45 protein-coding genes, 1 pseudogene and 1 riboswitch (1 of these 47 running past the window's edge) are annotated in these 57671 nt (G+C 44.6%); of the genes and pseudogenes, 20 read left to right on the top strand and 26 right to left on the bottom strand.

Annotation, left to right across the window (positions count from 1 at the left end):
• The 3 genes from AB4249_RS05765 to AB4249_RS05755 all read left to right on the top strand — a co-directional run.
• Positions 1–1617, top strand: the 3' portion of a protein-coding gene (locus tag AB4249_RS05765) for a type I secretion system permease/ATPase (protein ID WP_017062120.1). The gene continues 69 nt to the left of window position 1, outside the view; 1617 of the gene's 1686 nt are visible here — the last part of the coding sequence; the start codon falls outside the window, past its left edge; the stop codon is at positions 1615–1617.
• The gene (locus AB4249_RS05760; protein ID WP_017070029.1) at positions 1610–2950 is read left to right on the top strand and encodes an HlyD family type I secretion periplasmic adaptor subunit; all 1341 of its coding nucleotides are present in this window, start codon (positions 1610–1612) and stop codon (positions 2948–2950) included. Before AB4249_RS05765 ends, AB4249_RS05760 begins: the two co-directional genes overlap by 8 nt.
• 9 nt (positions 2951–2959) lie before the next feature.
• A riboswitch (cyclic di-GMP riboswitch) is annotated at positions 2960–3042 on the top strand.
• 30 nt (positions 3043–3072) lie between these two features.
• Complete coding sequence (locus tag AB4249_RS05755) at positions 3073–5946, top strand: hypothetical protein (RefSeq protein ID WP_372102500.1); 2874 nt, start codon at positions 3073–3075, stop codon at positions 5944–5946.
• A gap of 163 nt (positions 5947–6109) precedes the next feature.
• Here AB4249_RS05755 and AB4249_RS05750 read toward each other — a convergent pair whose 3' ends face one another.
• From AB4249_RS05750 to AB4249_RS05735, 4 genes are all read right to left on the bottom strand, one after another.
• Complete coding sequence (locus tag AB4249_RS05750) at positions 6110–6787, bottom strand: ABC transporter permease (protein WP_017062123.1); 678 nt, start codon at positions 6785–6787, stop codon at positions 6110–6112.
• A 2-nt stretch (positions 6788–6789) separates the two neighbouring features.
• Positions 6790–7530 carry an ABC transporter permease gene (locus tag AB4249_RS05745; RefSeq protein ID WP_017063493.1) on the bottom strand — a complete coding sequence of 247 codons (741 nt, stop codon included), beginning with the start codon at positions 7528–7530 and terminating at the stop codon, positions 6790–6792.
• Between the two features lie 79 nt (positions 7531–7609).
• Positions 7610–8380 (bottom strand): ABC transporter substrate-binding protein, encoded by a 771-nt coding sequence (locus AB4249_RS05740; protein WP_010437364.1) that lies wholly within the window; start codon positions 8378–8380, stop codon positions 7610–7612.
• Positions 8381–8517: 137 nt separating this feature from the next.
• Positions 8518–9288 carry an ABC transporter ATP-binding protein gene (locus AB4249_RS05735; protein ID WP_372102498.1) on the bottom strand — a complete coding sequence of 257 codons (771 nt, stop codon included), beginning with the start codon at positions 9286–9288 and terminating at the stop codon, positions 8518–8520.
• A 799-nt stretch (positions 9289–10087) separates the two neighbouring features.
• On the opposite strand from AB4249_RS05735, the gene AB4249_RS05730 reads away from it, so the two are divergent.
• The 5 genes from AB4249_RS05730 (at position 10088) to AB4249_RS05710 (ending at position 17041) form a co-directional block, all read left to right on the top strand.
• Positions 10088–11629: a DUF3360 family protein gene (locus AB4249_RS05730; RefSeq protein WP_008220142.1), complete on the top strand. Its 1542-nt coding sequence runs from the start codon at positions 10088–10090 to the stop codon at positions 11627–11629.
• Positions 11630–11936: 307 nt separating this feature from the next.
• Positions 11937–14213, top strand: coding sequence for a formate C-acetyltransferase (gene pflB / locus AB4249_RS05725; protein WP_017066931.1), 2277 nt, complete (start codon positions 11937–11939; stop codon positions 14211–14213).
• 200 nt (positions 14214–14413) lie between these two features.
• Positions 14414–15415: a lipid A deacylase LpxR family protein gene (locus AB4249_RS05720; protein WP_017062129.1), complete on the top strand. Its 1002-nt coding sequence runs from the start codon at positions 14414–14416 to the stop codon at positions 15413–15415.
• A 164-nt stretch (positions 15416–15579) separates the two neighbouring features.
• Positions 15580–16320 (top strand): pyruvate formate lyase 1-activating protein, encoded by a 741-nt coding sequence (pflA, locus tag AB4249_RS05715; protein ID WP_010437353.1) that lies wholly within the window; start codon positions 15580–15582, stop codon positions 16318–16320.
• A 220-nt stretch (positions 16321–16540) separates the two neighbouring features.
• The gene (locus AB4249_RS05710; RefSeq protein ID WP_017070032.1) at positions 16541–17041 is read left to right on the top strand and encodes a YfbU family protein; all 501 of its coding nucleotides are present in this window, start codon (positions 16541–16543) and stop codon (positions 17039–17041) included.
• A gap of 108 nt (positions 17042–17149) precedes the next feature.
• Here the strand turns inward: AB4249_RS05710 and AB4249_RS05705 are convergent.
• Positions 17150–17290, bottom strand: a pseudogene (locus AB4249_RS05705) (MipA/OmpV family protein); the annotation flags it as partial.
• A gap of 379 nt (positions 17291–17669) precedes the next feature.
• Here AB4249_RS05705 and AB4249_RS05700 point away from each other — a divergent pair.
• The 3 genes from AB4249_RS05700 to AB4249_RS05690 all read left to right on the top strand — a co-directional run bounded on the left by AB4249_RS05700 (position 17670) and on the right by AB4249_RS05690 (position 22577).
• Positions 17670–19604 (top strand): PrkA family serine protein kinase, encoded by a 1935-nt coding sequence (locus AB4249_RS05700; protein ID WP_017062132.1) that lies wholly within the window; start codon positions 17670–17672, stop codon positions 19602–19604.
• Positions 19605–19731: 127 nt separating this feature from the next.
• On the top strand, positions 19732–21003 hold the full coding sequence (locus AB4249_RS05695) for a YeaH/YhbH family protein (protein ID WP_017062133.1): 1272 nt from the start codon (positions 19732–19734) through the stop codon (positions 21001–21003).
• Positions 21004–21014: 11 nt separating this feature from the next.
• Positions 21015–22577, top strand: a complete 1563-nt coding sequence (locus tag AB4249_RS05690; RefSeq protein WP_372102496.1) for a SpoVR family protein — start codon at positions 21015–21017, stop codon at positions 22575–22577.
• Positions 22578–22721: 144 nt separating this feature from the next.
• Here the strand turns inward: AB4249_RS05690 and sohB are convergent, their stop codons facing one another.
• Positions 22722–23789 (bottom strand): protease SohB, encoded by a 1068-nt coding sequence (gene sohB / locus AB4249_RS05685; protein WP_065583981.1) that lies wholly within the window; start codon positions 23787–23789, stop codon positions 22722–22724.
• Positions 23790–23926: 137 nt separating this feature from the next.
• Between sohB and AB4249_RS05680 the strand changes: the two genes are divergently transcribed.
• The 4 genes from AB4249_RS05680 to AB4249_RS05665 all read left to right on the top strand — a co-directional run bounded on the left by AB4249_RS05680 (position 23927) and on the right by AB4249_RS05665 (position 30200).
• The gene (locus tag AB4249_RS05680) at positions 23927–24667 is read left to right on the top strand and encodes a YciK family oxidoreductase (RefSeq protein ID WP_017062135.1); all 741 of its coding nucleotides are present in this window, start codon (positions 23927–23929) and stop codon (positions 24665–24667) included.
• 151 nt (positions 24668–24818) lie between these two features.
• Complete coding sequence (imuA, locus tag AB4249_RS05675) at positions 24819–25526, top strand: translesion DNA synthesis-associated protein ImuA (protein ID WP_372102494.1); 708 nt, start codon at positions 24819–24821, stop codon at positions 25524–25526.
• Between the two features lie 3 nt (positions 25527–25529).
• Positions 25530–26999, top strand: a complete 1470-nt coding sequence (locus AB4249_RS05670; RefSeq protein WP_372102492.1) for a DNA polymerase Y family protein — start codon at positions 25530–25532, stop codon at positions 26997–26999.
• Between the two features lie 108 nt (positions 27000–27107).
• The gene (locus tag AB4249_RS05665) at positions 27108–30200 is read left to right on the top strand and encodes an error-prone DNA polymerase (protein WP_372102490.1); all 3093 of its coding nucleotides are present in this window, start codon (positions 27108–27110) and stop codon (positions 30198–30200) included.
• Positions 30201–30533: 333 nt separating this feature from the next.
• Here AB4249_RS05665 and AB4249_RS05660 read toward each other — a convergent pair whose 3' ends face one another.
• Positions 30534–31475, bottom strand: a complete 942-nt coding sequence (locus tag AB4249_RS05660; RefSeq protein ID WP_017062139.1) for a chemotaxis protein CheV — start codon at positions 31473–31475, stop codon at positions 30534–30536.
• A 168-nt stretch (positions 31476–31643) separates the two neighbouring features.
• Entirely contained in the window at positions 31644–32861 is a 1218-nt protein-coding gene (locus tag AB4249_RS05655; protein ID WP_017062140.1) for an ROK family protein, read from the bottom strand.
• Between the two features lie 319 nt (positions 32862–33180).
• On the opposite strand from AB4249_RS05655, the gene pyk reads away from it, so the two are divergent.
• Positions 33181–34629 (top strand): pyruvate kinase, encoded by a 1449-nt coding sequence (pyk, locus tag AB4249_RS05650; protein WP_102321122.1) that lies wholly within the window; start codon positions 33181–33183, stop codon positions 34627–34629.
• Between the two features lie 159 nt (positions 34630–34788).
• On the opposite strand, the gene AB4249_RS05645 is transcribed toward pyk, so the two are convergent.
• Positions 34789–36003, bottom strand: coding sequence for a patatin family protein (locus AB4249_RS05645; protein ID WP_017063485.1), 1215 nt, complete (start codon positions 36001–36003; stop codon positions 34789–34791).
• A gap of 41 nt (positions 36004–36044) precedes the next feature.
• Positions 36045–36134, bottom strand: coding sequence for a YnhF family membrane protein (locus AB4249_RS05640; RefSeq protein WP_100214626.1), 90 nt, complete (start codon positions 36132–36134; stop codon positions 36045–36047).
• Positions 36135–36279: 145 nt separating this feature from the next.
• On the opposite strand from AB4249_RS05640, the gene AB4249_RS05635 reads away from it, so the two are divergent.
• Entirely contained in the window at positions 36280–36873 is a 594-nt protein-coding gene (locus AB4249_RS05635) for an outer membrane beta-barrel protein (protein WP_017067207.1), read from the top strand.
• 92 nt (positions 36874–36965) lie between these two features.
• Here AB4249_RS05635 and AB4249_RS05630 read toward each other — a convergent pair whose 3' ends face one another.
• The 15 genes from AB4249_RS05630 to yceD all read right to left on the bottom strand — a co-directional run bounded on the left by AB4249_RS05630 (position 36966) and on the right by yceD (position 50071).
• On the bottom strand, positions 36966–37370 hold the full coding sequence (locus AB4249_RS05630) for a hypothetical protein (protein WP_372102488.1): 405 nt from the start codon (positions 37368–37370) through the stop codon (positions 36966–36968).
• Between the two features lie 229 nt (positions 37371–37599).
• Positions 37600–39030: a PTS glucose transporter subunit IIBC gene (gene ptsG / locus AB4249_RS05625; RefSeq protein ID WP_102332502.1), complete on the bottom strand. Its 1431-nt coding sequence runs from the start codon at positions 39028–39030 to the stop codon at positions 37600–37602.
• Between the two features lie 445 nt (positions 39031–39475).
• Positions 39476–40243, bottom strand: coding sequence for a TatD family hydrolase (locus AB4249_RS05620; protein ID WP_372102486.1), 768 nt, complete (start codon positions 40241–40243; stop codon positions 39476–39478).
• Positions 40234–41199, bottom strand: coding sequence for a DNA polymerase III subunit delta' (locus AB4249_RS05615; RefSeq protein ID WP_372102484.1), 966 nt, complete (start codon positions 41197–41199; stop codon positions 40234–40236). The genes AB4249_RS05620 and AB4249_RS05615 overlap by 10 nt, the downstream gene beginning before the upstream one ends.
• A gap of 6 nt (positions 41200–41205) precedes the next feature.
• Entirely contained in the window at positions 41206–41838 is a 633-nt protein-coding gene (tmk, locus tag AB4249_RS05610) for a dTMP kinase (RefSeq protein ID WP_017062148.1), read from the bottom strand.
• Between the two features lie 10 nt (positions 41839–41848).
• A complete protein-coding gene (gene mltG, locus AB4249_RS05605) occupies positions 41849–42865 on the bottom strand; it encodes an endolytic transglycosylase MltG (RefSeq protein WP_017062149.1) in 1017 nt (338 codons plus the stop codon).
• Complete coding sequence (pabC, locus tag AB4249_RS05600; protein WP_065583975.1) at positions 42862–43740, bottom strand: aminodeoxychorismate lyase; 879 nt, start codon at positions 43738–43740, stop codon at positions 42862–42864. The genes mltG and pabC overlap by 4 nt, the downstream gene beginning before the upstream one ends.
• Positions 43741–43844: 104 nt before the next feature.
• Positions 43845–45089: a beta-ketoacyl-ACP synthase II gene (fabF, locus tag AB4249_RS05595; protein WP_010437291.1), complete on the bottom strand. Its 1245-nt coding sequence runs from the start codon at positions 45087–45089 to the stop codon at positions 43845–43847.
• 93 nt (positions 45090–45182) lie between these two features.
• A complete protein-coding gene (gene acpP, locus AB4249_RS05590) occupies positions 45183–45416 on the bottom strand; it encodes an acyl carrier protein (protein WP_004737381.1) in 234 nt (77 codons plus the stop codon).
• Positions 45417–45582: 166 nt separating this feature from the next.
• Positions 45583–46317 (bottom strand): 3-oxoacyl-ACP reductase FabG, encoded by a 735-nt coding sequence (gene fabG, locus AB4249_RS05585; protein WP_029235138.1) that lies wholly within the window; start codon positions 46315–46317, stop codon positions 45583–45585.
• A 25-nt stretch (positions 46318–46342) separates the two neighbouring features.
• Positions 46343–47266, bottom strand: a complete 924-nt coding sequence (gene fabD / locus AB4249_RS05580; protein ID WP_017063479.1) for an ACP S-malonyltransferase — start codon at positions 47264–47266, stop codon at positions 46343–46345.
• An 80-nt stretch (positions 47267–47346) separates the two neighbouring features.
• Complete coding sequence (locus tag AB4249_RS05575) at positions 47347–48297, bottom strand: beta-ketoacyl-ACP synthase III (RefSeq protein ID WP_010437276.1); 951 nt, start codon at positions 48295–48297, stop codon at positions 47347–47349.
• Positions 48298–48302: 5 nt separating this feature from the next.
• Positions 48303–49328, bottom strand: a complete 1026-nt coding sequence (gene plsX, locus AB4249_RS05570) for a phosphate acyltransferase PlsX (RefSeq protein ID WP_017062152.1) — start codon at positions 49326–49328, stop codon at positions 48303–48305.
• Between the two features lie 9 nt (positions 49329–49337).
• Positions 49338–49508, bottom strand: coding sequence for a 50S ribosomal protein L32 (rpmF, locus tag AB4249_RS05565; protein WP_004737376.1), 171 nt, complete (start codon positions 49506–49508; stop codon positions 49338–49340).
• Between the two features lie 35 nt (positions 49509–49543).
• Complete coding sequence (yceD, locus tag AB4249_RS05560) at positions 49544–50071, bottom strand: 23S rRNA accumulation protein YceD (protein ID WP_017062153.1); 528 nt, start codon at positions 50069–50071, stop codon at positions 49544–49546.
• A gap of 149 nt (positions 50072–50220) precedes the next feature.
• On the opposite strand from yceD, the gene AB4249_RS05555 reads away from it, so the two are divergent.
• Positions 50221–50802 carry a nucleoside triphosphate pyrophosphatase gene (locus tag AB4249_RS05555; protein WP_017067204.1) on the top strand — a complete coding sequence of 194 codons (582 nt, stop codon included), beginning with the start codon at positions 50221–50223 and terminating at the stop codon, positions 50800–50802.
• 293 nt (positions 50803–51095) lie between these two features.
• On the opposite strand, the gene rluC is transcribed toward AB4249_RS05555, so the two are convergent.
• Entirely contained in the window at positions 51096–52040 is a 945-nt protein-coding gene (gene rluC / locus AB4249_RS05550; RefSeq protein WP_017054981.1) for a 23S rRNA pseudouridine(955/2504/2580) synthase RluC, read from the bottom strand.
• Positions 52041–52658: 618 nt separating this feature from the next.
• Between rluC and rne the strand changes: the two genes are divergently transcribed.
• Both rne and AB4249_RS05540 read left to right on the top strand, forming a co-directional pair.
• Positions 52659–55793, top strand: a complete 3135-nt coding sequence (rne, locus tag AB4249_RS05545) for a ribonuclease E (protein WP_372102482.1) — start codon at positions 52659–52661, stop codon at positions 55791–55793.
• Positions 55794–56051: 258 nt separating this feature from the next.
• On the top strand, positions 56052–57599 hold the full coding sequence (locus tag AB4249_RS05540; RefSeq protein WP_017062156.1) for a SulP family inorganic anion transporter: 1548 nt from the start codon (positions 56052–56054) through the stop codon (positions 57597–57599).
• Positions 57600–57671 lie beyond the last annotated feature (72 nt).

Here is a 57671-nt window from a genome sequence, read left to right as displayed (position 1 = left end):
AGCGGAGCGATCAGCGTATTGATGTTAGTCGTTCCCTTATTCAGCCTTCAAGTGTTTGATCGAGTCCTCTCAAGTCAAAGTTTAGATACGCTTCTATTCTTGGCTTTCATTGCTGTGTTCCTACTTACAGCCCAAGCGTTCCTTGACGCGTCTAGAGCCAAGTATGCACAAAAGAAAGCGATCAAATTTGAATTTATCGCGTCTCAGCAGCTATTTGAACAAACCTCCTTCTCATCGAAATCAAAAGAAAAACATCTGTTCAACGATATAAGTGAGGTAAAGAGCCTACTCTCTTCTCCAGCCTACTTTGTCATGTTTGATCTGCCATTCACTCCCCTTTTTCTTATTATTATGTTTGCGATTCATCCATATATAGGATTAGTCGGTGTGGGTGCCGTTGTTTTTATTCTCATGACAACATTGCTTTCTCATTGGGTTAAATCTAAGCACTTTAAAACCACTTACTTAAGCCAGCTCGCAACACAAAGAAAAAACGACGAGTGCTTTCAAAAACACGCCACGATCTTTAGCCAACATCAACAACAAGGTTTAAGTCAGACCTACCAAGAAATATTGGCGGAGAAGAGCTGGTCTCGAAGCCATTTAGATCAAGCCACCTGTTCACTGAGTGCATTTTCTCGTTACATACGTATGGTCCTTCAACTCATCATCATGGCTGTCGGAGCAAGTCTAGTCATTCAAAATGCCATGTCTGCTGGTGGAATGATTGCGGGTTCAATCCTAATGGCGAGAGCACTCCAGCCAATTGAGATGCTCTCTAGTGGTATTCAAGCATGGAAAACTGGTTTGGATGCAAACAAACGCTTAGCTAAGGAATTTGCTTCTCATACTAAACATACCGAGCGAACCGAGTTGGAAACCATTAAAGGTGATCTGGTCATCGACAACGTCACATGGTTCGCGTCTGAAAAACTTAACAAGCCGACTCTTAATGGTTTGAAGCTAAGACTGGAATCAGGAAATCGAGTCGCATTGATAGGCCCTAGCGGGTCAGGTAAGTCTTCCATCTGCAAAATGATCACTAACGGCATATCGCCCTCAAAAGGTGGCATTTCTATCGATGGACTCAATGTTGAGTTGTGGAATCTGAATCAGTTCAAACACACCGTCGGTTATGTTCCTCAGCACATCGACTTTTTACATGGCACTGTCAAACAAAATATCGCCCGATTTGATTCCAACGTTACGGATAGCCAAATCGTCAGATCCGCTATTCAAGCCGGTGTGCATGATGCTGTTGTCGCCTTACCGAATGGATATGAAACGATTATCGGTTCCTTTGGTCATCAGTTATCTGGTGGACAAGCCCAGAAACTTGCCATCGCAAGAGCATTGGTTTTCTCACCTAAGCTACTCGTGCTTGATGAGCCTGATTCCCATCTCGACAAAGAAGGCGAAGAGTTTCTTGTTTCGCTATTACAATTGGCGAAAGAGAAATCCATTTCTGTCGTGATGGTAACGCATAACCCAAGCTTACTCAGACATGTCGATTGGGTTGTTGAATTGAAAAACGGCCAGATAACGCAAGCAGGCGAAGCGAGTAAAGTTGTCCGGTCGCTCTTCAATGTCGCTTCCTCGGAGGTGTCGAATGGCTAGTATTCATCATGACGATAAAGGTATTCACTTCGACGATGGTAGAAAACTGATCTTTTCTACATTCAAAATACAGGTGTTCATCTGGTTAGTTCTTGTGACTACTCTTGGTGGCTTTGCTGCTTGGGCATACCTAGCCCCGCTTTCTTCTGCTGCCATTGCGCCAGGCGTGATTATCGTAGAATCAAAGCGAAAACCCATTCAGCACTTAGAAGGCGGGATTGTAGAAATCGTCCATGTTTCTGACGGCGACCATGTTCAAAAAGACGAACTGCTCATCACGTTAAGTCACACACAAGCTCAAGCATCGCTTCTAAGGCTAAGAGCTCAGTGGCAAAGTGATTTAGCGCGGCTGAACCGCTTACAATCAGAGTTAGCGAGTCATCAAGAAATTCAATTTGATATGAGATTACTCTCCCTTATGAGTGACCCAAACGTATCAAGCTTACTTGATACGCAGAGTAAACTTTTCAGCAAAAGACAATCGTTAAAATCCGGTGAATCCGATGTGTTACAGCAAAAAGTCGAGCAATCAAAACTTGATCTGCAAGGCTTCCAACAACGATTCTTAGCCGGAAATCGAAGCCTGAAGTATTTAGAAGAACAGGTACAAATGCACCAAGATTTGCTTGTTTCCGGTAACACATCCAAATCTCGCTTATTGGATTTACAGCGAGAACGCTCTCAATTACAAGGTAACGTTGCTGACCTCAAAGCTAGAATCGGACACGCCAAGCGCACCATCGCCGAAGCGAAATTAGAGCTGATCAACGCGGATTATACTTACGCCAAAACGCTCGGCGAAGAGATACAAGATTTAGAACGAAAGCTGAATGAAACCAGAGAAGCTATGGTCAATGCTCAAGATATTCTTACCCGGGTTGAAATAAGAGCACCTCAAAGTGGTGTGGTGGTTGGACTTAATGTGGTCTCCGAAAATGCCATTGTTCCACCCGGTGAAACCTTAATGGAATTGGTTCCGCAAAATGACGAGTTGATTGTAGAAGCGTTAGTCAAGCCAGAAGACATTGAAGCCTTACGAATTGGGTTGGATACCCAAGTAAGACTGACCGCATACAGTTTCCGTAAAACACCACCGATTCGTGGAAAGTTAGTCCATATTTCGGCTGACCGCATTAGCGATCAAGCCACAGGATCTTCTGCTTACTTAGCGAGAGTATCGTTAGATAAGTCTGAGCTAGAAGCATTAGAAAACATCTCATTGTATCCGGGCATGCCCGCAGAAGTGATGATTTTACTTGAGCAACAAACACCGCTCGAGTATCTACTCAATCCACTCTCTGTGAGCGCCTATAAGGCAATGAGAGAAATTTAACCAAGCGCGAGAAGAAAAAGCCAAACTCATCGTGAGGTGAGGACGGAAAGCCGCAGATCTCAAGGATGAAGCGAGATGGCTGGGCTGCCTCTATGTATCGAATGATATATGAGGAAAAAACGATGGCAGAAGTAACCAATACAGCAGCAGGACTGAAAAGTAATGGTAGCAATGATACCAATACACTAGTAGATGGTCCTAACCTCCTTATCCCAGAATCTAGAGATGTCAACAATGACCTTTCTAACCTCAGCGGCGATAACCTCGAAGTACGAGCCGGTAAAGGCGACGACATTGTGCATGCCGGCAGCGGCGATGACTTTATCGCTGCTGGACGTGGATCGGACACAATTAAAGCAGGTGCCGGAAACGATGTGGTTGAAGCTTGGAATCATTCGCTCAATGCTGGTGATGAAGCCGGCGTCGTTAACCGCGATTTAAGCGCGGCACGCGATAAAGATTTAGAAGCGCTAGGAGAAGAGTGTGTTGACGACATAGTGGTTGCAGGTGCCGGTGATGATTACGTTGAAGGCGGTGCGAACAATGACATTATTTATGGTGACAGAGACGCTGGTGCAGAATTTGGCGAAAACCTAATCAGCGATGGTGATTTTGAAGCTTTTGACCTTGGCAATACATGGGGAACAGCGCCAAGCGCCGGTGCATGGAACGCCGAGGTTGGCAGTATCGAGATTCAAGAACAACTGCATGGCGGTGTCCCAGCTGATGGTTACGGGACTGATATCGCCAGTGGTCACTTCCTAGAATTAGACTCGCATGGCGCGAATTCAAATTCAACCGTCTCCCAAACATTTACGGTCGATGACGACGGTATATATCAACTCGATTTTTCCTACGCTTTCCGTAATAAAGGAGGCGATAGCACCACCGCTCCTTTCACAGTCCAAATAATGGCGGGCACCGAAGTTGTATTCGAGAAGTCTTTCCAAGACATTGACGGCGTAGATGATGATTGGGATCTGTTTAGCGAAGATGTCGATCTCTCTTCAGGAAATTACTCACTCAATTTTATTGCCGACGGTGCAGAAGATACCTTTGGGGCTCTGATTGACAATGTGTCATTGAAGCAAGTACTGCATAACGATGTGCTAATCGGTGATAACGGGCCAGACGCTGCAAATGAAGGCGCTGCTGGGAACGATTTGATTCGAGGCGGTAAAGGGAATGACGTAATTATCGGCGATAACTTTGAAGCGCTGTCGTTTAACGAAGGAACCGGCGAGTTTGAATTAGCAGATCCAACGACATCCGTCGACCTATCAGCAAATTCAACCGCCTACAACGCTGATGGTTCTGTCGGCACCGTTGATACAGGTAATGCAAGCTCTGGCGGTACAGGTTATGGGGTAGATGGCGCAGCAGAGGCTGGCGTGCTTGCTCAAATTGGCTTCAGCTACGACGGCGTTACCGGTGAAGGTGCATCAGAGATGTTTTCCGTCAGCTTAGACGAACATACAATGATTGCTAAAGTCGGCATTTCCAACCTCTACTTAAATGAAGGCGACAATGGCGTAGATGAGGCAGGCCATTGGGCAGCATATCGGGAAGGTATTCTGGTCGCTGAGGGCGATTTCATTGCGAGCGATTTAGCGGATGGCAATAACAACAGCGGTTATCTAAACATCGGTCCTGATGACACTGGCTTTAAAGCCTTTGATGAACTTCAGTTTACTGCCGTTGGTCCTGCATTTGACAAAAACGGAGACGCTAATGCCGATTCAAGTGACTACTACGTCACTTCTGTTACCACCGATGGCCTAACGGGTGACGGAACCGATATATTGCGCGGTGGTCGTGGGGACGATGTCATTCTTGGTGGTGACAACGCCAAAGGTGGCATACCTGAACTCGATCCTGAGACGGGTTACTACGATGTAAGTAGCTTCAGAGGGACTATTGACGTCACTATGGAAGGCACCGAAGCGGGCTTCGAAAATTCGTTTGGTTACTTCACAAAAGACAGTGAAGGCAATGTAAACGCTGAAGTCATTTGGGGGAATGTGAAAGATCACCTTCCAAACTCTGAAGCTGGCAACAGCTTTAGTCTCGATTTGGGGCACTGTGATGATTGCGTTGATACGCTCGGGTTCTTCATTATCCCAGATGGCGGGAATGACGGTTTCGTCTCAGGCGAAAGTATCGCAATTGACTTAAACACTCAACAAGCGACCAGCTCTAACAATAGTGACCACCCCTTCTTGCTGGGCGTACAAGATTTAGTCGGTAGTAACGGCAACCTTACCTTAGATGTTAGCGGCATTAACAACTTCAATCCGGGTACAGAACTCGGAAATCAGTTCTGGAATGACAACCCTGGCGGTGATGGTGACTTCGATGATGTGGTAACCACCGTTGAAATCGACGACCAACCAGAGCAATTGTTTGGTGGTAAAGGCGATGATTGGCTTGATGGCGGAGACGGAATCGACCATATCAAAGGCGGTAAAGGCGATGACATCATCATTGGTGGTGGTGGTGCAGACGAAATCCGTGCTGGTAAAGGCAACGATACAGTAGCCTTTGATGCAGAGGATACTCTAATTCATGGTGGTAAAGGGTTCGATGTACTGGTCGCCAATGACCCTGGTGGTGTCGATATCGACATGTCGAAGGGGTCAAACATCAATGGGTTTGAAGCAGTCATAGGGGGAGACTCAGCTAATGACAAACTGACTATTTCTCTAGGTAAAACCTTCAATCAAAACCATGACCTTGATGGTAATAGAGCAAAGAACGACGACCAAGTTGCTGAATTCTTTGCTTTAGGAATTGAAGATATCGACGCAAGTCATCTTCAAGGATTCCAATACCAAACCGCAACATCAGTGACGCTAGACCAAGATATGCAAGATAAACTTGGACTCGATGGAACTGAAACGATTACCGCTTATAGCTTCACCAAAGGAGGCAAAGAAGTCATCATCTACACTGATGCATCCTTTGATGGTGATTTCATTGGCGTTAGTGAAGTTTAATTGCTTTTTGAACTAGTAAATCAGAAACAAAGTAAAAGGACTTATTGCTTGTGTAATAAGTCCTTTTTGCTTCAAAGAGCTACTCAACTAATTCCTATACAAACCCTAAATAAGAACGGCGCTCAATGAGCGCCGTTTTGTTAACTGTGTGAATACCGTGCAATTAGCTAAGGGGTCTTAGATAAGCAAGGAAACGCTTCTCTGCGAATTTGAAAATCGCGATGATGATGAACGTTAGTGCCATGTAGAACAGACCTGCCGTTAGGAAAGACTCGAATGGGGCATAGTAACGAGAGTTAACCAAACGAGCTGCACCGGTTAGATCCATAATGGTTACGATACCAGCTACCGCAGAGCCGTGAAGCATGAAGATAACTTCGTTACTGTAAGCCGGTAATGCACGACGTAGAGCACTTGGTAAGATGATACGACGGTAAGTCTTAGGTGTGCTCATGCCGTAAGCTTTTGCTGCTTCCACTTCACCTTTCGGTAAGCCATTAATCGCACCGCGAATGATCTCAGCAGTATAAGCTGACGTGTTAAGAATGAATGCCACCAAAGCACAGAACCACGCGTTTTCCCATAATGTGTCTTTCACTGGGAAGAATTGGTCCATACCGTAGTAAATCAGGTACAGCTGAACCAGTAATGGCGTACCACGGAAGAAATAGATGAATGACCAAGCCGGAGCATTAATCAGCATATTTGGACTGTTACGAGCGATAGCTAGTGGTATGGCGACGAATAAGCCAATGATCAAAGCAACGCAAACCATCCAAGCCGTTGTCCATAAACCACCAAGGTAAATCGGCAGGCTTTCAATTATCAATGAAAAGTCCATAACTACCTCGCGTGGATACTGAATTTACGTTCAACCAGCTTAAGTAAGCCCGTTGAAACACTGGTGAAGAATAAGAAGATAATCGCCACAGTCATGTAGAAAGTGAATGGCATTTTGGTTGAACCCGCCGCCAGTGCACTAACACGTACCATGTCTTCTAGGCCAATAATCGAAACCAGCGCAGTGGTTTTAAGTAATACCAGCCAGTTGTTACCAAAACCCGGTAGCGCATGACGAATCATCTGCGGTAGCAGTATGCGGTGAAACGCCTTTACAGGGCTCATACCATAAGCTTTTGCCGCTTCCATCTCACCGCTGTCGACAGCCATGATCGCACCACGGAACGTTTCTGCCATATAGGCACCGAAAATAAAACCTATGGTTAAGACACCAGCAACAAATGGGCTGACATCAATATAATCAGGTAGGTAAGAGGTCCATTCGTGGTTAGGATCACTGGATGCAAACCACTCGTTGAGCCACTCGTTGATGGAATACAAACTGTTGTTTAAAAGGATTTGTCCACCAAAGAAAATCAGCATCATCAGTACGAGATCGGGAATGCCTCGAATGACGGTTGTGTAGAGGGTTGCAATAGCACGAGCCCAGCGATAAGGCGCGAGTTTTGCTAAGGCACCTAGCATACCAAGAACCATAGCTAAAATTAGCGACAGCAAGGCAACTTCGATTGTGAGCACCGCCCCTTTCAGGATCGACGCTTCATATCCTTGTAAATCAAACATAATGGATTCCAACAGAACTGCGAAAAAGTTGGTAAGACAGGGAGAGGAGAACCTCTCCCTTAAGAATTGACGCTAAAGATTACTGACCGTATACGTCGTAGTTGAAGTATTTAGCCGCGATATCTTGGTAGATGCCTTTTTCACGTAGTGAAAGGATTGCCGCATCTAATTGCTTAGTCAGATCTTTGTCTTGCTTACGTAGAGCAATACCAAAACCTTCGCCGAACCACTTAGGATCAGTTAGTGATGGGCCAACAAACTCGTAGTCTTCACCACCAGCTTTGTTCAGCACGCCTTCTTCTAGAGCAGATGCATCACCTAGTACAGCAGCAACACGACCGTTTGCTAGATCAAGGTAAGCTTCGTCGAATGAACCGTAACGAACGATCTCTACTGTATCGCCGTAGTTGTCTGTTAGGTATTTATCGTGAGTTGTTGCACGTTGAACTGCAATCTTTTGACCGCTTAGATCATCAAAGTTAAGGCCTGCACCTTTCTTAGCGATGAACTTGTTTGGGATAAGTGCGTATTTACCAGTGAAGTCGATTTTTTTCTTACGCTCTTCCGTGATAGACATTGCCGCGATGATCGCATCATATTTACGAGCAAGTAGAGAAGGAATGATACCATCCCAGTCTTGTGCAACGATCTTACACTGCACCTGCATTTCAGTACAAAGTGCGTTAGCCATATCGACATCGAAGCCTTTCAGTGACCCGTCAGCTTCTGTCCAGCTAAATGGAGGGTAAGCACCTTCAATACCAAAGCGTACTGTTTTCCATTCTTTTGCTTGAGCTACGCCCGTTGCAGCAGTTGCAGCAAGTGCCGCGACTAATAACCACTTTTTCATATCCCTACTCCTGTGATTTAGGTTTTTATGTTTTGCTAGTTTTAATATTGTGTTTGTTGTTGCTTATTAACTTACTTGTTGTGTTTTATTGTTCACACCGTCGCTGTTTACCGTTGGCAACGGCGTTTCAATTCTGATTAGTAAATCGATGAGATAAATTGTTGTAAACGTTCAGATTCAGGTTCCCTAAACAGTTTAGCTGGATCGCCCTGTTCTTCCACTAGACCTTGGTGCAGGAACATCACATGGTTTGATACGTCACGAGCAAAAGCCATTTCATGTGTTACCACAAGCATGGTTCTTCCTTCTTCTGCTAGATCTCGCATTACACCGAGTACTTCGCCTACTAACTCAGGGTCAAGTGCTGATGTTGGCTCATCAAACAGCATCACTTCCGGATCAACCGCTAACGCTCGAGCAATTGCCGCTCGTTGTTGTTGTCCACCGGATAAATGACCTGGGTAGTAATCTTTGCGCTCATACAAGCCTACTTTTTTAAGTAGTAATTCTGCATTTTCAATCGCTTGAGCTTTAGGTACACCTAATACGTGAACGGGTGCTTCGATAACATTTTCGAGAACGGTCAGGTGAGACCAAAGATTGAAGCCTTGAAAAACCATCGCTAAGCGTGAACGGATACGCTGTACTTGTTTTTCGTTGACAGGAACAGATACGCCTTGGCGGTTGTTTTTCATTTGAATTAATTCGCCATTAACCCAAATCTCGCCTGCAGTTGGTGTCTCTAAAAGGTTGATACATCTAAGGAAAGTACTTTTACCCGACCCTGAAGATCCGATAATCGATACAACATCGCCTTTGTGCGCAGAAAGTGAAATTCCCTTTAAAACTTCATTTTGACCAAACGTTTTGTGTAGATCCTTTATGTCCAGCGCTGGTACATCTTTCATGCGCTTTCTCTCCCAAGTTTGTGAAAATGCAAGGTACTCCGACCTTTTCATGCGATACAAACTAGCACCACACGAAACAACATGCAACAAATTATTAACCTAATAAATTGGAATAAATAGCGATTCACTCTGACTTATTATGCAGAAGGTAGCGTTTTCGCCTCAATTTAATGAATGAGTTCTATCAATAAGCTGTAATTACACCCCTTACATTGTTTAAATAAAGTTAACCAAAATGAGATTCACGTAGCTTGATGTCTCACAAGAAAAACAAGTTTTGTGAACTTAGATACGCCGAGATCTGCAAAATATAATCTGCACGCTCAACGCTACATACACACCGTAAGGCACAATTATTTTAAGGTTATTACATTGTAAGCATTTCACTCGGAACAGTTGGGAAGCAAGTAATAGTGAAATAACTCAGTAAGAATTGAGTATTGAACTCAAGCCATGACGACAAAGGCTCGAAGAAGATAGGTAAACGTCAATTTGTGAAAACTAATTACACGATTCATCAATGGGAAGTTAATGAATCGCTGCGTTTTGTAGCTTTCTTTCACATATACTCATAAAGTGATCAAGATCAATCACCCTAAAGGGTAAGCTTGTTAGACTCCTCAGCAAAGAATAAGGCATTAAAAATGCCAAACATTTCTTTTAACTTAGCTGCATAAAGCACATCAAAACCGTGCAACATGATGTTAATGAGTTATAACTAAGAAATAACGCAATTACGCAATTACGCGAACTTATAGAATTCAATTTTAGAATTACTAACATAAAATATGAGGAATCTATGTCAGACGTTGTGAACAATGCGAACTCTGAAGTAGAAGAGAAAAGCTATAAAGAGCTACACCGCCCTGCTTCTGAATTTGAGAACCGCTCAGATTATCTAGATCACGAACTTCAAATCATGAAGCCTCGCCGCTTTGGCCTAAACCTTCCTGGCCGTGACTTCCGCTTTGAACTAGAAGACCTTGTTCCTGCACTGGCTGGTACCATTGGTATCATCGCGATGTACTCTGCAGTAATGATGTCTTGGGCTGAAGGCCTAACTCAAGCTTGGGATCACGTAAACCTTGGTAAAGACTTTGCGATTGAAGTCGCTCGTGTAGAAATGCTTATCCCTGCACTGCTGTTCTGTATCCTTGCTTCTGGTTTCTTTAACCCTAAAGCTAACCTTGCCGGTAACCACGGCCCAATGATTCCTCTTATTGGTACCATCGCTCTTGCTGGTGCTCACCCTCTTGCATTGGCAATCCTTATCGGTGTCTTCGGTCTTATCCTAAGCTTCCTAAAAGGTGGGTCTAAACTTGTTAACCTTACCTCTGAAGGTACGGCGGGTGGCTTGCTCATCTTCTTGGGTCTAACCGGTACAATGAGCCAAATCAACTCAATTCAAGCTTGGGCTGTTGGTCTTCAGTCTGACACTGTCGCTGCTGGTAGCATGGGTTACATCGGTTTGATTGTTCTAGCCGTTACCATCGGTCTATATGCATTCCTTGCTAAAGTGAACAAGCGTTGGTTAGCAATCCCTGTTTGTGCTTTCACTGGTCTAGCTATTGCTCTAGTACTTGGTGCTGGTTTCGATATCAAATTCGTAACTGAAACAGGCATTCCAAACCTAAACCCAATCTACTGGTGGGGTTCTACTGAAGAAGGTTGGATGCTTGGTTTACCAAACGTTGAGCACTTCATCGCTTCTCTACCATTTGCAATCCTAGCAGTAGCAATGTGGTCACCTGACTTCCTAGGTCACCGTATCTTCCAAGAACTGAACTACCCTAAAAAGTCTGAAAAAGTACTGATGGACGTAGACGACACAATGACTATGTGTTCAGTTCGTCAAATGGTAGGTACAGCAGTTGGTGGTGGTAACATCACTTCATCTTGGGGTACTTACATGATCCCAGCAGCAATCGCGAAACGTCCAATCCCTGGCGGCGCAATCTTGCTTGGCTCTCTATGTATTATTGTTGCGATTCTTGGCTTCCCAATGGACGTAGCAGTATGGCCACCAGTGATGCGTGTTGCGCTACTTGTAGGTGTATCTCTACCTCTACTTGAAGCGGGTATGCAGATGGTTAAAGATTCAAAAGACTCTCAAGCAGCTGGTATCTGTATCTTCGGTTCAGCGGTTGTTAACCCAGTATTAGCATGGGCACTGACTATGCTTCTAGATAATAACGGTCTAATTGGTGATAAAGAGCGTGCGAAGCGTCTATCATTTGTAGATAAGATTGTTATCCCAGTTGGCGTTTTAGTTATCTGTCTAGTAGCAATGCTTGCAGTTGGTATGCTAGAAAGTCAATATGGCCTAAAAGCTTGGCTATAATGGTCCTTACTACACAAAAGTAGTATTAGGATTAAAAAAAAGTTTGGGTGGCAACCCCTGCCACTCAAATTTTTTCAACTTTTTTTGGCATTTATTGATTTAGTTTAAGGTTTACAGAAATTTTTTAGCGTAGTCTTGAATTCATAGAGTAAAGACAACATATAAAAGGTAGTGACAATATATATAACCATATGACGCTTATATGCTCATATATATTGTTATTAATAAGAGTGTACTACCCTTACGAGGGGCGCTGGCTCAACAGTGTTAATGTACGTATTTTTTCTACTAAAAAGGTAGGTATGTCATGGCAGAGCAATTTGCTAAAGCTTGGGAAGATTTTGCTGCAGGTGAGTGGCAAAGCGAAGTAAACGTTCGTGATTTCATTCAAAAGAACTACACGCCGTATGAAGGCGACGAGTCTTTCCTAGTTTCTGAGGGTACTGAAGCAACTAACAAGCTTTGGTCTTCGGTAATGGAAGGTATCAAACAGGAAAACGCAACTAAAGCACCTGTAGATTTCGATACTTCTGTTATCTCTACCATTACTGCTCACGATGCAGGTTACATTGAGAAAGATCTTGAGACTATCGTTGGTCTACAAACTGAGAAGCCACTAAAACGTGCAATCATCCCTAACGGTGGTGTGCGTATGGTTGAAGGTTCTTGTAAAGCATACGGTGAAACTCTTGACCCAATGGTTTCAAAAATCTACTCAGAATACCGCAAAACACACAATGCTGGCGTTTTCGATATCTACACTCCTGATATCCTAAAATGTCGTAAGTCTGGTGTTCTGACTGGTCTTCCTGATGCTTACGGCCGTGGTCGTATCATTGGTGACTACCGTCGTGTTGCACTTTACGGTATTGATTTCCTAATGAAAGACAAGCAAGCTCAATTTGCTTCTCTTCAAGAGCAATTCGAAAACGGTGAAAACCTAGCAGAAACAATGCAACTGCGTGAAGAGATCTCTGAGCAACATCGTGCTCTAGGTCAAATCAAGCAAATGGCTGAGAAATACGGTTTCGATATCTCTGAGCCAGCTCAAACAGCTCAAGAAGCTATCCAGTGGACTTACTTCGGCTACCTAGCTGCTGTTAAATCTCAAAACGGTGCTGCAATGTCTCTAGGTCGTACTTCGACTTTCCTAGACATCTACATCGAGCGTGATATCGCTGCTGGCAAGATCACTGAAGAACAAGCACAAGAAATGATCGACCACTTCGTAATGAAACTGCGTATGGTTCGTTTCCTACGTACTCCTGAGTACGATGAGCTGTTCTCTGGCGACCCAATCTGGGCAACAGAGTCTATGGGTGGTATGGGTATCGACGGTCGTACGCTAGTAACGCGTTCGAACTTCCGTTTCCTAAACTCTCTATACACTATGGGTCCTTCTCCAGAGCCAAACATCACTGTTCTTTGGTCTGAGCAACTACCTGACGGCTTCAAGCGTTTCTGTGCGAAGGTATCTATCGATACTTCTTCTATCCAGTACGAAAATGATGACCTAATGCGTCCTGACCTAGAGTCTGATGATTACGCTATCGCTTGTTGTGTATCTCCAATGATCGTTGGTAAGCAAATGCAGTTCTTCGGTGCTCGTGCTAACCTTGCGAAAACAATGCTTTACGCAATCAACGGCGGTGTGGACGAGAAACTTAAGATGCAAGTTGGTCCTGTTTCAGACAAGATCACTGACGAAGTTCTTAACTACGATGACGTAATGGGTCGCCTAGACACATTCATGGACTGGTTAGCTAAGCAATACGTGACTGCACTAAACAGCATTCACTACATGCACGACAAGTACAGCTACGAAGCGTCTCTAATGGCTCTTCATGACCGTGATGTTCGTCGTACTATGGCTTGTGGTATCGCTGGTCTATCTGTTGCAGCTGACTCACTGTCTGCAATCAAGTTCGCGACTGTTAAACCAATCCGCGACGAAGATGGCATTGCAACTGACTTCGAAATTGAAGGCGATTACCCTAAATACGGTAATAACGACTCTCGTGTAGATGATATTGCTTGTGAACTAGTTTCTACGTTCATGAACAAGATCCGTAAGCTTAAGACTTACCGTAACTCTATCCCTACACAGTCAGTTCTTACTATCACGTCTAACGTGGTTTACGGTAAGAAAACAGGTAACACTCCAGACGGTCGTCGTGCTGGCGCTCCTTTCGCTCCTGGTGCAAACCCAATGCACGGTCGTGATGAGAAAGGCGCTGTAGCTTCACTAACGTCTGTAGGTAAACTACCGTTTGCTGACGCACAAGATGGTATCTCTTACACGTTCTCTATCGTGCCAAACGCACTAGGTAAAGAACAAGACAGCCAACGTGCTAACCTTGCAGGCCTAATGGATGGTTACTTCCACCACGAAGCTGGCATTGAAGGTGGTCAACACCTTAACGTTAACGTTCTTAACCGCGAAACTCTTGAAGACGCAGTTAAGCACCCTGAGAAATACCCTCAGCTAACAATCCGTGTATCTGGTTACGCTGTTCGCTTTAACTCTCTAACTGCAGAGCAACAAGCTGACGTAATCGCACGTACATTTACTGAATCTCTATAAGCTCACGCTCAATAGACAGTAAATAATATTAGCCTCGCCAATGTGCGGGGCTTTTTTATATCTGAAATAAATCGCACTACACTCACCTATCCCGCGAAATGTTAGGTTGAGCAAAAAAGCACCCTGCCATTCACTTTTTTTCCACAAATTCTGTCAAATTACGGTAATATCGCGGTTCATAATTTAAGAGTAACTGCTCCATGAAATACCTGCGTTGTTTACCCCTGATTCTTCTCTCTTTCTCATCTTTAGCCTCTGAGCGTTCTACGTTAACTTTTGCTTTAGATAATGATGGTATTTTTGGTGTCGACCAAGACTATACCAACGGCTTATTTCTGGGTTACACATCATCAAGTATTACGCCATATAACTGGGTAAAACCATTGAGTCTTTCCTACTGGGGCGCAAGCTCTCTAGACAAGTGGGAAATCACCATTGGCCACAAGATGTATACGCCTTCTGACATTGAGTTAGAAACGCCATCGCCTAATGATCGCCCATACGCAGGTTACCTTCACACTGAATTCAATTACATCAGCTTAAACCCACAGCAAGCCCAGCGTTTTAATATCACGTTTGGTACTACGGGCGAACGTGCACTGTCTGAAGATGCTCAAAAGCTGGTTCACTCAATCACTAAGTCGGATGAGCCGATGGGTTGGGAATACCAAGTCGATGATGAATGGGCGGGAAGCGTTGGTTACCTAAGCCATTTCAACCTAATGCGTAATCAAGCTCTTGCGAATACTGACTACGAAATCTCTAACGTTTCTGAAATCAACGTCGGTAACTTTAGAAGTGACATTTCAACGGGCTTCATGTTTCGTTGGGGTACAGACTTAGGCGGTAACTTTGGTGCAGCTAACATCACCACAGAAAACCCATTCAAACCGGGCATGATCGGCGCATCAAACGCTGGTTGGTTTACCTATGCAGGCCTCGAAGGTCGCTACCGATTCAACGACCTGACTATCGAAGGCGATCGCTCAGGTGTTGATGAGTACGCTAATAAAAACAACGAAGATCCAGCGATCTACGATGTGACTTTAGAGAACATTCAAGCAACTGCTGTATTGGGTGTCGCTTGGTATAACCGATACGTTGGTGCCTCTTTCGCGCTAACCGCAAAAACACCGGATTACGAAGAAGCGAAAGAGTCAGTGTACACCACTGGCGGTATCACAATGTTTGCTTTCTTCTAGCCACCAGTAAGGGCTTTCGTCCTTTACTTTTCAAGTTTAATAAAGGCAATCATCTTCACAGGTGGTTGCCTTTATTTTTAAAGGTCTCGTTACCATTTGACCCTATTTTATGTACCGTTTTTGTAATAAAATAAACGGTATAAATTCCTCTACGAGAATAGCTCATGTCTACAACTGGTCGCATTCACTCATTCGAATCTTGTGGTACTGTCGATGGCCCTGGTATCCGCTTTATTGTGTTTCTTCAAGGCTGCTTAATGCGTTGTATGTACTGTCATAACCGTGATACATGGGATCTTCATGACGGAAAGGAAGTAACGGTCGAAGAGATCATCAACGAAGCAAAATCATACCGTCATTTCATGAAAGCATCGGGCGGTGGTATCACCTGTTCTGGTGGTGAAGCGATGCTACAACCTGAGTTTGTTCGTGACTTTTTCCGCGCAGCTCAAGCTGAAGGCATCCACACTTGTCTTGATACTAATGGCTACATTCGTAAGCACACTGAAGTGGTTGATGAAGTCCTAGAAGCCTCTGATCTAGTTATGTTGGATCTTAAGCACATGCGAGATGAGATTCACCACGATTTCATTGGTGTATCAAACAGACGTACTCTGGATTTCGCACGCTACTTACACAAAATCGGTAAGAAGACGTGGATTCGTTATGTGATTGTCCCTGGCTACACGGACACACCTGAAGATGCTCATCTGCTAGGCGAATTCATCAAAGACATGGATAACATCGAGAAAGTAGAACTGCTTCCATACCATAAGCTGGGTGCACATAAGTGGGAAGCACTTGGTTTTGACTACCCTCTTGAAGGTACAAACCCGCCAAGCAAAGAGAAAATGGACGAGATTGTTGCTGTTCTTAGCCAGTACCATTCAAACGTAAAATACTAATCTAGACTGACGTTCATAGTGATTTCAAGCGCCTCAATTTCGATTGGGGCGTTTTCTTTTCGAGCCAAACAATCCTTTCACTTTTCTTTACAACTTTTGTTTATCAATTCAAAAAATCATATTAAATCCGTGTTGAGATCATGTTTCCACTCGTAGGAATGCTGTTACTCTTACTGCAACAAAAGAATACAACATTTAGTTTTTTAGTGAGGCTCCTCCCATGGAAATGACCAATGCTCAGCGTCTAATTCTATCAAATCAATACTACCTAATGTCTCAAATGAACCCTGAGAACTCGGCGAAATACCAGCGTCTACAAACGATTGTAGAACGTGGTTACGAACTCCAAATGCGTGAACTTAACAAAGAGTTTGGTTGTTTGACTGAAGCAGAATGTCGCGAAATTATCGACATCATGGAGATGTACCATGCAATGCAAGAGTCGAACAAAATGCTTGCAGAACAAGAGCGTGCTGAAGTAGACCAACGTCGCCTGCAGTTCTTAGGTTTTGATATCGCTTCTGAAGCGCAGATCGTACACTACGTGCGTTTCCTTGTTGATTCTGAAGGTCTTTACCCTCAATTCGACAAAGCCGATCACCACTTCAATAGCCAGATGCCAATGCTAGAGAAGTACCGTCGCATGCTAACAACATGGCGCAACTGCCCTCGTCAGTACCACCTATGTGCGACAGAGCTATCTCAAATCTTTAGCGCTTAATTCGTTAATAGATCAGCGATAACTTTTAAAAAGTTTCAAGAAAAAGGGTTACTCATCATGAGTAACCCTTTTTTTAATGTTCGCACACAAAGAGAAAAACCAAAGCAACTAGAAAACGTAAGCAACACCAACGTTCGCGGCCATGTTGATACCACTTTCAAGTATTGGGCTATTCTCTATATCACCTTCAAGGTTGGTATAACGAACGCCACCAGTTACTCGAACATTTGGCGTAACATGCAGATAGCCACTATTTTGAACCCATTATTCTTCACTACATCTACCTATTTATTGAGCAATTTTTGATAACTTAGCGCATTATATGGTACTCCATTCCAAAAATCAATAGAGCCCAGTTATACATCTAATGCACATAAATCCATTGTGAGTATTGTTAAGCGACCTAAAATCTCAAAACAAACGGCCAGATCCCCTCGAATGTAAAATAATTTGATTCTACGCGCCTCAAGTTGCCTATTGCGCTCGCCACGTTTTTCACACGCAAAATTGTAAATAAATACATAATTGTTAAGCAAAATTGTGGAAGCGGGTCTAACCTTAAAATGTAGGGAGAGCCTATTTTTCAATCGCTCGTCAGTTTTGACTGGTTAACAAGGGGAATGTGACTATGAGTATCTTTGACCACTATCAATCACGTTATGAAGCAGCCAAGGAAGAAGAGCTGACATTGCAGGAGTTCTTAGGGCTGTGTAAAGACGATAAAAGTGCTTACGCTAATGCTGCCGAGCGCTTATTACTAGCCATTGGCGAACCAGAGGTTATTGACACTGCTCAAGACCCTCAACTGAGTCGTATTTTCTCGAACCGTGTCATCTCACGCTACAGCGAATTTAAAGATTTCTACGGTATGGAAGATGCGATTGAACAGATTGTTTCTTACTTAAAACATGCTGCGCAAGGTTTAGAAGAACGTAAACAAATCCTTTACCTACTTGGCCCTGTGGGCGGTGGTAAATCTTCTCTCGCTGAAAAACTCAAAGCCCTGATGCAGAAACTACCAATCTATGTATTGTCTGCTGACGGTGAACGAAGCCCAGTAAACGATCACCCATTCTGTCTATTCGACGTTAACGAAGACGGCGACTTATTGAAGAATGAATATGGCATTGAGAAACGCTATCTTCGCTCAATTATGTCTCCGTGGGCAGCGAAACGTCTGCACGATTTTGGCGGTGATATTTCCAAATTCAAAGTCATCAAACTGCGCCCTTCTATTCTCGATCAAGTTGCGATCGCGAAAACGGAGCCAGGTGATGAAAACAACCAAGATATCTCGTCTCTGGTTGGTAAAGTTGATATTCGTAAACTTGAACACTTCTCTCAAGATGATCCTGATGCCTACAGCTACTCTGGTGCGCTTTGTAAAGCCAACCAAGGTGTGATGGAATTCGTGGAGATGTTCAAAGCGCCAATCAAAGTATTACACCCTCTACTTACGGCAACACAAGAAGGTAACTTCAACGGTACCGAAGGGCTTTCTGCACTGCCATTTGACGGTATGATTCTCGCTCACTCGAACGAATCTGAGTGGCAGACCTTCCGTAACAACAAAAACAACGAAGCATTCCTCGACCGTGTGTACATTGTAAAAGTCCCTTACTGTCTGCGTGTGTCTGAAGAAGTTAAGATCTACAAGAAACTGCTTGAGCACAGTGAGCTATCCCAAGCGCCTTGCTCACCAAGCACACTCGATCTGCTATCGCAATTCAGCATTCTTTCGAGACTAAAAGAGCCTGAAAACTCTTCTCTGTTCTCAAAAATGCGCGTTTACGATGGCGAAACTCTAAAAGACACCGATCCAAAAGCGAAGAGCTACCAAGAGTACCGAGATTATGCTGGCGTTGACGAAGGCATGTCTGGGCTATCAACGCGTTTCGCCTTTAAGATCCTATCTCGTGTGTTTAACTTCGACCAAGCCGAAGTGGCCGCGAACCCAGTGCACCTGTTCTACGTTATTGAGCAGCAAATCGAACGTGAGCAGTTCCCTCAAGAGACCGCCGAGAAGTATCTAGAGTTCTTGAAAGGATACCTAGTGCCACGCTACGTAGAGTTCATCGGTAAAGAAATTCAAACCGCTTACCTAGAGTCTTACTCTGAGTACGGTCAGAATATCTTCGACCGCTATGTCACCTACGCAGACTTCTGGATTCAAGACCAAGAGTACCGCGATCCAGAAACAGGCCAGCTATTTGACCGTGCTTCTCTGAATGGTGAGCTAGAGAAAATCGAGAAAACCGCCGGTATCAGTAACCCTAAAGACTTCCGAAATGAGATTGTGAACTTTGTGCTTCGTGCCAAAGCCAACAATAACGGTCAAAACCCAGTGTGGACGAGCTACGAGAAACTGCGCACTGTGATTGAGAAGAAAATGTTCTCTAACACAGAAGAGCTACTTCCTGTTATTTCGTTCAATGCTAAGACCTCAACGGATGATCAGAAAAAACATGACGACTTCGTTGCTCGTATGATGGAAAAAGGCTACACCGAGAAACAAGTGAGACTGCTATCTGAGTGGTATCTAAGAGTTCGTAAATCCTCATAACTAAACGGTATTGAGCTGCTCAACTGAGCAGCTCGTATAAACCAATAACTTTTATACCTTAGTAAATCAATAACTCTTATACCCGAATAAAAAGTAGGATCGCGACATCAGCTGAGAGGGAGTTCTTATGGCACAATTTATCGATCGGAGGCTCAATGGCAAAAATAAGAGTGCTGTGAATAGACAGCGTTTCTTACGACGCCATAAAGAGCAAATCAAAGAATCTGTGGCCGATGCAGTTAACCGACGCTCAATCACCAATACAGAAACAGGTGAAGACGTCACTATTCCCCATAAAGACATCAAAGAGCCGAACTTTCACCAAGGTCAAGGCGGCGTAAGAGAGCGCGTTCACCCAGGTAATGATCAGTTCATCACTGGCGATAAAATCGAACGCCCTAAAGGTGGTGGTCAAGGTGGTGGCTCAGGCCAAGGCGACGCAAGCCCTGATGGCGAAGGCCAAGATGAATTTACCTTCCAAATTTCAAAAGATGAGTATCTTGATATTCTCTTTGAAGATTTAGCTCTACCTAATCTAGAGAAAAATCAGGTCAACAAAATCACCGAATGGAAAACTCACCGCTCTGGTTACCAAAGCGCGGGGATTCCATCCAACATCGCTATCGTTCGTTCACTACAGCAATCTCTGGCTCGTAGAACCGCGATGACAGCAGGTAAAAAGCGCGAGCTTAACCTACTGATGGAACAGCTTGACCAAGTTAAAATGACGGAGCCGGCACAACCTTTTGAGGAAGGTCGCCTCAAAGAAGAGATTGCCGAGTTACGTAAAAAGATTGAAAGCGTGCCGTTCATTGACACCTTCGACTTACGTTTTAAAAACTACGAGAAGCGCCCTATTCCATCTAGCCAAGCCGTGATGTTCTGTCTAATGGATGTATCGGGCTCTATGGATCAGGCCACAAAAGATATTGCGAAGCGCTTTTATGTTCTTCTGTATCTGTTCTTAAATCGCACCTACGAAAACGTCGATGTTGTGTTTATTCGTCACCATACTCAGGCTAAAGAGGTCGACGAACATGAGTTTTTCTACTCACAAGAAACGGGTGGCACCATTGTTTCAAGCGCACTGAAACTGATGAAGGAAATTGTCGCAGACCGCTACCCTGCTAATGAGTGGAACATCTATGCAGCACAAGCCTCTGATGGCGATAACTGGGCTGATGACTCTCCTCGCTGTAAAGAGTTACTGGTCAATACGCTTCTGCCAACTTGCCAATATTACTCTTACATCGAAATAACACGCCGCTCTCATCAAACACTTTGGCACGAATACGAAAAACTCGAGAGTAGCTTTGACAACTTCGCCATGAAAAACATTAAAACGGTGGATGATATTTTTCCTGTGTTTAGAGAACTGTTCCAGAAAGAGACAGCGTAAGGGAGTTTGCCATGACAGCGAAATCAAACGTTGCAGAGAAAAACAAAGCTGCAAAAAAGAAAAACGACAAGATGCTGCCTGATGGTCCAGATTGGACGTTCAACCTCTTGGAGAAATACCACGTAGAAATCAAACGTGTTGCGCAGCATTACCGTTTAGATACTTACCCAAACCAGATTGAAGTGATTACTTCAGAACAGATGATGGATGCCTACTCGAGCATTGGTATGCCTATCAATTACAACCACTGGTCTTTTGGTAAGAAATTCATTCAAACCGAGCAAAACTACAAGCATGGCCAAATGGGCTTGGCATACGAAATCGTAATCAACTCCAATCCTTGTATCGCTTACCTGATGGAAGAGAACACGGTCACAATGCAGGCGCTGGTAATGGCTCACGCTTGTTATGGCCACAACTCTTTCTTTAAAGGCAACTACCTGTTCCAAACATGGACCGATGCCAGTTCCATCATCGATTACTTGTTGTTTGCTAAGAAGTACATCAGTGGTTGTGAAGAGAAATATGGTGTTGCTGAAGTCGAGCAGCTCCTTGATTCTTGTCACGCACTGATGAATTACGGCGTAGACCGATACAAACGCCCTGAGAAGATTTCCATTGCAGAAGAGACAGCAAGACAAGAAGAACGCGAAGCTTATCTGCAATCTCAAGTGAATGAGCTATGGCGAACCGTTCCTCAAAATAAAAGTAAGGAAGAAGAGACCAAGATCCGCTTTCCTAGCGAGCCTCAAGAAAACATTCTCTACTTTATCGAGAAGAACGCACCACTGCTTGAACCTTGGCAACGAGAGTGTGTTCGCATCGTTCGCAAAGTGAGCCAATACTTCTACCCTCAAAAACAAACTCAAGTGATGAACGAAGGCTGGGCAACCTTCTGGCATTACACCATTCTTAACCACCTTTACGACGAAGGCTTGGTGAGTGATAAGTTCATCTTAGAATTCCTACACAGCCATACCAGTGTCGTCGCACAACCTGCCTACAACAGTCCTTATTTCAGCGGTATAAACCCTTATGCGCTTGGCTTTGCGATGTTTAGAGACATCCGACGCATCTGTGAAGAGCCAACCGATGAAGATAGAGAGTGGTTCCCTGAGTTAGCCGGAAGTGATTGGTTAGAAGCGGTGCACTTTGCGATGCACAACTTCAAAGATGAAAGTTTCATCAGCCAATACCTTTCTCCAAAAATCATTCGAGACTTTAAGCTGTTCTCTGTACTCGACGACGACCGTAAAAATACCATTGAGGTGAGTGCTATTCATGATGATCCGGGCTATCGCCTGATTCGTGAGAAGCTTGCGGCGCAATACAACCTAAGTAACCTTGAACCAAACATTCAGGTGTTTAATGTCGATGTTCGTGGTGACCGCTCAATGACACTGCAATATGTGCCTCACGACCGCATCCCGCTTGATAAAGGCTACGACGAAGTGATGAAGCATCTCTATCGCTTGTGGGGCTTTGATGTGATTTTGGAAGAGCTCAAAGACACGGGTCATCGAGAAATCCTGACGACTTGTCCGAAACGCAATGACTATGGAGCCAAGATTTAATACCCATCATAGTAAGTAGATTATGGGTATAAAACTCCGCTCCCCCTACAACATAGTGGTCACCCGCTCGGAAGTGGAGCAATAAAAAAGCGCATAAGTCTGATGACTTATGCGCTTTCTTTTTAAGGCTCGAACTAAATAAGCTTAAACAATCGGCTTTTGACCGCGTTCAATCAGCTTCATCAGCACGCTGTCTGCAGATTTACCTGCCACGCCAGCTAGCTTGTCTGACAGCTTTTTCTTCTGTACATAGTGAATCGCTAGAACCGTCTTGTCTTTGCATGCTTCAACAACTAAGTCATCAGAAGTACGGATCTCATCCACCAGCCCAAGTTCATGTGCTTGTGTACCAAACCAGTGCTCACCCGTTGCAACCTTATCAAGGTCTAGCGCTGGACGATGGTCACGAATGAAGTCTTTGAATAAGCCGTGTGTCTCTTCTAGCTCTTCTTTGAACTTCTCACGTGCTTTATCGCTGTTCTCACCAAACATAGTCAGTGTGCGCTTGTACTCACCCGCAGTTAGCTGTTCAAACTCAATGTCGTGCTTTTTAAGCAGTTTATTGAAGTTTGGTAGTTGAGCAATCACGCCAATAGAACCAACGATAGCAAAAGGTGCTGATACGATTTTGTCTGCGATACATGCCATCATGTAACCACCGCTTGCTGCTACTTTGTCTACCGAGATAATCAAAGGCAGGCCAGCCGCTTTGATACGATCAAGTTGAGAAGACGCCAGACCATAGCCATGAACCATGCCACCGCCAGATTCAAGTTTCAGCAATACTTCATCACCTTCACGAGCCACAGCCAGAACCGCCGTTACCTCTTCACGTAATGAAGCCACTTCTTTCGCATCAATGCTGCCGTTAAAATCAAGAACGAATAGATGTGGTTCACGCTTGCTATCAAGCTCACCCTCTTTCGCTGCTTTCTTCACTTCTTTACCGCGTGATTTTACTTTCTCTTTTTCCGCTTTCTTTTCTGCTTTATCACGGGCTTTGATGAAAGCATCATCGTGTAGATGGTGCTCTAATTGTTCAATCGTCTGTTTATGGTGTTCAGATAGGTTCGTGATTTCCAGCTCACCTTTAATCGCGCTTGATTTTCCACCCACAGATTTAGCAATGACTAAAATTGCAATGATGGCGATTACAACGGTCGCAATCTTGGCTAAAAACAAGCCGTAGTCCAACAAAAATTCCAATGTCATATCCCCTATTGTATGAATTAGTGTATTGTAACCATCTTGTCACGATTACCAAGAATTTCTCATCATTCCTGCGGTTATCTGTGTGATTAAACATCAATGGAATGACGAACATAATAAAAGAAAGAAGGATAAGCACAGTGGATTACCCAATCTCTACAGATGCCCTCAAAGATAAAGTAATTTTGGTTACAGGTGCCGGTGCTGGCATTGGTCGCCAAGCTGCACTAAGCTTCGCTCAACATGGCGCAACTGTCATTCTGTTAGGCCGCAATGTTAAAAACCTAGAATTCATTTACGATGAAATCGAAAGCGCTGGTTACCCGCAGCCTGCAATTATCCCATTGGATTTAAAAGGTGCGACAAAGCAGAACTACGTTGATATGGCTGAAACCATTCAATCACAGTTCGGTCGTTTAGACGGCCTACTTCATAATGCTGGCGTTCTTGGCACTCTGAGCCCGTTTGAGCAGATTGATGAAGAAACCTTTGATGATGTTATGCAGATCAATGTGAAGTCTGAGTTCTTGATGACTCAAGCTCTGCTACCTGCACTTAAAAAAGCAGAAGCAGGTCGTATCGTATTCACCTCTTCTACCGTTGGTCACTCTGGCCGTGCATTCTGGGGCACTTACGCGATTTCTAAGTTTGCTACCGAAGGGATGATGCAGATCTTAGCGGATGAGCTTGAAGACACAAACATCCGTGTTAATGCGATCAACCCAGGCGGTACTCAAACACGTATGCGTGCAAAAGCGTACCCAGGTGAAGATGCGAACAAGCTGAAAACGCCACTCGACATCATCCCACTGTACCTACACTTAATGAACCCAAGTGTGACAGACATTAATGGCCAATGTATCGATGCTCAACCTAAGTAACTGATATCATTGACCAATAGTAAAAAGTCGCTTCCATAGCGGCTTTTTTTGTATCTAAATCAATCAACTATTACTGCCGCTAATTTTCATCATTTCTCTTTGCATCTTTTTCATTGTTAAATATACTGTATAAATATACAGGTATTTAATTATGCATGAACTAATAAAAAACTTACAAGACCGCCAGCTAATCTGGAAAGGGTTACAATCAACAACGCAAGGAAGCACCACTTCAACAGGCTATCCTCAACTGGATAAACAGCTTGATGGCGGCTTCCCGACGCACGGCGTTATTGAAGTTGAATCACAACAAGGGATCGGCGAGCTTCGCCTACTGACGCCCTATTTATCTCAACAAAACTCGCAAAAACTGGCCATATTCATTAACCCGCCAGGGAAGATCTGTGCTGAGTTTTTTAACAGCCAAGGCATTGAATTAGAAAACATTCTCGTTATCCAGCCTCAACGCGATCTCGATGCGTTGTGGGCAGCTGAGCAGTGCCTCAAAAGCGGCGCTTGTCACTCTGTATTGCTATGGGGAGCCGATCTAGAAATACACCAAACAAAGCGCCTACAAGCAGCCAGTGAAACCGGTAAGTGCCTGCAGTTTCACTTTAAAGCCACCAGCCATAATCAATTATCCCTGCCCGTTTCCTTAAGCATGAAACTCTCTTCTCACGCGCAGGGATTAAAGGTTGAAGTGACTAAGAGAAAAGGCAGCTGGTCGTATGTCAGCTTTATTCTAGACATGACACACTACTGGCCGTTACTCACAGAGAAAGTCGTTTATGAAGACAATTCAGACCGCGCTTTGTCTGGTAACACTGTGCTGGCTTTTCCTATTGCGAAGCAAGGCTAACGTATGTTGTGGCTTTATCTGCACTTTCCATCTCTGCAGTTGGATACCTTGTTTAACTCTAATGAATTGGGTTCGAGCGAAGACTCACGCGAACAACCTATTATCATCGTGGATGAAAAAGATCACCATGTACTGCAAGCAAACCCAGCTGCGCTGCAATCGGGAATTTCGCTTGGTATGGGCTTAGGGTCTGCAGCAGCTTTGTGCCACAACTTACACGTCCACCCTTACAGTATTGAACTGGAGAAAAGTAAGCTTAAAGAGATCGCTCAATGGGCGTATCTGGTCACTTCCGACATGGCGTTATTGCCACCTAATGGTTTGTTGATTAAAGCCTCTAACATGCTGTCACTTTACGACGGGCTAGATAACTACTGGCATGAGCTCAAAAGCCACTTAGAAACGCTCAATATCCAGTTCAGCTTCGCTACGGGTTATTCGCCGCTTTCTGCGATCCTTTTGGGTAAGCAAGCGATCAACCAAGCAACAAACAATATTGAGCAGATGAAAACTTGGGTCAATCAACAAGCATTAATTTCCAGTGAGCTACCGACCAAGCAAGTGGAACGCCTGAACCGTGTCGGTATCAATACCGTTGAAGACTTATTAAAGCTGCCTTTGCAAGAGGTCGCACGCCGCTTTGATATCGACTTGGTGAATTATGTCGGTCGCCTTAACGGCCAGTTCAAGCACCCGATTGATTTCTATCATCCACCAGAGAATTTCCAGCAATATTTGGAGCTATTGTTTGATATTGAAAACATCCTATTTATCGAAAAGCCGTTGCTGAAATTACTGAATCAACTCGAATGTTTTTTGAAGCTACGCGATCGAGTGGCTTTCGAGTTAACTCTGACTTTACACCTAAGAGATAAAGACGATCACCCTGTCTCTTTTTATTCGGCACAAGGTGATTACCTTGCTGAAAAATGGGCGAACCTTACTCATCTCACCTTAGAGTCACTCAAGCTCACCGCACCGGTTCAAGGACTGACCCTCAGCTTGGTTCGTCATGGAGAACCCCAAATGGCCTACCGTGATCTTTTTGATGGCAATACAGGAACACTTGCTGCGTTAGATTTGCTCTCACTACTTCAAGCCAAGTTAGGACAAGCTTGTATTCAGACTCCCAAAATACAGCATGACCCAAGACCAGAAAAAGCCAATCAGTACTCGCTTCCAACACTGAGTAAGTCTGTGGCAAAGAAGCAAACACCCCCAGAGTTCGAGCAACAAACCACTGCTTTCAACATCAACCAACAGCGACTCCGGCCCAGTATTTTACTGCCAGAGCCCGAAGCCTTAACCGAAAGCGTCACCCTGTCTCAAGGTCCTGAGCGCATTGTTTCTGGCTGGTGGGATGGCGAGAAAATCATTCGAGACTACTTTATTGCTCACAGCGAAAACGGTCGGTGGCTATGGATCTTTAGAACGCCAGATAAACAGTGGTTTTTGCACGGCTTATTTAGCTAGTCAGTAAGACAGTAAGACAATTTAGTCGCTCACTCAGTACGACTTACTGGCAATTTAAATGTCCCTTTTCAATCATGTTCACTCGCAATGGTTAAGTAAGATTACGTTATGTCTCAGCAATACTCAGAGCTATTTTGCCAAAGTAATTACTCCTTTCTTGAGGGAGCCTCACACGCAGAAGAGCTTGTTTTACAGGCCGACTTCTTACGTTACAAAGCACTCGCTGTTACTGATGAGTGCTCAGTGGCGGGCATCGTTAAGGTTCACTCAGCAATCAAGCAACATAAACTGTCGCTCAAGCAAATTGTCGGGAGCATGTTTTGGTTAAATGAAGAGTGCCAAGTAGTGTTGTTATGTCCGAATAGAACAGCCTATGCAGAACTGTGCCGTATCATTACCAACGCGAGACGTCGTAGCAGCAAGGGACATTATCAACTCTCTGAGTGGGATATCATGTCGGCTAAGCATTGTTTTATTCTTTGGCTCCCTCAACAGAAAAATGAAGACGCACACTGGGGGCAATGGCTCTCCCAGCATCATTCAGGTCGGTTGTGGATCGGCTTACAACGACACCTAAAACAAACCGACCAGCAGTACATCGATTACTGTGTCGAGCTGTCACAACATCATCACCTGCCGATAACGGCTTGCGGAGGTGTATTGATGCACAATGCTAACCGCTTACCCTTGCAGCACTCACTCACTGCGATCAAGTACCAAAAACCCATTACTGAAGTGGGCAGTCACTTACTGGCCAATGCCGAGCGCTGTTTACGAAGCATCAATAAGCTCTCACGTATTTTCAAAGCGGAATGGCTAGAAGAGAGCAACCGAATCTCAGAACTGTGCGAATTTGAGTTAAACAGTTTGCGCTACGAATATCCCAGTGAACTGATTCCTCAAGGTGAGACACCCATGAGTTATCTGCGCATGTTGGTCGAGAGAGGGAAGCAAGCTCGCTTCCCACAAGGTGTGCCTAGCAATATTCAACAAATCATAGATAAAGAACTCAGATTGATTGGTGGGCTCAACTACCCTTTCTTCTTTCTCACCATTCATGACATCGTCATGTTTGCCAAAAGCCAAGGCATTCTTTACCAAGGTCGAGGTTCTGCGGCCAATTCCGTGGTCTGTTACTGCCTAGAAATCACCTCTGTCGATCCAAGACAGATCTCAGTGCTGTTTGAACGTTTCATCAGTAAAGAGCGCGATGAGCCGCCTGATATTGATGTCGATTTTGAGCATGAGCGCCGTGAAGAAGTCATCCAATACATCTACCAAAAATACGGTAGAGAACGGGCCGCGCTTGCTGCAACGGTCATTTCTTATCGCTTTAAAAGTGCGGTAAGAGATGTCGGTAAAGCATTAGGGCTACAAGAAACCCAGCTCGACTACTTCATCAAGAACACCAACCGTAGGGACAAAAGCCTAGGTTGGCAGGCTCAGTTAACTCAATTGGGGCTGCAACCTGATTCTTTGAAAGGGCAACAATTTATCCACTTGGTGAATGAGATCATCGGCTTTCCACGCCACTTATCTCAACACGTCGGTGGCTTTGTCATATCTTCAGGGCCTTTGTATGAATTGGTTCCCGTCGAGAATGCCGCGATGCACGAACGAACCATAATTCAATGGGATAAGGATGATCTAGAAACCTTGGGACTGCTTAAAGTCGATGTGCTTGCACTGGGTATGCTCTCTGCGATTCGTAAATGTTTTGACCAAATCAAACGCATTCATGGTCGCTCGCTAACGATCGCAGAGATCACCCGCCTCAAAGACGATCCTCAGGTTTACGGCATGATTCAACGGGCAGACACGGTCGGTATCTTCCAAATTGAGTCACGAGCGCAAATGAGCATGCTACCAAGGCTTAAACCGAGGACATATTACGACTTGGTGATTCAAATCGCTATCGTACGCCCAGGGCCTATTCAAGGTGATATGGTGCATCCGTTTCTAAAACGTCGAGATGGTATTGAGCCAATTAGTTATCCATCTAAAGATGTGGAATCGGTACTGTCACGCACCTTGGGTGTACCTATCTTTCAAGAGCAAGTGATTAAGCTCGCGATGGTCGCGGCAGGGTTTACGGGGGGAGAAGCAGATCAGCTCAGACGCGCGATGGCCGCTTGGAAAAAAAATGGCAACGTCTTTAAGTTTAAAAACAAGCTCATCGAGGGGATGCAAAAGCGTGGCTATGAGACAGAGTTTGCCGAACAGATCTTTAAACAGATATGCGGCTTTGGTGAGTACGGCTTTCCTGAAAGCCACTCGGCTTCGTTTGCAGTATTAGCGTATTGCTCAGCTTGGTTGAAATATTACTACCCAGAATGTTTCTACGCTTCTTTGCTGAATAGCCAGCCTATGGGTTTTTATAGCCCCTCACAGTTGGTACAAGACGCACAGCGACACAATGTGGTGGTTCTTCCGGTATGTGTGAACGCTTCTCAAAACGACCACACGGTTGCCCCTCATCAGAATGGTCTAGCGATTCGCTTAGGGCTGCGACAAATCAAAGGATTCAGCGAGCATGGAATTCAAAGCGTGCTCGCCAATCGTCCACCATCCGGTTATCGCCACCCTAGTCAGGTGAAACAGTTATCGATGAATAAGAAAGATATCGAGCTACTGGCATCGGCCAATGCGCTACATAACGTTTCTGGAGACCGCTTCCAGACTCGCTGGGCGATCATGGACTCGGCGTCGGATTTACCTCTGTTTAGCCAAGCCTATGACGATGCTGAGGCAGGACATGACGAACATGTACTGCACAAGCCCAATGAGATGCAAGATCTACTCGAAGACTTCACCAGTGTCGGAATTTCATTGAACAAGCACCCCATCACTTTGCTCGAAGAAGCAGGACGATTAGGTCGATTCACACACATGAAAGATTTAATACAGCAAAGACACAAATCTATGGTCACCGTTGTCGGATTAGTCACAGGTAAACAATCTCCCGGCACCGCGGCAGGTGTCACCTTTGTTACGCTGGAAGATAGCACTGGCAATATTAATGTCGTGGTATGGGGAGCAACCGCACGCGCTCAACAGCAAGCTTATCTCACAGCCAAGGCGTTAAAAGTACAAGGGATATTAGAAAAAGAAGGTGAAGTCGTGCATGTTATCGCGGGAAAACTTATCGATATTACCGATGAAATTGTTGGCTTGAAAACCAAATCTCGGGATTTTCATTAGCGAAGTACCAACTGTTCTCAATCGATCATTGGCTAAAGAAAAGAGAGAAAGAAAAACGAAAAAGGGAAGCATCCGCTTCCCTTCAATTCCAGTTGTTGAGTTATGACTCAACTTCAGCTTCCGTACGTCTTTTCTTAAATTCTCTATACAGTAATAAGCTCAAAGTCATGACGACTTTAGACGTTAACCATATCATTAAGAGGAACTACCTTAGATTGTGTGTGAAAAATTACGCTAGTAGTTGAGCATATTTCGTTAAGAAAAATATGCTGCGTGAATATTAGCAAGCGTTTTCTATAAGGTCACTCAAAACAAACCGTACAGCAGCATTAATTATAAAATCTGACGCATTCGCTCTTGAGTCACTTCAACCAAGAGGTCTGGCTGGAACTTAGAAATAAAGCGGTTACACCCTACTTTCTCAACCATAGCTTCATTAAAACTTCCGCTTAATGAAGTGTTTAGCGTGATGAATAGGTCATGCATTCTTGGGTCAGTACGTACTTCATGTGTCAGTTTATAGCCGTCCATTTCAGGCATTTCAGCATCGGTGATCATCAACAATATTTCTTGATTGATGTCTTTGCCTTCATCACACCAGCCCTTAAGTAAGGTCAGTGCTTCTAAGCCATCACAACACTCAATAATGTTCAAACCCAGCTGCGACAAGGTGCCTTTAATTTGGTTACGCGCTGTTGAAGAGTCATCAACGATAAGCACATTGCGTCCTATCATCTCCTGAGCTAATTGTTCATCTAAAACGCCTTCAGAGATCGAGACATCGTAATCAATGATCTCAGCCAACACTTTCTCAACATCGATGATCTCGACGATCTTGTGCTGCTCTTCTTCTTGAATATGCGTAATAGCGGTTAGGTAGTTTGCACGGCCTGTTGTCTTTGGCGGCGGCTGGATTTCTGTCCATGTCGTGTTCACGATATTACGAACTTGCCCAACCAAGAAACCTTGTACGGTTCGGTTGTATTCCGTAATAATCAGGTTGCTCTCTTGAGACTCCGCACGAGATGGCGGAAAGCCAATGGCACTGCGTAAATCGATAACAGGCACCGATTCACCACGTAAAGACGCAACACCCGTAATATGATGATGAGAGCCCGGTAAGCGAGTGAGTACTGGCACTTTGAGGACTTCTTTCACTTTAAATACGTTAATCGCAAATAGTTGACGACTATTTAAGCTGAATAACAAGAGTTCCAGACGGTTTTCACCGACCAGTTTGGTTCTCTGATCAACCGAATTTAAAACGCCAGACATACAACACCTTAGTGACAAATAATAACTGTGGCTACAATAGCCTACTTCAATAGGTTAAAGCAAAGCGCCAATGCACAGAATGCTTAAACTAAGTACAACAAATGATGTTATACAAAGCTTAAGTACATGGAAAGGTTCAAGGTAAGGCTACAAGACGAGAAAAAGGGGTTAACCTTCAATAACTTTCATTAACAGTTGGCCATCGTATAAGGCCTGCTTGATGAGCGCAGCACCTGGCATGGTTGCCTGCTTATAAAAACGAGATTCCACCAGCTCTAAGTCTTTATGGTAAACCGATAGACTCTGCTCTTCGATACACTTTTGAATCGCCGGGTATAACACGCTCTTCGCCTGATTGATAACACCACCCACCAAGATTTTCTCTGGGTTGAACAGGTTAATCACAATCGCAATCGCAGAACCTAGATAACGGCCTAACTGTTCAATCACTTCGACAGCCAGCGGATCCCCATTAGCAGCGGCAGCACAGATCTGTTCAATAGTGACGTCTTCAAACACCGTTAGCGTTGATTCTTCACCATTTACCAATCGCTCTTTGACTTGCTCACGGATTGCCTGAGAACTCGCCACCGTTTCTAAACAGCCTCGATTACCACAGTGGCAAAGCTTGCCTTCCTTGTCGATCTGGATATGCCCCAACTCACCGATGTTACCGTGACGTCCTTGCAGAACGCGACCATCAAGAATGATCCCGGCACCTAAACCGTGGTGAATCGAGATAAGAACAGAGTTGTCGTTGTCTTGTGAGTTACCAAACAGCTTTTCTGCTAATGCCCACGCTCGGGTATCATTGGCAATAAAAACTGGCAAACCGGTTTCTTTGTAGATCTCCGGCCCCAACGCTAAGTTTTCAACGTTATAGTGCGGCATCTGCAACACAATACCTTGCTCTGAATTCACCAGACCTGGCAGTGTGATAGCGATACTCGTCACCCTGTCGAGTTGCTCGGCATAGGTTTGGAAGAACTCATCGATTTCATGGAGAAGACGCGCAAGCACATCGTCTTGATCACGTTCATGGATATCAATCTTGGTATCGATAAGCACGTCGCCGCCCAATTCATGGAGCGCGATCGTCAAGTATCCGCGACCAAGGCGCATCGACAAAAATTGCCAACCTTCGTTATTGGTTTGCAGACCGACAGCAGGACGCCCACGAGTCGTGGCTTCTTGAACCGTCGTTTCGTGAATAAGGTGAGCTTCAATGAGTTCACGGGTAATTTTAGTAATACTCGCCGGAGCCAACTCACTTTGCTTGGACAGATCGATACGAGAAATAGGACCTTTAAGGTCAATTAGTTTATATACACGACCAGCATTGACCTGTTTGATATGATCAATATGGCCCGGTTGAGCCATGTACATTTTACGCTCCAGAAATCATCAACGAGGTAATTTTTTTACTTTGCGAAGTAATTGTGAAGTCACTTGGTATATCGCCGTGACCAGTATCACGTATATACATGAATCTTTGTGTATCGAGTCAAATAGTTCGAGGAAAATTAACACCCACATCGATAATTTGCGACTTAATTTTCAGAATAAAACATCGCATTTGAGCCCTGAATTCAATAATTAAAGGCAAATCAAGAAATATCCTCCTAGCTCCCAATAAATTATCAATTAATGCATATACTTAATTCAGTCTTTTAAAAGATTACTTGGCCTCACTCTAGGAGTATTCATGACAGCCGAATTAAGAAAAACGAAAATCGTCACAACGCTAGGCCCTTCTACTGATAAAGGTAACGTGCTTGAAGAGATCATCAAAGCCGGTGCCAATATTGTTCGTATGAACTTCTCTCACGGCACCAGCGACGACCATATACAACGCGCAGAAAAAGTCAGAGCAATAGCAAAAAGACACGGTACTCAAATCGCCATTCTCGGAGACTTACAAGGTCCCAAGATTCGTGTGTCGACATTCAAAGATGGCAAAATCCAACTTGCCGTAGGCGACCTGTTCACTCTCGATAGCAGCCTAGGTTTAGGTGAAGGCAATCAAGAAGCCGTTGGCCTTGATTACAAAGAACTGCCTAACGACGTATCCGCCGGCGATATACTGTTGCTTGACGATGGTCGTGTTCAACTCAAAGTAACCAAAGTGGAAGGCTGTCGCGTTCATACCGAAGTCATCATTGGCGGCCCACTCTCAAATAACAAAGGCATCAACAAAAAAGGGGGTGGCCTTTCCGCAGAAGCGCTAACAGAAAAAGACAAGCGCGACATCGTCACCGCCGCACAAATCAAAGTGGATTACCTAGCGGTGTCTTTCCCTCGTAATGGTGAAGACATGCACTATGCTCGTCAGCTTGCACGAGAAGCCGGCTTAGAAGCTCACCTCGTCGCAAAAGTGGAGCGAGCAGAGACAGTAGCTACAGTTGAGAACATGGATGACATCATAATGGCCTCAGATGTGGTCATGGTGGCTCGTGGTGACCTCGGAGTGGAAATTGGCGACCCTGAGTTAGTCGGAGTACAAAAACAGCTTATACGCCGTGCCAGAGCGCTTAACCGAACTGTCATCACCGCAACTCAGATGATGGAATCAATGATTTCTGCGCCAATGCCAACCCGTGCCGAAGTTATGGATGTTGCCAACGCCGTACTCGATGGCACCGATGCTGTGATGCTGTCTGGTGAAACTGCAGCTGGTGACTACCCAGTCGAGACCGTAAAATCGATGGCTGAAGTCTGTATTGGTGCGGAAAAAATGGCAGGCATTAATAACCAATCCAATTACCGTATTGACCGCACCTTTGTTACTGCCGAAGAAACCGTTTCGATGGCGACCATCTACTCTGCAAACCATATGGAAGGCATTAAAGGCGTTGTCACTCTAACCGAGTCGGGCCGCACTGCACTGATGATGTCTCGCCTAAGTGCTGACATGCCTATTTACGCGCTGTCTCGTAACGAAGGAACGCTTAATCGCTGTACCTTGTACCGAGGTGTAACACCTATCTACTTCGAGACAGAAGCCAAAGACAGCTTTGATATTGCACTATCAACGTTAGATTGCCTGAAAGAAGAAGGATACCTTAAGTTTGGCGACCTAGTGATCGTCACTCAAGGCGACATTATGGATGTAGCAGGGTCAACCAACTGTATGAGAATCTTGCCTGTCACCTAATATTTGACCTTAAGGCGAAACGATTCGCCTAATCTCAAAAACTTAAAAGGGTTATCGAACCAAGTTCAATAACCCTTTTTCATTTCAGAACACGACTCACTAAAATCTGCTTAAACAGCATAACGAGCTCACAGCATGCTAGCTCATCAACTTCGGGAATTAGTTACCCGCAGCAATGGTGGCTAACTGTGGCATATGCGAGTTGCGAGCGTTTTCCGTTGAGGTATAGGTCTCCACAAATCGGTAACCGGCTTCTAAACCCAATTCGTAATCATGCAGTAAATCATCTTTATGACTCATTAATGAGCTCGATTTAAGCGTTTGACTAGGTGCTATCTGAACCACAAACGCGTCGTCTGGTGGCGAATTCAAAAAATCCTGAGTCAATGAGTAGGTCTGATAATGCACCATCAGCATGTCAGCCAACCCTGAATCAAACTTATCTCCGATTAAATGACTTAAGCGATAAATATCATCTGCACCAAATAGCCAGCGACCACCGTTCAGCAGGTCTAAATGCCCACGGTCACGCTTCTGCTCTTTTGAGCGCATAATTTGTTGTTGGAAGAAAGAGGTCCAGTCGGTTTTCCACTGTTCCACTTTCTGTTGCCAATGGCCTTGAACACTGTCGAAAGATTCGCGGAACCACTCCAGTTCTTCTGCAGATATAGGTTTAGGCGCTTTGACTGAAGATCCCTTAACTGGTGCTTCAACCAAATGGGTATTACCTTCCTCCACCACTGGCTCAGTACGAATCACCACAATAGAACGAGCTTGTCTTCGCCACGCTTCCTGAACTGGGATACACGCCGATACACCACCGTCCACATAAGCACTGTCACCAATAAAGACTTCGTCATTGTACAAGCGAGGAATAGCACAGGTCGCAATCATCACCTTGTACCAATCTTCGCCCAATAATGGGAAGTAGTGGTCTCGTAAGTCTTTGGAATCCGTTACAGCCGCATAGAAGTGGCGATCGCCTAGCGTTTGTCGCCCTAAATCCAGATCGAGCTTATATGGGTAAGCCATGATTTGTTCTAGCGCCCATTCTAATCCTAGGTTCTTTCTGTGTCGTATATAGGAAAAGAGATTGAAGAACTCTGGTGAGGTTGTGAGGTCGAGAACAAAAGAACGTCCAAGGCCTTTATCACGGCACAGATAAGCACATAAGTTGAGAGCACCTGCTGAGGTACCAAAAAATTCGTCGAAGGGGTCAAAATTTGAGAGAAGAAAGGCATCCAGCACTCCAGAAGTAAAAATACTTCTCTGTCCGCCACCTTGAGCGACCAGTGCTGTTTTTCCAGCAATAAACTTAGCGTAATAATCCAAGTCTATTGCTGTATCAATATTGGTTATAATCCCACTATTCATTATTCCCTGAGTATCAAAACTCAGCCTCGCAATAGATGGTATTAACTACCAATCGCAATAAAGCCAAATGAAAGAATGATCATGTAGATAAACACGGTAATTTGTAGGGCATTTTTCAGATTATGGTCCATAGACACCTCTGGCTTATTATTAATTTGTCGAGTCTCTATTTAAGTACTATCAGGTGTGTGAAGTATCTTCAAGAATCGTCGAAATTAGTCGCACAATATTGATGTAACCATCACAATTAGTAAGTGTATGGATAAGGATATACTCATGAATAACAAAGCAAATATGATGGCACTGATTACGCTTCTCTCCGTTTCAAGCGCGTATGCTTCGCCGGAGATCATCATTACACCTATGGTAGGTTATACCGGCGGTGGCAGTGTCGAAGACCAGGACGGTAAAACCTATGACATGAAAGGCTCTGAAAATTACACCTTTGCCATTGAAACGCCACTTGAAAAAGGACGCATCGGCTTCTTCTACTCCAATCAGAGCTCGGAATTAGAAACGCTTAACCTAAGCTCCTCCATCCAATACCTGCACCTTCAAAGCAGCATCTACTACCCTGCTTCGCCTGTGTTGTCGGGTTATCTAGGGCTAGGCCTGGGTGCTTCTTACGTCGATGTAGACTGGGCAAAAGATAAGTATGGATTCTCAACTTCTATCTTTGGTGGCTTAGAGTACAAATTTAGTGACCGACTAGCGTTGAACACACAAGTACGTTGGTTAGGCACGGTTGTCGACAACGATACCTCCGGTGTTTGTAATATCCCAAATAACGGGCAAGAGTGCATCATTCGCTTTGATACCGACTGGATGAACCAATTCCAAGCCAATGTCGGACTGAGTTTTACTTTCTAAGCGGCTCAATGAAGCAAAAATATAAGATCGGCCCAAACTAAAAAACCAGCTAAATGCTGGTTTTTTCATTATTAAAACGGTTTTAGTTCAGGTTAGAACTTATAGGTAACACCTAAAGCGCCGCCCACTTGCAACTCAACACCTTTATACATATCGAGTTCAGGGTGAACTTGAGCGTAAGCATTCCAACCTTCGTAGAAATTCACTTTCACGCCTAACGGCAAGCGTAAGCCAAAGTCGTCATTCCATTCAGCCCAAGCACCAGCACCGACGTACCAGCTCAACGGAGCTTCAGTCTCGAACTGACCACGCTTCAAAATGTAATCAAAGGCAGCGCCGTCATTGCCAATCGTAGCACGGTATTTCTGATCAAATTCCACAACGACACTCAGGTCTTGGTCAATGGCGAGTCCAACTTCCAAAGCTGGAGCTTCAGAAGCTTGAGCAAACGAGGCTCCGCTGCAGCACATAAGGCCGAACAAGTAACGATGTTTCATAATATTCTCAGACTGTACTTAAAAAACGGAAGTCTACTGGAATCTCAGCAAAAGGTGTCATCGCTGGGTAAAAGATAAAAGACACGAAAAATTTGGGAACGACCATCAAATGATCGAGTTGAATGATAAGTACCTGAGTTAATGGAGATTAAGCACAATAGATCTTTCATAGAGCAGAAAACAAAAAAGGAGGCCTTTCGGCCTCCTTTCAATTTATTGAATCAGAGAATTAACCGTTGTTACGGATCCACTCATCCATGTCTGTCTTAAGGTTGTCAGACTTAGTACCGAAGATAGCTTGTACGCCACCCGCTACTACTACAACACCTGCAGCGCCTAGTTTCTTCAGCTTGTCTTGGTCAACAAGAGCTGTATCAGCTACTGCAACACGTAGACGAGTAATACAAGCGTCAAGACCAGTGATGTTCGCTTTGCCACCGAATGCAGCAACTAGCTCACCAGCAAGTTCAGAACCAGTCGCAACTGACTCTTCTTCAGTCTCGTCTTCACGGCCTGGAGTTTTAAGGTCTAGAGCTTTAATCACAGTGCGGAATACGATGTAGTAAATTGCAGCGTAAGCAATACCACATACAACCATTAGGCCCATCTTAGACGCGTGGCCAGATAGAACTAGGAAGTCGATTAGACCGTGTGAGAAAGATGTACCGTGTACAAAACCTAGAGTGTTCGCAAGAACGTATGCAGAACCAGCTAGTAGAGCGTGGATTGCGTACAGTACTGGAGCAACGAATAGGAAAGAGAATTCGATTGGTTCAGTGATACCCGTTAGGAATGAAGTCAACGCAGCAGAAGCCATGATGCCCATTACTTTAGCGCGGTTTTCAGGCTTAGCTGAGTGTGCAATCGCGATTGCAGCAGCAGGTAGACCGAACATCTTGAACATGTAACCACCAGCTAGCTGACCGAAGCCATTGCCCGCTGCACGAGATGCGTCATCAGCAACTAAGTAACAAGTAAGAACACCGTTTTGAGTTTCGCCAGCAGCGTTTACACAAGTACCAGCTTCAAAGAAGAAAGGTACGTTCCAAACGTGGTGAAGACCAAATGGAATTAGAGAACGCTCAACGATACCGTAGATACCAAACGCCACTTGTGGGTTTTGGTGAGCAGCCCAATCAGAGAACGCAGAGATAGCGCCGCCAACTGGTGGCCATACTACAGATAGTAGGATTGCTAGACCAATCGCAGAGAAACCTGTGATGATTGGCACAGCACGCTTACCAGCGAAGAAGCCAAGGTACTCTGGTAGTTGAATACGGAAGAAACGGTTGAATGCCCAAGCAGCAACACCACCGACTAGGATACCACCTAGTACACCAGTATCGATTTTATCAACGCCCATTACACCAGCCATTACGCCAAGTGTAGCAGTCATGATGCCGTAACCAACGATAGCAGCTAGACCCGCTACACCATCGTTGTTAGTAAAGCCAAGTGCAACACCTACTGCGAACAGTAGTGCCATTTGACCGAATACTGAACCACCAGCTTGTTCCATTAAGTTTGAAACGATTTCTGGAATGAAAGGAAGATCTGCTGCACCGACACCTAGCAAAATACCCGCAACTGGTAAAACTGATACTGGAAGCATCAGAGACTTACCAACTTTCTGCAGGCTAGCAAAAAGGTTCTTAAACATGTTTATGCTCCTGATAAAGATAAAATAATTATATTGGGTTCTAACGGCACACCCCCGTAGCCTATATGTTAGCACCCTGCGAAAATGTAACCATGTATTGCATTATATTTTCTGCCGCTAAATATATATTGATGGGGAACTAACTTTCTAGTCACTTACGAAATTTAGTTTCAAAACACGTCTTGGATCACATGTCAAATCTAGAAATGCAATGCTTTACAAGTGTTTAATGCATTGAAATATATAAGTATTTTTCAAGAGCCCTATTATTTTACTGGGTAAATAAAATAGGAGCGAATGTTATTTTTAGTAACAAAATTACAAATGTTATAATTAGCGCTCTCAAGTTCAACATAATTCGTAAACATTAAAAAAAAACGTATTTTTGGTGATCAAAAACACAAAAAGGGAGCTTTTGCTCCCTTTTATTTGTTTACTTAGATTTTTATCGCAAAAAAAGTTTTTGGTAATTTTTGGTCGTTTGTTCGGCAACCTCTTTCATCGACACACCTTTTAATTGCGCAATGTAGGCCGCCACTTCGACGACATATGCAGGCTGATTCTGCTTTCCACGATATGGTATGGGCGCCAAGTATGGAGAATCCGTCTCGATCAGCAACCTGTTTAGCGGTAGGTTTTTAACAACTTCTTTAAGTTCTGTAGCCTGCTTAAAGGTCACAATGCCTGAAATTGAGATATAGAAACCTAGTTCCATTGCTGCTTCTGCGAATGCTTGATCTTCGGTAAAGCAGTGAATCACACCACCGCACTTCTCTGCTCCACCATCGCGTAAAATAGCTAACGTATCTTCACGCGCGTTACGCGTGTGGATGATCAAAGGTTTATTAAGCTCAACAGCCAACTCAACGTGCTGCTTGAACCTGATCTGTTGTAGTTCTGCCGTCTCTGGTTGGTAGTGATAATCTAAACCTGTCTCTCCAATCGCCACAACCTTAGGGTTGCTCGCGTATTCACGCATTGTCTCTAGGCTGAAATCACTTTCAACATCGAGAGGGTGAACGCCACAAGAGGCTTTAACGTTATCAAACGGCGAGATCATCTCGAGCATATTTTCAAACGAATCGAGTGTCACACCGACAGAAAGCAATTGGTCTACATTAGCAGCCTTCGCCTTGTTAACCACATCTTCTACGCTGGTGTGTAAATCTTGGTAATCCAGTTTGTCTAAATGACAGTGGGAATCTACGAACATGTTTCCTCGCAAGTGGCTATCAGCCAATTCATTATGAGTAGCTCCGTATTGAGCCCAGGGTGTTGCTTTAACTGCTCAATCAATGTCAGCAGTTTATTCGATGCTGCATAAGCACTTTGATAAGACATCGCCTCACACAGTGCTTTCGCACTCGGAGTGAAAGCCTGATTCGCCAAACCAAAATGCAGCTTCTGTACATCTGACAATAGATGCCAAAGCCAGCCAAGTTGAATCAAAGGGTCTTTGCTAAGCTCTGTAGAGAACTTTAGCATGTCAGGTTGAGTGCCTTTTATCACATTCACAAAGCCATCGAGCGCTTTTGTTGAAGCTTCAACGCCACCTTGCTCAAACATCGCTTTTGCTTTTAAAGGCGCGTTGTCATTGAGTGCTAAAATATACTGCGGTACCGCTTTGCCCACTTCACCATCTAACCACGCTGATGCTGTCTCTAACTGCGGACTAACCACATTGAATTGCTGACAACGGCTAATAATAGTCGGCATTAAGCGATTACTGTTACGAGTAGACAGAATGAAGATGCACTTGCTTGATGGCTCTTCCAGAGTTTTCAATAGTGCGTTGGAAGCCGATTCGTTCATTACTTCAGCAGGGTTAAGCAAAATAACGCGCAAACCACCTAACTGAGAAGACTCTTGAGCCCAGCGGTTACTGGCACGCACTTGATCAACCGTGATCGACTTACCTTCTTTCTCGGGTGAGATCACATGAAAATCAGGATGACTGCCCGACTTCATTAACTCACAGCTGTGGCAAAACCCGCACGACTCGCTTTCATAGTTCGTGCACATCAATGCGTCGGTAAGTTGGCTAATCAAAGCATCAACGCCGAGCCCTTCCGGTGCATTAACAATCACAGAGTTAGGAAAACGCTCCGCATCGAGACTTTTTTTCCACTCACTCCATACCGGTGTGAGCCAAGAATACACTTCAGCCATGACTACCTACTGTTTGTCGAGCCAAGCAGTTAGCGCGACTTTAATATCAGCGGCTACTTGCTCAATTTCTTGCTGCGCGTTAATCACAAGTACAGAATCATCTTGTTCTGCAATTTCTAGATAGCGCTCACGCGTGCGGTCGAAAAATGAGATGTCCATCTTTTCAATTCTATCAAGCTCACCACGGCCTCTAGCACGCTCTAGCCCTACTCTAGGGTCTAGGTCCAAATATAGCGTTAGATCGGGTTTAAAGCCGCCTAGCGTGGTTGCTTTCAGTGATTCCATAGTCGTGCGCGCGATCTGGCGACCACCACCTTGGTATGCCTGTGAAGACATATCATGACGATCACCCAATACCCATTGACCATTGGCGAGTGCCGGCTTGATGACGTTCTCGACTAATTGAACACGTGCTGCATACATCAACAGCAATTCAGTCATGTCTTGAAGCTTCTCGCCTTCGTGCTCTTCTTTAACCAATGAACGCATCTTTTCAGCTAAGACAGTACCACCCGGCTCGCGAGTATTAACAATATCTTCAACACCCGATGCTTTTAATGTCTCAACGATGGCATTGATTGCTGTGCTTTTGCCAGCGCCTTCAAGGCCTTCAACCACGATAAATTTCGACTGATTCATAATTATTTCTTTATCTGTTTTTTCTTAATTGCTTTAAGTAAGCTCGCACTGCACGGTTATGCTCAGTCAAACTCTTTGAAAATACATGACCACCTGTTCCACTCGCAACGAAATACAAGTAGTTGCTCTTCTCTGGATTCAACGCCGCGTTGATAGACGCTTTGCCTGCCATAGCGATAGGTGTCGGTGGCAAGCCACTCATTGTATAGGTGTTGTAAGGCGTTGGCGTGCGTAAGTCTTTCTTACGGATGTTGCCATCGTAGCTGTCACCCATGCCATAGATAACCGTTGGGTCAGTTTGCAAACGCATACGCTTGTTTAGACGGTTAACAAACACAGAAGAAACACGCTCACGTTCTGACGCAACAGCGGTCTCTTTCTCAATGATAGATGCAAGAATTAACGCTTCGTATGGCGATTTAAGAGGCAGCTTATCCGCTCGATTTTCCCACTCTTCATTCACCACGCTCATTAGGTCTCGATGCGCGCGCTTCAACAAATCTAAATCAGTGGTGCCGTAGGTGTAGTGGTACGTTTCTGCTAAGAAGAGACCTTCTAGCTTTTCGTTTTCAATACCCAACTTTTCAGCGATCTCTTTTTCAGAAACGCCATCCAATGTCTGTTGAATGAATTCGTTGTCTTTTAGCTGAACAAGCCATTCGTCAAAACGACTGCCTTCAACAAAGGTAATAGTAAACTGGTGTTCTTTCCCTTCTACAAGCACCTGTAGCGCTTGCTCTAAGGTTAAACCCGGTTCAAGCAGGAAAGTACCCGCTTTTACGTCTACAAGCTCAGGATGTAACTTACGGATTAATTTCTCGTAAGGAGAAGCCTCAAACAGCCCCTCGTTAATCAACTGGGCTAGAACGCGGTTAAAGCTGCTACCTGAAGCAACAGTCACGACTTGTGGTTTTTCTAATTGAATAACTTGTTTCAGGTTATCTTGCGCTTGGTTGTAAACATAAAAACCAGCAGCACCGGCTGCAATTAAGCACAAGATAATAAAAATAAATAACTTTTTGATCACGAGTTTAGTTGTCCTTGAAGGCTACGAGTAACGGTTCCAATGTTAAATTGGGTATCACTAATACGGGTAACTGGGGCAACCCCTAAAATGGAGTTTGTCATGAAAACCTCATCAGCTTGCATGAGTTGAGATAAGCAGTAGTCACTAATTGTAACGGAAAGTTCAGCCTGATTCAGCGCGGTTAACACTTGCTTACGCATAACCCCCGCGACACCACTTTGAGTGAGTTGAGGTGTGTATATCGACTGACCTTTGCGCCAGAACAGATTGGCCATGGTGGTTTCAATCACATTGCCCGATATATCAAGAACCACACCATCCACTTCATTAGCTTGATCCATTTCATCTTTCATCAAAATCTGCTCAAGGCGATTATTGTGCTTATGGCCAGCCAGTAGTGGGCTCAAACCTAGCGCTTGATGGCAGATACCGAGTTCAACACCGGAGTCTTGCCACGCTGAATAATGGCTTGGGTAATCAAAGGTACTGATGGTGATTGTCGGCTTGGCGATATTCTTGGTACTGTAGCCACGCCCACCCGCTCCACGACTAACGTGCAGCTTGATCCCTGCTTTTTGATTATGAGGCTTGTTGGCGTTATGGAGCTTCTTTGAACCATCAAGGCTCTTTGTGCCATGAAGAGCGTTATGTTGGATGTGTTGAAGCGCAGTATCGAGCCAAAGACTAACAACATCCCAATCAAGAGCAGAAATGCGTAGTGCTTTAAGGCACTCGTCGACACGGTGCTGATGATCGTGAAGATGTTGTATCTCACCATCACTCACGAGCATTGTCGTAAAACAGCCGTCTCCGTACTGAAACGAGCGATCCAAAATATCGATAGTTTGCTGGCTTTCTCCATCAACCCAAAACATGTTTTTCCCCATAAAAAGAAACGGCTCAATGCTAAAGCATCAAGCCGTTTAAAAACAAGTCTAATTGTGACTATCTACGAGTGTTTACGTCTTTAATAAGATGATTAAATCTTTTTGAAGATCAAACAGCCGTTTGTACCACCGAAACCGAATGAGTTACATGCAGCATATTCCATGTTGCTAACTTCACGCGCAGTGTGAGGTACTAAGTCAATATCTAAGCCTTCTTCAGGATCATCTAGGTTGATTGTTGGTGGAACAATTTGGTCAACCAGAGACATAGCCGTGATGATAGCTTCAGCAGAACCAGCAGCACCTAGAAGGTGGCCTGTCATTGATTTCGTAGAAGAAACCAATACTTGCTTGCTGCCTGCTTCGCCAAGAGCACGCTTGATGCCCTTAACTTCCGCTACGTCACCTGCAGGAGTCGAAGTACCGTGTGCGTTTACATAACCGATTTGTTCACCAGTAATGCCAGCATCACGCATAGCCGCTTCCATTGCTAGTGCGCCACCTGAGCCATCTTCACTTGGAGATGTCATGTGGTAAGCGTCACCCGACATACCGAAGCCAACTAGCTCACAGTAAATCTTAGCGCCACGAGCTTTCGCATGTTCGTACTCTTCAAGAACCATCATGCCTGCACCGTCGCCAAGAACGAAGCCATCACGGCCTTTGTCCCATGGACGAGAAGCTTTTTGAGGCTCATCGTTACGAGTAGAAAGTGCTTTAGCCGCACCAAAACCGCCCATACCTAGTGGAGTTGATGCTTTTTCAGCACCACCCGCTAGCATTGCGTCTGCATCGCCGTATGCAATCATACGAGCCGCGTGACCAATGTTATGTAGGCCAGTCGTACATGCAGTAGAAATCGCGATGTTTGGACCGCGTAGGCCACGCATGATAGACATGTGACCAGCAATCATATTCACGATCGTCGACGGTACGAAGAACGGGCTGATCTTACGAGGGCCTTTTTCAGTTAGAGCTTGGTGACCGGCTTCGATCAAACCAAGACCACCAATACCAGAACCGATAGCAACACCCACACGTGGAGCGTTTTCTTCAGTAATAGTTAGGGCTGAATCATCTAAAGCTTGAATACCTGCTGCGACGCCGTACTGGATGAACAAGTCCATCTTACGAGCATCTTTTTTAGTCATATACTCTTCGCAGTTAAAGTCTTTAACTAGACCTGCAAAACGAGTTGAGAAATTGGTTGCATCAAAATGATCGATATTAACGATACCACTTTGACCAGCTAGCAGGGCTTTCCAAGAAGATTCTACAGTGTTGCCTACCGGTGACAACATACCCATGCCAGTGACAACTACACGACGCTTGGACACGATTTTACACTCCGGGGATTGAGGTGATTTAAGATGAGGATAGATGAGTTAGATAAAACACAGGCGGTCGAGGTGACCGCCTGGGAGAGATTATTACTGAGCGCTAGTTACGTAATCGATAGCTGCTTGAACAGTAGTAATTTTCTCAGCTTCTTCATCTGGGATTTCAGTGTCGAATTCTTCTTCTAGAGCCATTACTAGCTCTACTGTGTCTAGAGAATCTGCACCTAGGTCATCAACGAAAGAAGCTTCGTTTTTAACTTCAGCTTCGTCTACACCTAGCTGTTCAACAATGATTTTCTTTACGCGTTCTTCGAGGTTGCTCATTTTTTCTTTTCCTTTACAGAGTTCGCTTTATGCGATGTTTTCCGTAGTTTATTCAATCTATTGAAAGTTGCAAGGTCAACTTTTCTGGTCAAACCACAATTTTCACGATTTTAACCGAAATTACGTATGATCTTGACTTAAATCATGCACAAATGTTGCACATAATTTACACCATGTACATACCGCCATTGACGTGAAGTGTTTCACCTGTGATATAAGCTGCCGCAGGTGACGCCAAAAATACCACAGCTTCAGCGATTTCGCGAGGGTCACCTAGTCGACCTGCTGGTACATTCGCCAAAGTTGCTGCACGTTGGTCATCATTTAGCGCTTTAGTCATGTCAGTTTCGATGAAACCAGGAGCTACAGTGTTCACTGTAACGCCACGAGACGCAACTTCACGAGCCATTGATTTAGTAAAACCAATTACGCCTGCTTTTGCAGCTGCGTAGTTAGCTTGACCAGCGTTACCCATAGTACCTACTACAGAACCAACGTTTACGATACGGCCTTGACGTTTCTTCATCATGCCACGCAATACAGCTTTAGACATGCGGAAGATAGGCGTTAGGTTAGTATCGATGATGTCATTCCATTCGTCGTCTTTCATACGCATCAGTAGGTTATCACGAGTGATACCTGCGTTGTTAACTAGAATGTCAATCGCACCGAATTCATCGTTGATGGTTTTCAGTGTAGCAGCAATTGAGTCAGTATCCGTTACATTAAGAGCAAGACCTTTACCGTTCTCACCAAGGTACTCGCTGATTGCAGCTGCGCCGCCTTCAGATGTCGCAGTACCGATAACTTTAGCACCACGCTCAACTAAAAGTTCAGCGATTGCACGACCGATGCCACGGCTTGCGCCTGTAACTAGTGCAACTTTGCCTTCTAAATTCATCATAACTTCTCTATTAAGTGGTTATTTACTTAGCAGCTTCTAGTGATGCAGTATCATTAACTGCAGCAGCTGTCATAGTTTTTACGATTCGTTTTGTTAGACCAGTAAGAACTTTACCAGGGCCTAATTCAAGTAGCTTCTCAACGCCTTGCTCATTCATCGCTTGTACACCTTCAGTCCAACGAACTGGGCTGTATAGCTGACGAACAAGTGCGTCTTTAATTTTTGCAGGGTCTGTTTCAGCAATAACATCAACGTTATTGATAACAGGCAATGCTGGCGTGTTGAACTCTAGAGCTTCTAGAGCCACTGCTAGCTTATCTGCTGCTGGCTTCATCAGTGCACAGTGAGACGGCACAGAAACAGGTAACGGAAGTGCACGCTTAGCGCCCGCTTCTTTACAAAGTGCACCAGCACGCTCTACTGCAGCTTTGTTACCCGCGATAACAACTTGGCCAGGAGAGTTAAAGTTAACTGGAGACACAACTTCGTCTTGCGCAGCTTCTTCACACGCTTTAGCAATCGCTTCATCGTCTAGACCGATGATTGCGTACATTGCACCAACACCTGCAGGAACCGCTTCTTGCATCAGTTGACCACGTAGTTCAACCAGCTTGATCGCTTCTTTAAAGTCGATAACGCCGGCACATACAAGAGCAGAATATTCACCTAGGCTGTGACCTGCTAGATTTACAGGTTGCTCTAGGCCAAGCTCTTGCCATACACGCCAAATTGCAACAGACGCTGTTAATAGAGCCGGTTGAGTGCGAAAAGTTTCATTTAGATTTTCTACAGGACCATCTTGAACCAATGCCCATAGATCGTAACCAAGTGCTTCTGAAGCTTCAGCAAATGTCTTTTTAACAACATCATACTGTTCGCCTAGGTCAGCAAGCATACCGATAGCTTGAGAGCCTTGGCCTGGGAATACGATAGCAAATTTGCTCATTGTAATTTTCCTTTAAGCAAAGCAAAAAATTGAATAAGGCACATAAGTTATGTGCCTTGTTTGTTGATTATCGCTTAGGGTTAGAATTTAACTAACGCAGAACCCCAAGTGAAGCCGCCGCCAAATGCTTCAAGTAGAAGCGTTTGACCACGTTTAATTCGCCCGTCGCGAACAGCCTCATCTAGGGCCGTTGGTACGGTAGCTGCTGACGTGTTGCCGTGCTTATCAAGAGTAATCACTACTTGATCAAGCGACATCGTCAGCTTTTTAGCGGTTGCCGAGATAATACGGTAGTTCGCTTGGTGTGGAACTAACCAATCAAGCTCTGACTTATCCATATTGTTCGCCGCTAAGGTGTCTTTAACTAGCTTAGAAAGCTGAGTTACCGCCACTTTAAATACTTCGTTGCCCGCCATGTGCAGCCATTTGTCTGCATCACCGCCGCGCTCTGGTACTTCTAGGCTTAGAAGCTCACCGTATTTACCATCAGAGTAAATATGAGTAGACAAAATACCTGGCTCTTCGCTTGCGCCTACAACCACCGCGCCTGCTGCATCACCAAATAGGATGATAGTAGAGCGGTCAGTCGGATCACAGGTTTTTGACAGTGCATCAGCACCAATTACCAAAACGTTCTTACACATGCCAGTCTTGATGTGTTGATCAGCAACAGACAGTGCGTAGACAAAACCAGAACACGCTGCAGCCAAATCAAACGCAGGGCAGCCTTTGATACCAAGCTTGCCTTGTACCTGACATGCCGAAGACGGGAATGTGTGGCTACTGCTGGTTGTCGCAACGATGATTAAATCAATATCTTCTTTGTCGATACCTGCCATTTCAATGGCATTTTCAGCAGCGTAAAACGCCATATCAGCAACGGTTTCGTTTTCCGCTGAAATACGACGCTCTTTAATACCCGTTCTAGCAACGATCCACTCATCGCTAGTCTCTACCATTTTCTCTAAGTCTGCGTTAGTACGCACCTGAGATGGCAAGTAGCTGCCAGTACCTAAAATTTTGCTATACATGAAGACTAATAATGCCTCTCGAGTAAAACCGCTTCCAAACGATCGCTAATGCGGCTGGGGACTTGTCGTTTGACCTCGTGTACTGCTTCACCAATCGCGTTGACGACTGCAGACACATCAGCACTTCCATGACTTTTAATGACAATGCCGCGCAATCCTAACAAACTTGCGCCGTTATACTGGTCGGGGTTCAAGGTTTTTAATTCAGTAAATAGCTCAGAAAACAGCATTCTGGCTATCCACCCCTTTATTGTTGAAGCCATCATGCGCGTTTTTAGCTTATCAATAAAGAGCTGAGCCGTACCTTCGCACGTTTTTAAGCAAACATTGCCCACAAAACCATCACATACGACGACATCAGCAGCATCTTGAAGTAATTGATTACCTTCAATATAGCCTATGAAGTTCACAGACTGAGTATTAGACAACATTTCAGCGCATCGTTTTACAAGGTCATTGCCTTTAATTTCTTCTGCACCGATATTCAAGATAGCGACACGTGGTGCGCGACCTAAATGTTGTTCTGCTAATGCACTGCCCATGACAGCAAACTGAAACAGTGAATCTGCGTCACTAGAAACGTTCGCCCCTAAATCAAGCATCCATGTGCGATTTCCGGATGCAGTAGGCAAAGCTGAAACCAATGCAGGCCTATCAATACCGGGAAGAAGCTTGAGTCTGAAACGGGATAAAGCCATCAATGCGCCAGTGTTACCACCACTCACACAAGCATCAGCCTGTGATTCGGCAACCAGATCGATAGCGGCACGCATAGAGCTACCCTGACTATTACGTAAGGCTAGTGAAGGTTTTTCAGAATTGGAAATGACTCGATCACAATGCTGGATACTCAAACGAGAATCAGGCATTCGACCTAATGAAGATAATTGAGATGTGATCGCGTTTCGATCACCTATTAGAATGACTTTTAGCTCTGGGAAATACGACAGTGCCTGCACGGCGGCAGGCACTGTTACACGAGGACCGAAGTCCCCGCCCATTGCATCAAGCGCAACGGTTAGATTTTGCAAAGGTCAACCTTACTTGTTGATAACCTTTTTGCCGCGGTAGAAACCTTCGGCAGTCACGTTGTGACGTAGGTGAGTTTCACCTGAAGTTGCGTCTACAGAAAGTGCAGCTGTAGTTAGCGCATCGTGTGAACGACGCATGCCACGCATTGAACGTGATTTCTTGCTCTTTTGTACGGCCATTGACCCTACTCCTATGTAAATTCTTAAAGAAGCAATTACTTCTTTAAGCTTTTTAAAACATCAAATGGATTCGGCTTTTTGTCTTCCTCAATTTCTTCAGGAAGTTCACCAAACACCAAGTTATTTGAGTTAACGCTACATTTCGCATCGTCGTGCATTGCTATTTGTGGCAATCCAAGGATGAACTCGTCTTCAACTAATTGAATCAGGTCTAACTCACCGTACTCGTTCAGATCTACCAAATCGTACTCTTCCGGTGCTTCCTCTTCACTTTTCTCACTGTAAACAGGAGTATAAGTAAATTGGACATCGCACTCATGTGCGAAAACCTCATTACAACGTTGACACTCTAAATCGACTTCGACGTTAGCTTTACCAGAGATAACGACTAATCGTTGTTCATCAAGCCCAAATGACATTGAGACTTGCGCGTCACGTTTTACGCCTTCAGTTGCTTCAGTTAAACGCTTCAAAAGACTGACCTGGATGATACCATCCATATCGAGTCGTTTTTGAGCCGTTCTTGCCGGATCAACTGTACGCGGTATTTTTTCCTTTTGCATAGGGCGCGAATCTTATCTTCCAAATCGTGTTTAGTCAAAGGAAATGGCAAAAAAAATGTACTTTCCTGCCTTTCCTATTCAGAGCATTATGAATAGCAGGACAAGTTACGTTATCCTGAGATAAATGCTTCCTTGAATTGTAAATTAAAATGAGAAATTACCAACTAGTTTTAGCCTCTACATCACCATTTAGGCAAGAGATCCTCAAAAAACTACAGTTAAGCTTCATTACAGCCAAGCCAGACTGCGATGAAACGCCGCTTCCAGAAGAGACACCACAACAGTTGGTGATGCGCCTTGCTGAGACCAAAGCTAAGTCTTGTGTTGTGGAGCAACCTAGCTTAGTCATTGGTTCTGATCAGGTTTGCGTAATTGATGGAGAGATCATTGGTAAGCCTCACACTCGAGAAAAAGCGATCGAGCAGTTATCTCGTCAAAGCGGCAAGAGCATTACTTTTTATACTGGGCTTTCGGTTTGGAACAACGAAACCAATGAAGCTGACACGCGTCTCGACACCTTTGTAGTGCATTTCCGCGATTTAACTAAGCAACAGATCATTAGTTATGTTGAGAAAGAGCAGCCTTATTACTGCGCAGGTAGCTTTATGTGTGAAGGGTTAGGCATCGCGTTGTTTAAACAGATGGAAGGGAAAGACCCAAATACTTTGATCGGCTTACCGCTGATCGATCTAGTCGATATGTTAGAAGCGCAAGGAATGGGTGTACTATAACGGATACGCTCTCTTTGTTAGAGATCCCTACTCCTTCCTTCGTCAGTCTAGGGAATGGCGGAACACGCAATTTTATCTAACCAACTAATGATATAGAGCGTGATTTTAAAAAGTCGTCATCCTCAAGAGCGAGGAACGAGCGACTTGGGGATCTTCTACAACAGATGAAAACAAAAAAGGTTGACGATATTCGTCAACCTTTCTCATTTATGGATACTGAAGAACAAATTTAGAGGCACTCTATACCTTCGTATCTCGTATCTCGTATCTCGTATCTCGTATCTCGTATCTTCTTAAAGCTTACGTAAACCAGTTAGGGCTTTCTCTAGCCTTCTTTCCATTGGCGCCGAGATATCCATCTTCTCTTCACTACCTGGGTGTGTGAACTTGATGTTTGCTGCATGTAGGAACAGACGATCAAGACCAACCTTACCCGTGTAAGCGTCAAAACGACGATCACCGTAGCGATCATCCCAAGCAATTGGGTGACCAGTATACTGAGCGTGCACACGAATTTGGTGTGTTCGGCCTGTAATTGGGCTTGCTTGAATCAACGTCGCCTCTTGGAATTTTTCTAAAACCTTAAAACGGGTTTCAGAAGCTTTACCATTCGGGTTAACTCGAACAATGCTGTTCACTTCATTTTTCAACAAAGGTGCGTTGACGACTTTGCAGCTGTTCTTCCATTCGCCCATAACTAAAGCGAAGTAGTATTTTTGAACCGTTTTTTCACGGAACTGTGCTTGAAGGTGTCTTAGCGCCGAGCGCTTCTTAGCAACAAGCAAAATGCCAGACGTATCTCTATCGATACGGTGCACTAATTCAAGAAAACGAGCATCAGGGCGAAGAGCACGTAATGCTTCAATCGCGCCAAATTTTAATCCGCTACCACCATGAACAGCAGTGCCAGACGGTTTGTTAAGAATTAGCATGTGATCATCTTCATAAATGATGCACTGTTCTAATTCTGAAACCTTGTTGAGTTTCGTGCTCGGCACGTTCTCTTCTGTTTTCTCTTCAATAGTAACCGGAGGGATACGAACTAAATCGCCAGCTTTTAGTTTGTACTCAGCCTTAATGCGTTTTTTATTTACGCGGACTTCGCCTTTACGCACGATTCGGTAAATCATGCTTTTCGGGATGTTTTTTAATTGGTTGCGTAAGAAGTTATCAATACGCTGACCAGCCATATCTTCGTCAATGTCGACGAATTGGACTTGGGTTCTAATTTCGCTCATTGCGCTATTGTATCACTGTCACTTTTGATAATTGATATTTTCTTAGCCCTATTCCGAACTTATTTATCCCTAATCCTTACCGATCTATCCCAAAATGGTCATTGAAGTTCTATATTTCTTTGATTCTTCGAACAAAAAAGCATCAAGATTCCTGCAAATTAAAATATCAATTGATAAATTATTTATAGACAGTGAGTTAGAGCTATCAAAACCCAAACAAAAACTGTTTTTTTTACAGCATTCCGACAAAGCAGATTGCTGTGTTTACCGACCGCTGCTATAGTTCACAGCTGCTATCAGTGGTTTGACTATTATTTAAACAGTTAACCATTCATAAGCAAGTAAATGAGTAGATAACTCAGATTAGACAGTGCTGCAATCGGCGTAAGACACGGTCAACTGAGTTCCTTATCGCTCTACTCACGTACACTCATGTTGAGTATTCACCGCCACATCGCGGATCATAGGCTAACTCCCTATGATGACTGACGTGCCCCAGAGCATCCCTCTCCAGCCGGGAGGCTGCACCGATAAAGCCATGGGATCTGGCACCATGAGAAACGAAATAAAGCGATAAGAACAATGATGAAAATAAGAAAAGACAATGAGAATTTCTAAATGAAAAGAATGTTAATTAACGCAACTCAAAAAGAAGAGTTGCGTGTCGCTTTGGTTGATGGCCAACGACTGTTCGATCTAGATATCGAAAGTCCAGGTCACGAGTCAAAGAAAGCGAATATCTACAAAGGACGTATTACCCGTATTGAACCAAGCCTAGAAGCGGCATTCGTTGATTACGGCGCAGAACGTCACGGTTTCCTCCCTCTTAAAGAAATTGCCCGCGAATACTTCCCTGAAGGTTATACATACCAAGGCCGTCCTAGCATTAAAGAAGTGCTAAAAGAAGGCCAAGAAGTAATCGTACAAGTAGAGAAAGAAGAACGTGGTAGCAAAGGTGCTGCACTGACAACTTTCATCTCTTTGGCTGGTAGTTACTTAGTTCTTATGCCTAATAACCCTCGTGCTGGCGGTATTTCTCGTCGTATCGAAGGTGATGAACGCACTCAACTGAAAGCAGCATTAAGCACTCTTGAGCTTCCTCAAGGTATGGGCTTAATCGTGCGTACAGCGGGTGTTGGCAAAAGCGCAGAAGAGCTAGAGTGGGACCTGAATGTTCTATTGAACCATTGGGGCGCTATCAAGCAAGCTTCTGATTCAAATGCAGCTCCTTTCCTAATTCACCAAGAGAGTAACGTTATTGTTCGCGCAATTCGTGACTACCTACGTCGTGATATTGGCGAGATTCTAATCGACAGCAATACTATTTTTGAACGTGCACAAGCGCACATTCAATTAATACGCCCAGATTTCATGAATCGCGTTAAGAAATACGATGGTGAAGTGCCACTATTCAGCCATTACCAGATTGAAAGCCAGATCGAATCTGCTTTCCAACGTGAAGTTCGTCTTCCATCTGGTGGTTCTATCGTAATCGACCCAACAGAAGCACTGACTTCTATCGATATCAACTCTGCTCGTGCAACAAAGGGCGGCGATATTGAAGAAACAGCACTTAACACTAACCTAGAAGCTGCCGATGAAATTGCACGTCAATTACGTCTACGTGACCTAGGTGGTCTTGTTGTAATCGACTTTATCGATATGACCCCGGTTCGCCACCAACGCGAAGTAGAAAGCCGTCTACGTGATGCCGTTCGTTTAGATCGCGCACGTGTTCAGATTGGTCGTATTTCTCGCTTTGGTCTTCTAGAGATGTCTCGTCAACGTTTGAGCCCATCACTAGCAGAAGCAAGCCACCACATTTGTCCTCGTTGTACAGGTACTGGTGTTGTTCGTGATAACGAATCTCTAGCACTTTCTGTTCTACGTTTGATTGAAGAAGAAGCTCTAAAAGACAACACAGCACAAGTACTTGCTGTTGTGCCTGTTCCAATCGCTTCTTACCTTCTGAACGAAAAACGTCGCTCAGTAAACCACATCGAGAAGAACCAAGAAGTTAAGATCACTGTTGTTCCTAACTCAGACATGGAAACGCCGCATTTTGAGGTTATCCGTGTTCGTGAAGGTGAAGAGTTCGATCTACTATCTTACTTGCTGCCTAACAAGCTAGAAGCTCTAAAAGAAGCGGAAAGCAAAGAGCCTGCTGAACAGACTATTCGTCCTAAGAAGATCGAAGAACCTGCTCTGAAAGGCTTCGCAGCTCCTGCTCAATCAGCACCAACTCCTGCTCCAGCACCTAAAGCTGTAGAAGAGAAGAAAGCTGAACCAGCAGCGACTCAAGAACCAGGCCTAATTGGTCGTTTCTTCAAAGCTATCGGTAGCTTCTTATTTGGCTCTTCAACTCAAGAAGAGAAAAAAGAAGAAGAGAAGAAAGAAGAAAAACCTAAAAACAATCGTAACAACGGCAACCGTCAACGCCGTGATCGTAACGATAACCGTCGTCGTAACCAACGTGGTGAGCGTGGCGAACAGCGTAACGACCGTGGTGAACGTGGTGACAATCGTAACGAAAACCGTGACAACAAACGCCGCCGTAAGCCAGCTCGTGATGAGAAGCCTGAAGAGCAAAAAGAAGCAGCTCCACAGCAAACTCGTCAGCCTCGCAAGCCTAAGCAAGACCGTCGCAACAAGCCACGTGATGAGCAGAAGCAACGCGAAGAGCAAGCACCATCTAAATTAGCAGAAGAAGGTCTACAGCTAGCAGCAGAAGCACAAGCTGGTAAACCGGAAGCGCCTAAGGCTAAACCTGAAGCGAAAGCAGCTAAGATTAAAGAGCGTCGTCAGCGTCGTAAACTGAACAAGCAAGTTCGTGTTAAAGACCAACAAGCTCAAGCTGAAGATAACGCTTCAAAAGAGCAGGTTGCTGCTAAAGAACTATCTGTTTCAAAAGAACAGTCAGTAGCTCAAGAGCAAAAAGTTGCGGAACAAGTAGAAGCAACTCAAGCGAATGCAGAGCAAACTGAACAGGAAGAGCCGAAACAACGTCGTAACCGTCGTTCTCCACGTCACCTACGTGCAAGTGGTCAACGTCGTCGTCGCGGTCGTGATCGTCGCCCTAACCCATTCCGCCTACGTAAAGGTGGTGTAGCTTCTCCAGAGATGGCTATGGGTAAAGTGATGCCTCGCTTCATTCCAAAACCTCACCACAAGCAGGCAAAGCCTGAAGTGGCTGAAGTTCAAGTAGCAGCTGAAGCTCAAACATCTGTTCAAGAGCAGAATGTTGCTCTAGAGACGGCACCACAAAGCAACGTAGCAATGACTGGCGGCTTCGCATGTCCAGAGCTTGCAATGGGTAAAGTTATCATCCGTCGTGAAGATGCTGCTGTAGTTGAAGCTCCTGCAGTCGTTGAAGAAGCACCAGTGGTTGTTGAAACCGCGAAAGTTGAAGCTCCAGTGATTGCAGAAGCGACGAAAGTTGAAGCGCCTGTTGTAGCAGAAGCTGTGCAAGCAGAAGCAACACCAGTTGTTGAAGCTGAAGCGCCTAAAGCTGAAAGTGCAAAAGTTGAAGAAGCACCTGTTGTTAAAGCAGAAGCTCCTAAAGCGGCACCAAAGGCAGCTGTTGCTAAGAAGCAAGCCGGTTCACCAATGACTAAAGCTCCTGGTCCTCAAGAGATCAAAGAGATTGAAGTGATTGCAGCTCCGTTCCGCACTGAACGTTTTGTATCGAAAGGTGCAGGCAGTCAGGCAGCGTCGAACAAAGCTGGCGCGGCGATGACTAAGCCAAACTACTAGTGATTACTGATAGGTAATCGCGAGTAAATAGAATCAAAGGCTGCTTATTAAAGCAGCCTTTTTCATATCTACTAATCGAATAAAAATTAACAGATATATTACTCAAAGTTAGGTTCAACCTTGAACTTAATCACATTTTTGGGTAGCATTCGCGCACTTATCTTTTCGACACTTCGCTATTGCCGCTCTTTTCCATCACTGTTTGGCTACGCAATACACCCGTGTCGGTAAATCCATCTTAAGCATAGCTGAGCAAACATGTTCGAATTCCCACAATTTTCAAAGCACTCTGTAAAGAATGACGTGCTTTCAGGTCTTACAGTAGCCCTGGCTCTGGTACCTGAAGCTGTAGCATTCGCCTTTGTTGCTGGCGTTGACCCAATGGTTGGTCTTTATGCAGCATTCATCGTAGGTTTAATCACTTCTGTCTTTGGCGGCCGTCCAGGTATGATTTCTGGCGCAACCGGCGCAATGGCCGTTGTAATGGTGAGCCTAGTGGCAACCCATGGTGTTCAATACCTATTCGCAGCCGTTATGCTGGCTGGCCTTCTGCAAATTGCAGCAGGTGTATTTAAACTAGGTAAATTTATCCGTATCGTTCCACACCCAGTAATGATTGGTTTCGTGAACGGTTTGGCCATTGTTATCTTCCTAGCTCAACTTGGTCAATTTAAAGCGCCAGACGTAACAGGTGCGTTGACTTGGTTACCAAGCGGTCAAATGACACTAATGCTAGGTCTAGTAGCCCTTACAATGGCTATCATCCACTTCCTACCTAAGCTAACAACAGCAGTACCATCTTCATTAGTTGCTATTGTTACAGTAACGGCTTTGGTTGTGGGTCTTGACCTTGAAACTCGCACTGTTGTCGACTTCCTACGTACAATGTCTGGTGACGAAGCTGCTACGCTAGCGGGCTCTCTTCCAACATTCTCAATTCCTGCTGTTCCGTTTTCTTTAGATACACTACAGATCATCCTGCCTTACGCAATTATCCTTGCGGCTATCGGCCTGATTGAATCTCTGCTGACACTGACAGTACTAGACGAAATGACAAACACTCGTGGTCAATCTAACCGTGAATGTGTTGGTCAAGGTATGGCTAACGTAACGTGTTCTGTATTCGGTGCGATGGGTGGTTGTGCGATGATCGGTCAATCGATGATCAACGTAAACTCAGGTGGTCGTGGTCGTCTTTCAGGTATCGTCGCCGCAGTTGCACTACTGATGTTCATCCTGTTCGGTTCTGCACTGATTGAAATGATTCCTCTAGCAGCACTTGTGGGCGTAATGTTCATGGTTGTTATCGGCACATTTGAATGGGCAACCTTCAAGCTTGCGCGTCGCGTTCCTAAACAAGACTTCTTCGTTATCGTTCTTGTTACCGTAGTAACAGTACTGACTGATCTTGCTGTGGCAGTAGGTGTTGGTGTTGTCGCTTCTGCGCTAATGTTTGCTTGGCAACATGCTAAACACATCTACGCAGATACATCAGTAAACGCTGAAGGCTCAAAAGAGTACAAAGTTAACGGCCCAATCTTCTTTGGTTCAACGGCTAACTTCCTAGAGTTGTTTGACGCATACAACGATCCACAAGATGTAATCGTTGATTTCGCAAACTCACGCGTGACTGACCACTCTGCAATTGAAGCGATCGACACGATTGCTGACCGTTACGCGGCGCTAGGTAAAACACTTCACCTTCGCCACCTAAGCCAAGACTGTGTTGCTATGCTGCACAAAGCAGGTAGCTTAGTTGAAGCGAACGTTGCAGAAGACCCAATCTACAAAGTAATGTCTAAGTAATCTTAGCTGTAGCTTTAAGTTAGATTTAGAGAGGCCGACATTCAATGTCGGCCTTTTTTATGGTTCATCGCG

The organism is Vibrio sp. 10N.261.55.F4 (genome assembly GCF_041470465.1).
In the GTDB taxonomy this organism is placed as follows: domain Bacteria; phylum Pseudomonadota; class Gammaproteobacteria; order Enterobacterales; family Vibrionaceae; genus Vibrio; species Vibrio crassostreae_C.
This window is presented reverse-complemented; position numbering and strand designations above follow the sequence as displayed.

Coding starts and splice junctions, on each gene's coding strand:
- AB4249_RS05760 (WP_017070029.1), top strand. CDS start 1,610: ATGGCTAGTATTCATCATGACGATAAAGGTATTCACTTCGACGATGGT.
- AB4249_RS05755 (WP_372102500.1), top strand. CDS start 3,073: ATGGCAGAAGTAACCAATACAGCAGCAGGACTGAAAAGTAATGGTAGC.
- AB4249_RS05750 (WP_017062123.1), bottom strand. CDS start 6,787: ATGGACTTTTCATTGATAATTGAAAGCCTGCCGATTTACCTTGGTGGT.
- AB4249_RS05745 (WP_017063493.1), bottom strand. CDS start 7,530: ATGTTTGATTTACAAGGATATGAAGCGTCGATCCTGAAAGGGGCGGTG.
- AB4249_RS05740 (WP_010437364.1), bottom strand. CDS start 8,380: ATGAAAAAGTGGTTATTAGTCGCGGCACTTGCTGCAACTGCTGCAACG.
- AB4249_RS05735 (WP_372102498.1), bottom strand. CDS start 9,288: ATGAAAGATGTACCAGCGCTGGACATAAAGGATCTACACAAAACGTTT.
- AB4249_RS05730 (WP_008220142.1), top strand. CDS start 10,088: ATGTCAGACGTTGTGAACAATGCGAACTCTGAAGTAGAAGAGAAAAGC.
- pflB (WP_017066931.1), top strand. CDS start 11,937: ATGGCAGAGCAATTTGCTAAAGCTTGGGAAGATTTTGCTGCAGGTGAG.
- AB4249_RS05720 (WP_017062129.1), top strand. CDS start 14,414: ATGAAATACCTGCGTTGTTTACCCCTGATTCTTCTCTCTTTCTCATCT.
- pflA (WP_010437353.1), top strand. CDS start 15,580: ATGTCTACAACTGGTCGCATTCACTCATTCGAATCTTGTGGTACTGTC.
- AB4249_RS05710 (WP_017070032.1), top strand. CDS start 16,541: ATGGAAATGACCAATGCTCAGCGTCTAATTCTATCAAATCAATACTAC.
- AB4249_RS05700 (WP_017062132.1), top strand. CDS start 17,670: ATGAGTATCTTTGACCACTATCAATCACGTTATGAAGCAGCCAAGGAA.
- AB4249_RS05695 (WP_017062133.1), top strand. CDS start 19,732: ATGGCACAATTTATCGATCGGAGGCTCAATGGCAAAAATAAGAGTGCT.
- AB4249_RS05690 (WP_372102496.1), top strand. CDS start 21,015: ATGACAGCGAAATCAAACGTTGCAGAGAAAAACAAAGCTGCAAAAAAG.
- sohB (WP_065583981.1), bottom strand. CDS start 23,789: ATGACATTGGAATTTTTGTTGGACTACGGCTTGTTTTTAGCCAAGATT.
- imuA (WP_372102494.1), top strand. CDS start 24,819: ATGCATGAACTAATAAAAAACTTACAAGACCGCCAGCTAATCTGGAAA.
- AB4249_RS05670 (WP_372102492.1), top strand. CDS start 25,530: ATGTTGTGGCTTTATCTGCACTTTCCATCTCTGCAGTTGGATACCTTG.
- AB4249_RS05665 (WP_372102490.1), top strand. CDS start 27,108: ATGTCTCAGCAATACTCAGAGCTATTTTGCCAAAGTAATTACTCCTTT.
- AB4249_RS05660 (WP_017062139.1), bottom strand. CDS start 31,475: ATGTCTGGCGTTTTAAATTCGGTTGATCAGAGAACCAAACTGGTCGGT.
- AB4249_RS05655 (WP_017062140.1), bottom strand. CDS start 32,861: ATGTACATGGCTCAACCGGGCCATATTGATCATATCAAACAGGTCAAT.
- pyk (WP_102321122.1), top strand. CDS start 33,181: ATGACAGCCGAATTAAGAAAAACGAAAATCGTCACAACGCTAGGCCCT.
- AB4249_RS05645 (WP_017063485.1), bottom strand. CDS start 36,003: ATGAATAGTGGGATTATAACCAATATTGATACAGCAATAGACTTGGAT.
- AB4249_RS05640 (WP_100214626.1), bottom strand. CDS start 36,134: ATGGACCATAATCTGAAAAATGCCCTACAAATTACCGTGTTTATCTAC.
- AB4249_RS05635 (WP_017067207.1), top strand. CDS start 36,280: ATGAATAACAAAGCAAATATGATGGCACTGATTACGCTTCTCTCCGTT.
- AB4249_RS05630 (WP_372102488.1), bottom strand. CDS start 37,370: ATGAAACATCGTTACTTGTTCGGCCTTATGTGCTGCAGCGGAGCCTCG.
- ptsG (WP_102332502.1), bottom strand. CDS start 39,030: ATGTTTAAGAACCTTTTTGCTAGCCTGCAGAAAGTTGGTAAGTCTCTG.
- AB4249_RS05620 (WP_372102486.1), bottom strand. CDS start 40,243: ATGTTCGTAGATTCCCACTGTCATTTAGACAAACTGGATTACCAAGAT.
- AB4249_RS05615 (WP_372102484.1), bottom strand. CDS start 41,199: ATGGCTGAAGTGTATTCTTGGCTCACACCGGTATGGAGTGAGTGGAAA.
- tmk (WP_017062148.1), bottom strand. CDS start 41,838: ATGAATCAGTCGAAATTTATCGTGGTTGAAGGCCTTGAAGGCGCTGGC.
- pabC (WP_065583975.1), bottom strand. CDS start 43,740: ATGTTTTGGGTTGATGGAGAAAGCCAGCAAACTATCGATATTTTGGAT.
- acpP (WP_004737381.1), bottom strand. CDS start 45,416: ATGAGCAACCTCGAAGAACGCGTAAAGAAAATCATTGTTGAACAGCTA.
- fabG (WP_029235138.1), bottom strand. CDS start 46,317: ATGAATTTAGAAGGCAAAGTTGCACTAGTTACAGGCGCAAGCCGTGGC.
- fabD (WP_017063479.1), bottom strand. CDS start 47,266: ATGAGCAAATTTGCTATCGTATTCCCAGGCCAAGGCTCTCAAGCTATC.
- AB4249_RS05575 (WP_010437276.1), bottom strand. CDS start 48,297: ATGTATAGCAAAATTTTAGGTACTGGCAGCTACTTGCCATCTCAGGTG.
- rpmF (WP_004737376.1), bottom strand. CDS start 49,508: ATGGCCGTACAAAAGAGCAAGAAATCACGTTCAATGCGTGGCATGCGT.
- yceD (WP_017062153.1), bottom strand. CDS start 50,071: ATGCAAAAGGAAAAAATACCGCGTACAGTTGATCCGGCAAGAACGGCT.
- AB4249_RS05555 (WP_017067204.1), top strand. CDS start 50,221: ATGAGAAATTACCAACTAGTTTTAGCCTCTACATCACCATTTAGGCAA.
- rluC (WP_017054981.1), bottom strand. CDS start 52,040: ATGAGCGAAATTAGAACCCAAGTCCAATTCGTCGACATTGACGAAGAT.
- rne (WP_372102482.1), top strand. CDS start 52,659: ATGAAAAGAATGTTAATTAACGCAACTCAAAAAGAAGAGTTGCGTGTC.
- AB4249_RS05540 (WP_017062156.1), top strand. CDS start 56,052: ATGTTCGAATTCCCACAATTTTCAAAGCACTCTGTAAAGAATGACGTG.